At 44.1% G+C, this 57,671-nt stretch carries 44 protein-coding genes and 3 pseudogenes; 37 read left to right on the plus strand and 10 right to left on the minus strand.

The genetic code is table 11. The features are described 5' to 3' along the window. From tuf to rpoC, 9 genes and pseudogenes are all read left to right on the plus strand, one after another. A pseudogene (gene tuf / locus AACQ38_RS16635) lies at positions 1-191 on the plus strand (elongation factor Tu); the annotation flags it as partial. Between the two features lie 274 nt (positions 192-465). Then, entirely contained in the window at positions 466-849 is a 384-nt protein-coding gene (gene secE, locus AACQ38_RS16640) for a preprotein translocase subunit SecE (protein ID WP_058589257.1), read from the plus strand. A gap of 1 nt (position 850) precedes the next feature. Continuing rightward, positions 851-1,396, plus strand: coding sequence for a transcription termination/antitermination protein NusG (nusG, locus tag AACQ38_RS16645; protein ID WP_011144820.1), 546 nt, complete (start codon positions 851-853; stop codon positions 1,394-1,396). Between the two features lie 161 nt (positions 1,397-1,557). After that, positions 1,558-1,986 (plus strand): 50S ribosomal protein L11, encoded by a 429-nt coding sequence (gene rplK, locus AACQ38_RS16650; protein WP_011144821.1) that lies wholly within the window; start codon positions 1,558-1,560, stop codon positions 1,984-1,986. 3 nt (positions 1,987-1,989) lie between these two features. Continuing rightward, positions 1,990-2,691 carry a 50S ribosomal protein L1 gene (gene rplA, locus AACQ38_RS16655; protein ID WP_011144822.1) on the plus strand — a complete coding sequence of 234 codons (702 nt, stop codon included), beginning with the start codon at positions 1,990-1,992 and terminating at the stop codon, positions 2,689-2,691. A 316-nt stretch (positions 2,692-3,007) separates the two neighbouring features. Beyond that, the gene (gene rplJ, locus AACQ38_RS16660) at positions 3,008-3,514 is read left to right on the plus strand and encodes a 50S ribosomal protein L10 (RefSeq protein WP_011144823.1); all 507 of its coding nucleotides are present in this window, start codon (positions 3,008-3,010) and stop codon (positions 3,512-3,514) included. Between the two features lie 63 nt (positions 3,515-3,577). Further along, a complete protein-coding gene (gene rplL / locus AACQ38_RS16665; protein ID WP_011144824.1) occupies positions 3,578-3,949 on the plus strand; it encodes a 50S ribosomal protein L7/L12 in 372 nt (123 codons plus the stop codon). Positions 3,950-4,288: 339 nt separating this feature from the next. After that, positions 4,289-8,317, plus strand: a complete 4,029-nt coding sequence (rpoB, locus tag AACQ38_RS16670; protein ID WP_058589255.1) for a DNA-directed RNA polymerase subunit beta — start codon at positions 4,289-4,291, stop codon at positions 8,315-8,317. A gap of 130 nt (positions 8,318-8,447) precedes the next feature. Further along, entirely contained in the window at positions 8,448-12,668 is a 4,221-nt protein-coding gene (gene rpoC / locus AACQ38_RS16675; RefSeq protein ID WP_165578616.1) for a DNA-directed RNA polymerase subunit beta', read from the plus strand. Positions 12,669-12,723: 55 nt separating this feature from the next. Here the strand turns inward: rpoC and AACQ38_RS16680 are convergent. Next, a pseudogene (locus AACQ38_RS16680) lies at positions 12,724-12,981 on the minus strand (type II toxin-antitoxin system RelE/ParE family toxin); the annotation flags it as partial. A 154-nt stretch (positions 12,982-13,135) separates the two neighbouring features. Here AACQ38_RS16680 and AACQ38_RS16685 point away from each other — a divergent pair. From AACQ38_RS16685 to waaB, 10 genes are all read left to right on the plus strand, one after another. Next, positions 13,136-13,459 (plus strand): type II toxin-antitoxin system RelE/ParE family toxin, encoded by a 324-nt coding sequence (locus AACQ38_RS16685; protein WP_112879326.1) that lies wholly within the window; start codon positions 13,136-13,138, stop codon positions 13,457-13,459. Then, positions 13,446-13,727, plus strand: a complete 282-nt coding sequence (locus tag AACQ38_RS16690) for a helix-turn-helix domain-containing protein (RefSeq protein WP_173362505.1) — start codon at positions 13,446-13,448, stop codon at positions 13,725-13,727. Before AACQ38_RS16685 ends, AACQ38_RS16690 begins: the two co-directional genes overlap by 14 nt. Positions 13,728-13,863: 136 nt before the next feature. Beyond that, on the plus strand, positions 13,864-14,061 hold the full coding sequence (locus tag AACQ38_RS16695) for a helix-turn-helix domain-containing protein (RefSeq protein ID WP_242685610.1): 198 nt from the start codon (positions 13,864-13,866) through the stop codon (positions 14,059-14,061). Positions 14,062-14,467: 406 nt separating this feature from the next. After that, the gene (locus AACQ38_RS16700; protein WP_165578618.1) at positions 14,468-15,346 is read left to right on the plus strand and encodes a hypothetical protein; all 879 of its coding nucleotides are present in this window, start codon (positions 14,468-14,470) and stop codon (positions 15,344-15,346) included. 12 nt (positions 15,347-15,358) lie between these two features. Next, entirely contained in the window at positions 15,359-16,015 is a 657-nt protein-coding gene (locus tag AACQ38_RS16705) for a hypothetical protein (protein ID WP_011144833.1), read from the plus strand. Continuing rightward, entirely contained in the window at positions 16,015-17,175 is a 1,161-nt protein-coding gene (locus tag AACQ38_RS16710) for an aminotransferase class V-fold PLP-dependent enzyme (RefSeq protein ID WP_165578619.1), read from the plus strand. Before AACQ38_RS16705 ends, AACQ38_RS16710 begins: the two co-directional genes overlap by 1 nt. A gap of 253 nt (positions 17,176-17,428) precedes the next feature. Continuing rightward, positions 17,429-18,055, plus strand: a complete 627-nt coding sequence (locus AACQ38_RS16715) for a hypothetical protein (protein ID WP_165578620.1) — start codon at positions 17,429-17,431, stop codon at positions 18,053-18,055. A 10-nt stretch (positions 18,056-18,065) separates the two neighbouring features. After that, entirely contained in the window at positions 18,066-18,812 is a 747-nt protein-coding gene (locus AACQ38_RS16720; RefSeq protein WP_165578621.1) for a hypothetical protein, read from the plus strand. Position 18,813: 1 nt separating this feature from the next. Then, on the plus strand, positions 18,814-19,593 hold the full coding sequence (locus AACQ38_RS16725; protein WP_165578622.1) for a PIG-L family deacetylase: 780 nt from the start codon (positions 18,814-18,816) through the stop codon (positions 19,591-19,593). 10 nt (positions 19,594-19,603) lie between these two features. Continuing rightward, positions 19,604-20,677, plus strand: a complete 1,074-nt coding sequence (gene waaB, locus AACQ38_RS16730; protein WP_165578623.1) for a lipopolysaccharide 1,6-galactosyltransferase — start codon at positions 19,604-19,606, stop codon at positions 20,675-20,677. A gap of 237 nt (positions 20,678-20,914) precedes the next feature. Here the strand turns inward: waaB and malM are convergent, their stop codons facing one another. The 3 genes from malM to malK all read right to left on the minus strand — a co-directional run bounded on the left by malM (position 20,915) and on the right by malK (position 24,475). Then, complete coding sequence (malM, locus tag AACQ38_RS16735) at positions 20,915-21,847, minus strand: maltose operon protein MalM (protein WP_165578624.1); 933 nt, start codon at positions 21,845-21,847, stop codon at positions 20,915-20,917. A gap of 195 nt (positions 21,848-22,042) precedes the next feature. Then, the gene (locus AACQ38_RS16740) at positions 22,043-23,329 is read right to left on the minus strand and encodes a maltoporin (protein WP_011144842.1); all 1,287 of its coding nucleotides are present in this window, start codon (positions 23,327-23,329) and stop codon (positions 22,043-22,045) included. A gap of 36 nt (positions 23,330-23,365) precedes the next feature. Next, on the minus strand, positions 23,366-24,475 hold the full coding sequence (gene malK / locus AACQ38_RS16745) for a maltose/maltodextrin ABC transporter ATP-binding protein MalK (protein ID WP_011144843.1): 1,110 nt from the start codon (positions 24,473-24,475) through the stop codon (positions 23,366-23,368). Positions 24,476-24,853: 378 nt separating this feature from the next. Between malK and malE the strand changes: the two genes are divergently transcribed. From malE to malG, 3 genes are all read left to right on the plus strand, one after another. After that, positions 24,854-26,053, plus strand: a complete 1,200-nt coding sequence (gene malE / locus AACQ38_RS16750; RefSeq protein WP_011144844.1) for a maltose/maltodextrin ABC transporter substrate-binding protein MalE — start codon at positions 24,854-24,856, stop codon at positions 26,051-26,053. Positions 26,054-26,174: 121 nt separating this feature from the next. Then, positions 26,175-27,731, plus strand: coding sequence for a maltose ABC transporter permease MalF (gene malF / locus AACQ38_RS16755; RefSeq protein ID WP_011144845.1), 1,557 nt, complete (start codon positions 26,175-26,177; stop codon positions 27,729-27,731). A gap of 12 nt (positions 27,732-27,743) precedes the next feature. Continuing rightward, positions 27,744-28,634 (plus strand): maltose ABC transporter permease MalG, encoded by an 891-nt coding sequence (gene malG / locus AACQ38_RS16760; RefSeq protein WP_011144846.1) that lies wholly within the window; start codon positions 27,744-27,746, stop codon positions 28,632-28,634. 65 nt (positions 28,635-28,699) lie between these two features. Here the strand turns inward: malG and AACQ38_RS16765 are convergent, their stop codons facing one another. After that, entirely contained in the window at positions 28,700-30,715 is a 2,016-nt protein-coding gene (locus AACQ38_RS16765; protein ID WP_011144847.1) for an LTA synthase family protein, read from the minus strand. A 243-nt stretch (positions 30,716-30,958) separates the two neighbouring features. Between AACQ38_RS16765 and AACQ38_RS16770 the strand changes: the two genes are divergently transcribed. The 9 genes and pseudogenes from AACQ38_RS16770 to AACQ38_RS16810 all read left to right on the plus strand — a co-directional run bounded on the left by AACQ38_RS16770 (position 30,959) and on the right by AACQ38_RS16810 (position 39,598). Then, a complete protein-coding gene (locus tag AACQ38_RS16770) occupies positions 30,959-31,201 on the plus strand; it encodes a hypothetical protein (RefSeq protein WP_165578625.1) in 243 nt (80 codons plus the stop codon). A gap of 206 nt (positions 31,202-31,407) precedes the next feature. After that, positions 31,408-33,549 (plus strand): type VI secretion system Vgr family protein, encoded by a 2,142-nt coding sequence (gene tssI, locus AACQ38_RS16775; RefSeq protein WP_242685611.1) that lies wholly within the window; start codon positions 31,408-31,410, stop codon positions 33,547-33,549. 2 nt (positions 33,550-33,551) lie between these two features. Beyond that, positions 33,552-34,910, plus strand: a complete 1,359-nt coding sequence (locus tag AACQ38_RS16780) for a VRR-NUC domain-containing protein (RefSeq protein WP_165578626.1) — start codon at positions 33,552-33,554, stop codon at positions 34,908-34,910. A 16-nt stretch (positions 34,911-34,926) separates the two neighbouring features. Next, positions 34,927-36,072, plus strand: a complete 1,146-nt coding sequence (locus tag AACQ38_RS16785) for a DUF3396 domain-containing protein (RefSeq protein ID WP_165578642.1) — start codon at positions 34,927-34,929, stop codon at positions 36,070-36,072. 37 nt (positions 36,073-36,109) lie between these two features. Beyond that, positions 36,110-37,255, plus strand: a complete 1,146-nt coding sequence (locus tag AACQ38_RS16790; RefSeq protein ID WP_165578643.1) for a DUF3396 domain-containing protein — start codon at positions 36,110-36,112, stop codon at positions 37,253-37,255. Between the two features lie 37 nt (positions 37,256-37,292). Continuing rightward, a pseudogene (locus AACQ38_RS16795) lies at positions 37,293-37,818 on the plus strand (hypothetical protein). A 37-nt stretch (positions 37,819-37,855) separates the two neighbouring features. After that, the gene (locus tag AACQ38_RS16800) at positions 37,856-39,001 is read left to right on the plus strand and encodes a DUF3396 domain-containing protein (protein WP_165578644.1); all 1,146 of its coding nucleotides are present in this window, start codon (positions 37,856-37,858) and stop codon (positions 38,999-39,001) included. Between the two features lie 3 nt (positions 39,002-39,004). Continuing rightward, entirely contained in the window at positions 39,005-39,277 is a 273-nt protein-coding gene (locus AACQ38_RS16805; RefSeq protein WP_165578627.1) for a PAAR domain-containing protein, read from the plus strand. 141 nt (positions 39,278-39,418) lie between these two features. After that, on the plus strand, positions 39,419-39,598 hold the full coding sequence (locus tag AACQ38_RS16810) for a hypothetical protein (protein WP_125026205.1): 180 nt from the start codon (positions 39,419-39,421) through the stop codon (positions 39,596-39,598). 1,779 nt (positions 39,599-41,377) lie between these two features. On the opposite strand, the gene malQ is transcribed toward AACQ38_RS16810, so the two are convergent. Both malQ and malP read right to left on the minus strand, forming a co-directional pair. Further along, positions 41,378-43,465, minus strand: a complete 2,088-nt coding sequence (malQ, locus tag AACQ38_RS16815; RefSeq protein WP_165578629.1) for a 4-alpha-glucanotransferase — start codon at positions 43,463-43,465, stop codon at positions 41,378-41,380. A 9-nt stretch (positions 43,466-43,474) separates the two neighbouring features. Beyond that, entirely contained in the window at positions 43,475-45,877 is a 2,403-nt protein-coding gene (gene malP / locus AACQ38_RS16820) for a maltodextrin phosphorylase (RefSeq protein ID WP_165578630.1), read from the minus strand. 689 nt (positions 45,878-46,566) lie between these two features. Between malP and malT the strand changes: the two genes are divergently transcribed. Beyond that, positions 46,567-49,281, plus strand: coding sequence for an HTH-type transcriptional regulator MalT (gene malT, locus AACQ38_RS16825; RefSeq protein WP_011144857.1), 2,715 nt, complete (start codon positions 46,567-46,569; stop codon positions 49,279-49,281). An 8-nt stretch (positions 49,282-49,289) separates the two neighbouring features. Here malT and AACQ38_RS16830 read toward each other — a convergent pair whose 3' ends face one another. Further along, positions 49,290-50,483, minus strand: a complete 1,194-nt coding sequence (locus tag AACQ38_RS16830) for a multidrug effflux MFS transporter (protein ID WP_011144858.1) — start codon at positions 50,481-50,483, stop codon at positions 49,290-49,292. Positions 50,484-51,164: 681 nt separating this feature from the next. Between AACQ38_RS16830 and AACQ38_RS16835 the strand changes: the two genes are divergently transcribed. The 5 genes from AACQ38_RS16835 (at position 51,165) to AACQ38_RS16855 (ending at position 55,941) form a co-directional block, all read left to right on the plus strand. Next, entirely contained in the window at positions 51,165-52,415 is a 1,251-nt protein-coding gene (locus AACQ38_RS16835; RefSeq protein WP_041380544.1) for a class-III pyridoxal-phosphate-dependent aminotransferase, read from the plus strand. After that, positions 52,415-53,476: a zinc-dependent alcohol dehydrogenase gene (locus AACQ38_RS16840; protein ID WP_011144860.1), complete on the plus strand. Its 1,062-nt coding sequence runs from the start codon at positions 52,415-52,417 to the stop codon at positions 53,474-53,476. Before AACQ38_RS16835 ends, AACQ38_RS16840 begins: the two co-directional genes overlap by 1 nt. A gap of 13 nt (positions 53,477-53,489) precedes the next feature. Continuing rightward, on the plus strand, positions 53,490-54,122 hold the full coding sequence (locus AACQ38_RS16845) for an HAD family hydrolase (protein WP_041379890.1): 633 nt from the start codon (positions 53,490-53,492) through the stop codon (positions 54,120-54,122). A gap of 71 nt (positions 54,123-54,193) precedes the next feature. Next, positions 54,194-55,345 carry an MFS transporter gene (locus AACQ38_RS16850; protein ID WP_165578631.1) on the plus strand — a complete coding sequence of 384 codons (1,152 nt, stop codon included), beginning with the start codon at positions 54,194-54,196 and terminating at the stop codon, positions 55,343-55,345. Positions 55,346-55,359: 14 nt separating this feature from the next. Beyond that, a complete protein-coding gene (locus AACQ38_RS16855; RefSeq protein ID WP_113026876.1) occupies positions 55,360-55,941 on the plus strand; it encodes a DUF1349 domain-containing protein in 582 nt (193 codons plus the stop codon). A 187-nt stretch (positions 55,942-56,128) separates the two neighbouring features. Here the strand turns inward: AACQ38_RS16855 and AACQ38_RS16860 are convergent, their stop codons facing one another. Together AACQ38_RS16860 and AACQ38_RS16865 are read right to left on the minus strand one after the other, a co-directional pair. Beyond that, positions 56,129-56,614, minus strand: a complete 486-nt coding sequence (locus AACQ38_RS16860; protein ID WP_011144864.1) for a hypothetical protein — start codon at positions 56,612-56,614, stop codon at positions 56,129-56,131. 306 nt (positions 56,615-56,920) lie between these two features. Beyond that, complete coding sequence (locus AACQ38_RS16865) at positions 56,921-57,397, minus strand: carbohydrate binding domain-containing protein (RefSeq protein ID WP_011144865.1); 477 nt, start codon at positions 57,395-57,397, stop codon at positions 56,921-56,923. Positions 57,398-57,671: the final 274 nt, after the last annotated feature.

Genomic DNA, 57,671 nt, shown 5'->3' on the forward strand with positions numbered 1-57,671 from the left:
ACTTCCGTACAACTGACGTGACCGGTACCATTGAACTGCCAGAAGGCGTGGAAATGGTGATGCCAGGTGATAACATTCAGATGAAAGTTACCCTGATTGCCCCAATCGCAATGGACCAGGGTCTGCGTTTTGCTATCCGTGAAGGTGGCCGTACAGTAGGTGCTGGTGTTGTTGCTAAAGTTATCGCATAATTTTTTGATGTGATTACACTAAAAGGGCATCAACCGATGCCCTTTTTGTACGTTGTCTTAATAAGAACCTATCTCATCAATAGTTGTTTTTAATTATTGGTGAGATAAGCTCTGATGCAACGAATTGGCTATATCGCTCTCAGATATACAATGTCATACTGAATTATGGCGCCAAGTCAGATACAATCACTCAAATTTTTTGGTTCGGTCTGATTTGTTTTGCTCTTGCGAGGCAAGCTGGCTATCTATTTAAATCATAGTTACAGGTTGGTTTATGAGTACGAATAGCGATGCTCAAGAAAGCAGGCGTAGTCTTGAAGTAATGAAATGGCTATTAGTGGCAGCCTTATTAACGGTTGCTATCGTTGGAAACTACCTTTATCGAGAGCATAGCCTTCCTCTACGCGCGATGGCGGTTGTTGTTATTGTTGCTCTTGCGGGAGCGGCTGCGCTCTGGACTGCAAAAGGTAAAACCACACTGGCTTTCGCTCGTGAAGCCCGCATTGAAATGCGCAAAGTCATTTGGCCAACTCGCCAGGAAGCGCTGCACACGACTTTGATTGTTGCGGCCGTGACTGCATTGATGTCTTTGATCCTCTGGGGTCTTGACGGTATCCTGGTGCGTTTAGTTTCATTTATTACAGGCCTGAGGTTCTAAGATGTCAGATTCCCCAAAAAAACGTTGGTATGTTATACAGGCATTTTCCGGGTTTGAAGGTCGTGTTGCACAATCTTTACGTGAACATATCAAATTACATGATATGGAAGATTCTTTTGGCGAAGTGATGGTGCCAACAGAGGAAGTTGTTGAGATTCGTAGCGGCCAGCGTCGCAAAAGTGAACGTAAATTCTTCCCTGGGTATGTGCTGGTACAAATGATCATGAACGATGCAACATGGCATCTCGTTCGCAGCGTACCACGCGTCATGGGTTTTATCGGTGGTACATCTGACCGTCCGGCACCAATCAGTGATAAAGAAGTTGATGCGATTATGAATCGCCTTCAGCAGGTTGGTGATAAACCGCGGCCAAAAACATTGTTCGAACCAGGCGAAATGGTTCGTGTCAGCGATGGTCCATTCGCAGACTTCAATGGTGTTGTGGAAGAAGTCGATTACGAGAAGAGCCGCCTGAAAGTTTCAGTTTCTATCTTTGGTCGTGCGACACCGGTTGAGCTGGATTTCAGCCAGGTAGAGAAAGCGTAATTTTTGAGCGTATCTTTTGCTGGCTTGCAATAGGTGAGAAATTAACATACAATTTCGCGCCTTTTGTTTTTTAGTAGTCTGGCCTGGATAAGGCGGGACTAAAATTACAGGGGAGCCTTTTAAATCAAAGGCGATATCACCCACATAGAGGAAAATTATCAATGGCTAAGAAAGTACAAGCCTATGTCAAGTTGCAGGTTGCAGCTGGTATGGCTAATCCAAGCCCTCCAGTAGGTCCTGCTCTGGGTCAGCAGGGTGTTAACATCATGGAATTCTGTAAGGCGTTCAATGCTAAAACTGATAGCATTGAAAAAGGTCTGCCAATTCCTGTTGTGATCACTGTTTATTCTGATCGTTCCTTCACTTTCGTTACTAAAACCCCACCAGCGGCTGTTCTGCTGAAGAAAGCGGCGGGCATTAAATCGGGTTCCGGCAAACCGAACAAAGACAAAGTTGGTAAAGTGACCAGCGCACAGATTCGTGAAATTGCTGAAACTAAAGCTGCGGATATGACCGGTGCTAGCGTTGACGCAATGATGCGTTCAATTGAAGGTACTGCTCGTTCCATGGGCCTGGTAGTGGAGGGTTAATCGATGGCTAAACTGACCAAGCGCATGCGCACAATCCGCGAAAAAGTGGATGCAACTAAGCAGTATGACATTAACGAAGCCGTTGTTCTGTTGAAAGAGCTGGCTACCGCTAAATTCGTAGAAAGCGTTGACGTTGCTGTTAACCTCGGCATCGACGCTCGTAAATCTGACCAGAATGTGCGCGGTGCAACGGTACTGCCTCATGGTACTGGCCGTTCCGTTCGCGTAGCTGTATTTACCCAAGGCGCAAATGCAGAAGCTGCTAAAGCAGCGGGCGCTGAACTGGTAGGTATGGAAGATCTGGCTGAACTGGTTAAAAAAGGCGAAATGGATTTTGACGTTGTTATTGCTTCTCCAGATGCAATGCGCGTTGTTGGCCAATTAGGTCAAATCCTGGGTCCTCGTGGTTTGATGCCAAACCCTAAAGTGGGTACTGTAACTCCTAACGTTGCTGAAGCTGTTCAGAATGCTAAAGCGGGTCAGGTTCGTTACCGTAACGATAAAAACGGCATTATTCACACCACCATTGGTAAAGTTGACTTCGACGCTGACAAATTGAAAGAAAACCTGGAAGCTCTGCTGGTTGCGCTGAAAAAAGGCAAGCCATCTTCTGCTAAGGGTATTTATATTAAGAAAGTTAGCCTGTCTACTACCATGGGCGCAGGTGTTGCGATTGACCAGTCTGGTCTGAATGCTTCAGCTTAATTTTAGCTGAATGTGATTGTGATTATCGCTTTACCTTGGCGTCAGATTTGTCTAAAATTTGGCGCCTTATGTTTGGCTAGTAAGTTTTTTTATTAGCTAAATAAAAAATTTTCGGTTGGAGCTTGGCCTAATCCAAGCCCCGTCCAAGACCGCAGGTGTAAGTAATTACTTAATATTCCTGCGTAGACGGTGACAGAGCCAAATGAAATTCATTTCTGGATTCTGCTCACCGTGTTTTAGAGCTCAGGCCCCTTTATGGTGTTATGAGCGATGTGAGTTCCGGGTTCTTCCCGGTTAATCCAGGAGCAAGAAGCTAATGGCACTAAATCTTCAAGACAAACAAGCGATTGTTGCTGAAGTCAGCGAAGTTGCCAAAGGCGCGCTGTCTGCGGTTGTTGCGGATTCCCGTGGCGTTACTGTAGATAAAATGACTGAACTGCGTAAAGCAGGTCGCGAAGCTGGCGTTTACATTCGTGTTGTTCGTAACACGCTGATCCGTCGTGCTGTTGAAGGTACTGCCTATGAGTGCCTGAAAGAAGCGTTTGTTGGTCCAACCTTGATTGCTTTTTCTAATGAACACCCGGGCGCAGCTGCTCGTCTGTTCAAAGAGTTCGCGAAAGCGAATCCAGCATTCGAGATTAAAGCAGCAGCCTTTGAAGGTGAGTTTATTCCTGCGGCCAATATTGACCGTTTGGCAACACTCCCGACTTACGAAGAAGCAATCGCACGCCTGATGTCAACCATGAAAGAAGCCGTTGCAGGCAAACTGGTTCGTACTCTGGCTGCGTTACGCGAGTTACGCGAGCAGAAAGAAGTAGCTTAATTGCCGATTTCCTTCGTTGCTTTTTAACGTATAAATTATTTCTGAATTTTAGGAACACTTGTTATGTCTATCAATAAAGAACAAATTCTGGACGCAGTTGCAACAATGTCCGTCATGGATGTTGTTGAACTGATCACTGCAATGGAAGACAAATTCGGCGTTTCTGCGGCGGCGGCGGTAGCTGTTGCTGCTGGCGGTGCTGCTGAAGCTGTTGAAGAACAAACTGAATTTGACGTTGTTCTGTCTGCTATTGGCGGTAACAAAGTTGCTGTTATCAAAGCAGTACGTGGTGCAACTGGTCTGGGTCTGAAAGAAGCAAAAGATCTGGTTGAGAGCGCTCCAAACGCTACACTGAAAGAAGGCATCAGCAAAGATGACGCTGAAGCACTGAAAAAATCTCTGGAAGAAGCAGGCGCTTCTGTTGAGATTAAGTAAGTTTAGCTTTAAGTTAGCAGCCTGACTTGAAAGGCTGACGGCTGGTGATTAAAAAATCACCAGCCTTTTTGCGCTGTAGGGCATTAGCAGCATTTCCACTGTTTGGCTGTTAATTAACCCCCAAATACTTTTTCCTATTGACGACTTAATATACTGCGTTCTCAGCTACGATCCACTCGGGTAGCTCGGTAGTAATGTAACGCAATGAAATGATTTAAGAGTAATAGCAATGAGTATTACGGAAAATAATTCAATTTTCTGTTCGAAAAAACAGTGTCGTAAAGAGCTGTCCTTTAGGGCGGGCAGAGTGGGTCACTGATCAGCGAGCTGAGGAACCCTATGGTTTACTCCTATACCGAGAAAAAACGTATTCGTAAGGATTTTGGTAAGCGTCCGCAAGTGTTGGACGTACCTTATCTCCTTTCTATCCAACTTGACTCGTTCCAGAAGTTTATCGAGCAAGATCCAGAAGGCCAGAATGGTTTAGAAGCGGCATTCCGTTCTGTATTCCCAATCCAGAGCTACAGTGGCAGTTCGGAGCTGCAATACGTTAGCTACCGTCTTGGTGAGCCAGTGTTTGATGTTAAAGAGTGCCAGATTCGTGGTGTAACTTATTCTGCACCTCTGCGCGTTAAGCTGCGTCTGGTTATCTATGAACGTGAAGCACCGGAAGGCACGGTCAAAGATATCAAAGAGCAAGAAGTCTACATGGGTGAAATTCCGCTCATGACTGACAACGGTACTTTTGTTATCAATGGTACTGAGCGGGTTATTGTCTCCCAGTTGCATCGTAGTCCTGGTGTATTCTTTGACAGCGATAAGGGTAAAACTCACTCATCCGGTAAGGTATTGTATAACGCACGTATTATTCCTTACCGTGGTTCTTGGTTAGATTTCGAATTCGATCCAAAAGATAATCTGTTTGTGCGCATTGACCGCCGTCGTAAATTGCCGGCAACGATTATTCTGCGTGCAATGAATTACAGCACTGAAGAGATTTTGAACCTGTTCTTCAGTAAAACGATTTTCGAAATTCGTGACAACAGACTGCAAATGACGCTGGTACCAGAACGTTTGCGTGGTGAAACCGCTTCTTTTGATATTGAAGCAAACGGCAAGGTTTATGTTGAAAAAGGCCGTCGTATTACCGCACGTCATATCCGCCAGTTAGAAAAAGATGAAGTGAACCGTATTGAGGTTCCTGTTGAATACATTGCGGGTAAAGTTGTTGCAAGAGACTACATTGATGTCAACACAGGTGAAATTATCTGTGCTGCTAACATGGAGCTCTCTTTAGATCTGTTGGCACGTTTGAGCCAATCTGGTCATAAATCTATCGAAACATTGTTCACCAACGATTTAGATCACGGCGCATATATTTCCGAGACACTTCGTGTTGATCCAACCAATGACCGTTTGAGTGCTTTGGTTGAGATTTATCGCATGATGCGTCCTGGTGAGCCACCAACCCGTGAAGCGGCAGAAAATCTGTTTGAAAATCTGTTCTTCTCAGAAGATCGTTATGATCTTTCTGCGGTTGGTCGTATGAAATTCAACCGCTCATTGAGCCGTGAAGAAGTCGAAGGATCTGGTATTCTGAGTAAAGATGACATCATTGATGTCATGAAAAAACTCATTGATATCCGTAATGGTAAAGGTGAAGTCGACGATATCGACCACTTAGGTAACCGTCGTATCCGTTCTGTTGGTGAGATGGCAGAAAACCAGTTCCGTGTTGGTCTGGTACGCGTTGAGCGTGCAGTGAAAGAGCGTCTGTCTCTGGGTGATCTGGATACACTGATGCCTCAGGATATGATCAACGCTAAGCCGATTTCAGCCGCAGTGAAAGAATTCTTTGGTTCCAGCCAGCTGTCTCAGTTTATGGACCAAAACAACCCACTTTCTGAAATCACTCACAAACGCCGTATCTCTGCGTTGGGTCCAGGTGGTTTGACCCGTGAGCGTGCGGGCTTCGAAGTGCGTGACGTACATCCAACGCACTATGGTCGCGTATGTCCAATCGAAACCCCGGAAGGTCCGAACATCGGTCTGATTAACTCATTGTCTGTTTATGCGCAGACTAACGAGTATGGTTTCCTTGAAACCCCATATCGTCTGGTTCGTGATGGTGTTGTTACTGATGAAATTCACTATCTGTCTGCGATTGAAGAAGGTAACTTCGTTATCGCACAGGCAAACACCGTATTAGATGACGAAGGCCACTTCGTTGAAGATCTGATAACTTGCCGTAATTATGGTGAATCCAGCTTATTTAACCGTGAGCAGGTTGAATATATGGACGTTTCCACCCAGCAGGTGGTTTCCGTTGGTGCTTCCTTGATCCCATTCTTGGAACACGATGACGCAAACCGCGCATTGATGGGTGCAAACATGCAACGTCAGGCTGTTCCTACTCTGCGTGCTGATAAGCCGTTGGTCGGAACAGGTATGGAACGTGCAGTAGCCGTTGACTCAGGTGTAACTTCTGTTGCTAAACGCGGTGGTGTGGTTCAATACGTTGATGCATCTCGTATCGTTATCAAAGTAAATGAAGACGAAATGTATCCGGGTGAAGCAGGTATTGATATTTATAACCTGACTAAATATACCCGTTCTAACCAGAACACCTGTATTAACCAGATGCCATGTGTCTCTCTGGGCGAACCGGTGGAACGTGGTGACGTACTGGCTGATGGTCCATCTACTGACTTGGGTGAACTGGCTCTGGGCCAGAACATGCGCGTAGCGTTCATGCCGTGGAATGGTTATAACTTCGAGGACTCCATCTTAGTTTCTGAGCGTGTCGTCCAGGAAGATCGCTTTACGACCATTCATATCCAGGAACTGGCTTGCGTATCTCGTGATACCAAATTAGGGCCTGAAGAGATCACGGCTGACATCCCTAACGTAGGTGAGGCTGCACTCTCCAAGCTGGATGAATCCGGTATTGTTTACATCGGTGCGGAAGTAACCGGCGGTGACATTCTGGTTGGTAAAGTGACACCTAAAGGTGAAACTCAGCTGACGCCAGAAGAAAAACTGCTGCGTGCTATCTTCGGTGAGAAAGCGTCTGATGTTAAAGACTCTTCTCTGCGCGTACCAAATGGCGTATCCGGTACGGTTATCGACGTACAGGTATTTACCCGTGATGGTGTAGAAAAAGATAAACGTGCCTTGGAAATTGAAGAGATGCAGCTGCGTCAGGCTAAGAAGGACCTGACAGAAGAGTTGCAAATCTTTGAAGCTGGCCTGTTTGCACGTATCCGTTCTGTTTTGATTGCAGGCGGCATCGAAGCTGAGAAACTGGATAAACTGCCTCGTGGGCGTTGGTTGGAATTGGGTCTGGCTGATGAAGAGAAACAGAATCAGTTGGAACAGTTGGCTGAACAGTATGACGAACTCAAAGCTGAGTTCGAGAAAAAACTGGATGCTAAACGCCGTAAGATCACACAGGGTGATGATCTGGCACCGGGTGTGCTGAAAATCGTCAAAGTTTATCTGGCGGTTAAACGTCAGATTCAGCCTGGTGATAAGATGGCAGGTCGCCACGGTAACAAGGGTGTTATCTCCAAGATCAACCCGATCGAAGATATGCCTTACGATGAAAACGGCACTCCGGTAGATATCGTACTGAACCCACTGGGCGTACCATCACGTATGAACATTGGTCAGATCTTGGAAACGCATCTGGGCATGGCTGCGAAAGGTATTGGCGACAAGATCAATGCGATGCTGAAACAGCAGCAGGAAGTTGCCAAACTGCGTGAATTTATCCAGAAAGCTTATAACCTGGGTGATGAAACCCGTCAGAAAGTTGATCTGAGCACTTTCTCTGATGAAGAAGTTATGCGTTTGGCAGAAAACCTGAAAAAAGGCATGCCAATTGCGACACCAGTGTTTGATGGTGCGAAAGAGAAAGAAATAAAAGAGCTGCTGAAATTGGGTGACTTGCCAACTTCTGGTCAAATTACCCTGTTTGATGGTCGTACCGGTGAGCAATTTGAGCGTCAGGTTACCGTTGGCTACATGTATATGCTGAAGCTGAACCACTTGGTGGATGACAAAATGCACGCTCGTTCAACGGGTTCGTACAGTCTGGTTACTCAGCAACCGTTGGGTGGTAAGGCGCAGTTCGGTGGTCAACGCTTCGGTGAGATGGAAGTGTGGGCATTGGAAGCATATGGTGCCGCGTACACCTTGCAGGAAATGCTCACCGTCAAGTCCGACGATGTTAACGGCCGTACCAAGATGTATAAAAACATCGTGGATGGCAACCACCAGATGGAGCCAGGTATGCCGGAATCCTTCAACGTATTGTTGAAAGAGATCCGCTCTCTGGGTATCAACATCGAGCTGGAAGGCGAATAAATCGTATTCCGGCTGGTACTGCCCTGAATGGATATGACGGGCAGTTTACCAGCCAGTGGTTGCACTGGTCATAGGGGGGAGCGGCATGGGCTGCTCTCCTGACAGGTCTAACTCCGACAGGAGCCATTTCGTGAAAGACTTATTGAAGTTTCTGAAAGCGCAAACTAAGACCGAAGAGTTTGATGCGATCAAAATTGCTCTGGCCTCGCCAGATATGATCCGTTCGTGGTCATTTGGTGAAGTGAAAAAGCCGGAAACAATTAACTACCGTACGTTCAAACCTGAGCGTGACGGTCTTTTCTGTGCCCGTATTTTCGGGCCAGTAAAGGATTATGAGTGCTTGTGTGGTAAATACAAGCGCTTGAAACACCGTGGTGTAATTTGTGAGAAGTGTGGTGTAGAAGTTACCCAAACTAAAGTTCGTCGTGAGCGTATGGGTCACATTGAGCTGGCTTCTCCAACTGCACACATCTGGTTCCTGAAATCATTGCCATCTCGCATCGGTTTGTTGCTGGATATGCCACTGCGTGATATTGAGCGTGTACTGTACTTCGAATCCTATGTGGTTGTCGAAGGCGGTATGACCAGCTTGGAACGCAGTCAGATTCTGACAGAAGAGCAATACTTGGATGCACTGGAAGAGTTTGGTGATGAATTCGATGCGAAGATGGGTGCGGAAGCTATCCAGTCTTTGCTGAAAAATCTCGATCTGGAAAATGAGTGTGAAACGCTGCGTGAAGAGTTAAACGAAACTAACTCTGAAACGAAACGTAAAAAGCTGACCAAACGTATTAAACTGTTGGAAGCCTTTATTCAGTCTGGTAACAAACCAGAATGGATGGTTCTGACGGTTCTGCCAGTTCTGCCACCGGATTTACGTCCATTGGTTCCACTGGATGGCGGCCGTTTTGCCACTTCGGATCTGAACGATCTCTATCGTCGTGTTATTAACCGTAACAACCGCTTGAAGCGCCTGTTAGATCTGGCTGCGCCGGATATCATCGTTCGTAACGAAAAACGTATGTTGCAGGAAGCGGTCGATGCTTTGCTGGATAACGGTCGTCGCGGTCGTGCAATTACCGGTTCTAACAAACGTCCACTGAAATCCCTGGCTGATATGATCAAGGGTAAACAAGGTCGTTTCCGTCAGAACTTGTTGGGTAAACGTGTTGACTATTCTGGTCGTTCTGTAATCACTGTAGGTCCTTACCTGCGTCTGCATCAGTGTGGTCTGCCTAAAAAGATGGCACTGGAGCTGTTTAAGCCATTCATCTACGGCAAGCTAGAACTGCGTGGTTTAGCGACGACGATTAAAGCCGCTAAAAAGATGGTTGAGCGTGAAGAGGCGGTGGTATGGGATATCCTGGATGAAGTCATTCGTGAACATCCGGTTCTGCTGAACCGTGCGCCGACACTTCACCGTTTGGGTATTCAGGCATTTGAACCGGTTCTGATTGAAGGTAAAGCGATTCAGTTGCACCCACTGGTGTGTGCGGCATATAACGCCGACTTCGACGGTGACCAAATGGCTGTTCACGTACCGTTGACACTGGAAGCCCAGTTAGAAGCGCGTGCATTGATGATGTCTACCAACAACATCCTGTCTCCAGCGAGTGGTGAGCCAATCATCGTTCCATCTCAGGACGTTGTTCTGGGTCTGTATTACATGACCCGCGACTGTGTTAACGCGAAAGGCGAAGGCATGGTATTGACCGGGCCTAAAGAAGCAGAACGCGTATATCGCGCAGGACTGGCTTCTCTGCATGCTCGCGTTAAAGTGCGTATCACTGAAGAAGTGAAAGATGGCGAAGGTAATATCACAACTAACACTGGTTTGGTTGATACGACTATTGGTCGTGCCATTTTGTGGATGATTGTACCAAGAGGTCTGCCTTACTCGTTGGTTAACCAACCACTGGGTAAAAAAGCTATCTCTAGGATGCTGAACACCTGTTACCGTGTGATGGGCTTGAAGCCAACGGTTATTTTCGCTGACCAGATCATGTATACCGGCTTTGCCTACGCTGCACGTTCAGGTGCATCTGTTGGTATCGATGACATGGTTATCCCAGAGAAAAAGGCCGGGATCATTGCCGAAGCAGAAGCAGAAGTTGCTGAAATTCAGGAACAGTTCCAGTCTGGTCTGGTTACAGCCGGTGAACGTTATAACAAGGTTATCGATATCTGGGCTGCGGCAAACGAGCGTGTTGCTAAGGCAATGATGGAAAACTTGTCGACTGAAACAGTCACTAATCGTGATGGTGAAGAAGAGCAACAAGTTTCCTTCAACAGCATCTTTATGATGGCTGACTCCGGTGCGCGTGGTTCTGCCGCTCAGATCCGTCAGTTGGCGGGTATGCGTGGCTTGATGGCTAAGCCAGACGGTTCCATCATCGAAACCCCAATTACGGCGAACTTCCGTGAAGGTTTGAACGTACTCCAGTACTTCATCTCAACTCACGGTGCTCGTAAAGGTTTGGCGGATACCGCACTGAAAACAGCGAACTCCGGTTACCTGACTCGTCGTCTGGTTGACGTGGCGCAAGACTTGGTTGTGACAGAAGATGACTGTGGTACGCACGACGGTATTCTGATGACGCCGGTTATTGAAGGTGGTGATGTTAAAGAGCCACTGCGTGAGCGTGTATTGGGTCGTGTGACGGCGGAAGATGTTCTGAAACCAGGTACTGCTGATATTCTGGTGCCGCGTAATACATTGCTGAACGAGAAATGGTGTGATCTGTTAGAAGAGAGCTCCGTTGACAGCATTAAAGTACGTTCTGTTGTAAGTTGCGAAACTGACTTCGGTGTTTGTGCAAACTGCTATGGTCGTGACCTTGCTCGCGGACACATCATCAATAAAGGTGAGGCGGTTGGTGTTATTGCGGCTCAGTCCATCGGTGAGCCGGGTACACAGTTGACGATGCGTACGTTCCACATCGGTGGTGCGGCATCTCGTGCAGCAGCAGAATCCAGTATTCAGGTACGTAACAAAGGTAGCTTGAAGCTGTTTAACGCTAAGTCCGTGACGAACTCCGCAGGCAAGCTGGTGATTACTTCTCGTAACACTGAATTGTGTCTGATCGACGAATTTGGCCGTACTAAAGAAAGCTATAAAGTGCCTTACGGTGCAGTACTGGGTAAAGGTGATGGAGAAACCGTTAACGGCGGTGAAACCGTTGCTAACTGGGATCCGCACACCATGCCAGTGGTCAGTGAAGTATCTGGTATCATCCGTTTCGCTGACATGATAGATGGCCAGACCATTACCCGCCAGACTGACGAATTGACAGGTCTATCTTCATTGGTTGTTCTCGATAGTGCAGAACGTACCGGTAGTGGTAAAGATCTGCGTCCGGCACTGAAAATCGTTAATGCCAAAGGTGACGATGTATTGATTCCAGGTACTGATATGCCTGCTCAATATTTCCTGCCGGGTAAAGCGATTGTTCAGTTAGATGATGGCGTAAGCATCTCTGCGGGTGATACTTTAGCGCGTATTCCTCAGGAGTCCGGCGGTACGAAAGATATTACCGGTGGTTTGCCACGTGTTGCTGACTTGTTCGAAGCACGTCGTCCGAAAGAGCCTGCTATCCTGGCTGAAGTCAGCGGTATTGTCTCCTTTGGTAAAGAGACCAAGGGCAAACGCCGTTTGGTTATCTCCCCATTAGATGGTGGCGATGCTTACGAAGAGATGATCCCTAAATGGCGTCAGCTCAACGTGTTCGAGGGTGAAGTGGTTGAACGTGGTGACGTGATCTCTGATGGTCCAGAGTCTCCACACGACATCTTGCGCCTGCGTGGTGTTCATGCGGTTACCCGTTACATCACCAACGAAGTTCAGGAAGTTTACCGCCTGCAAGGGGTTAAGATTAACGATAAACACATTGAGGTTATCGTTCGTCAGATGCTGCGTAAAGCGACCATTGAAAGTGCAGGTAGTTCCGAGTTCTTGGAAGGCGAACAGGTTGAATATGCCCGCGTTAAAGTGGCAAACCGTAAGCTGGAACAAGAAGGTAAAGTGGCTGCAACTTATGGCCGTGACCTGTTGGGTATCACCAAAGCGTCTCTGGCGACTGAATCCTTCATCTCTGCGGCATCGTTCCAGGAAACGACCCGCGTACTGACTGAGGCTGCGGTTGCGGGTAAACGTGATGAACTGCGTGGCTTGAAAGAAAACGTCATCGTTGGTCGTCTGATCCCTGCTGGTACCGGTTATGCTTACCATCAGGATCGCATACGTCGTCGCCAGTTGAATGAGCCTGCCGAGGCACCACAAGTGAGTGTCGATGAGGCTACTGCGAACTTGGCAGAACTGTTGAATGCCGGTTTTGGTGGTGATAAGAAGTAATTCTTAGAACACGCTAGCTAATAAATGCCCTCCTTTTGAGAGGGCATTTTAACTTTTTGTTACCAGCGCAAAGCAAAATTCCTCTCCGCTTGGGGTCGAACGCAAAGAATGCTCGGAGCGGGTCGCCTTTGCTTTGGACACGTAATTCTTTCATGTTGCTGTGGCATGAACCGTTCACAGTATCTGCGTATGGCCTGGGTAACATAGGGCCTCTTTCCCGAAGTGCTATTATTGAAGCTAGCATATTGGCCCTGTTGGTGTCATTCAAAGCATCGAACCATGCATCAAAGGTGTCTGTTGTCTCGATAGTCACATGATTACTTATTGTTCAATATAGGCCAAATGCTATATAGATGGAAATCTATGGTCAAGAAATTTAGTCAGAAGTGACATTTCATTAAAATGCAATTTTCCTCTTGATGAAAATTTCCTTTTGGGTTAATTTTTTGCATTAGGAGGAAATTAGAGTGTTTATAGTTAAGTACCATGATGAGGCCGAACAAGAAATTAAGTCTTTGCCAGCAAAAGTAGGGGTAAAACTTGTAAGGTTGATTGGAAAGCTAGAAAAAGATCCTCGCTCACTACGTGAACCGGACACAAAACATTTGGGAAATGGTCTTTACGAAATTCGAACAATGGGGGGAGATATAGCACGCGGATTATGGGTATATCAGACAGGAAAGCAAATATATATTCTGCGAGTTTATATAAAGAAAACACAAAAAATCAACCCAAGTGAGATAGCTTTAGCATTTCGCAGATTGGAGGAAATGAAACATGAAGAAATATAAGACACATTCAGAGATTCTGGCAGAAATGATGAAAGACTCTGAATTTAAAGCCGCTTACGAAGCTGAAGAACGTAAAGAAAGATTGCAAGAAACACTTGCAGAGTGGCGTAAGTTTGCTGGACTGACTCGCGCGCAAGTCGCGGAAAGAATGGGGGTTACGCCGCCAACGGTGACGAAAATGGAAAATAATGTAACAAAAGCTAGTATAGAAACATTAGTGCGCTATGCGCAAGCCTGTGGTATCCAGAACCCACAAATTACGTTGTAATTCTCTGTGCTAATGGGATTAGTGCATTACTAACCCTTTTGACTTTATTAATGAAATTCTTGTAAAAGCAAGAGGTAAAATAATCGTGTGAATTAATTCCCTACCCATCTTGGAAAACTGAGTATGATCACACTTGATGAATTGCTTGAAAAACGCAGCCCTGAAAGCCGAAAGCCGCCGTAGAATTGCTAAAAAAGTTGATGAAATGAAACGGGAGATAAGGCTTTATCAGATCCGCGAGGCCCGTGATGTTTCACAAACTGAGCTGGCAGTTGTGCTTGGGATCAAACAACCAACTGTTGCTAAAATGGAACAGTCTGATAATGACCTTTAAATATTATGGCGTTGTTTCAGTAAAAGTGGCAGAGCTCGTCGTTCTGCCCTCTGAGGCTTGTGTCACCTTAGCTATGTAAGGGATATTATTCGGTATGCAGAAATAGCTCATCGTATTTAATTCAGGGGGCTGGTCAATATAATTATTTAATTTAAAGTCCCATCACATAGAATTTATGAAAGATTATTCTCTTTAAAGTACCTATTTTTATCCGTATTCTTGCATGATTGATGAAGACTTAAATTTAATTTTTCAGGATAAATAATCACAGTTTTTTCTCCTGTTGGATCTTTAAATTATGATACAGGTCATAAAATACAATATTTCATGATTCATATACTCGGAAATGAATATAAACTAAAAATGAGCAGCAATTGTTGCCAATATAAAATAATGGGGCAAAATAATGGAGAGTGGAATAAATCTAAACTATGAAGATATAACGGAAGATAATTATATCCTAATTAATAATTTTTACAAGCGTGACATAGGAAGCTTGGGTTATTTTATTTGGAAAAATCTGAAAGAAAAGAAATATAATCTTTCTAGTGAGATAAAAGCATTTTTTTATAAAATAAACGATATATGCTTGTCAATTGTTATAACAAGAAAGTGTGAATTCAGTCTTAAACACAGACGAGTATCCATTAATATGCTTAGCGATTTTGGAATAGATGAAAGTGTAAAATCACCAACTTTGATAATAGAAAGTGCCAAACAAACACATCGTAATGATGTCGATGCGACGGTTTGTTACTCAGATGAAAGAAAAATAAAATGTTATTCAAAAATTTTTGAGAAATATATATGTAGCAGAGTGAACGTTTTTGATTTTATAGAAATAGTAGTAGAAGGATGTACTAAAATCGATGTAGACCTGAGAGATTTTAATGAAATAGGTAATATTAATAAAATCAATTTTTTCGGCAGGGAAGTAAATAACAATTGGATTGCTTATGCAAAGCAGTGTCCTTGCTACAGCGATATTAAACTGTTAACGGTTGGGAAAGAATTAGCGATATTAGGTTTTGATGATACCACGGTGGAAATAATCGGTTTATCAAACACAGCTCACGGTACAATTATATCTGTGATTGATTCTTGCCTTGCTATTAGGGCAAAATGCAGAATAATCTTACCAAATCCTATTTATTCTGAGCTACAAAGCAGACTGAATAAACATAGTATTATAAATAAGTTTAGCATGATGATTGCCTGGCATACCGAAGAAGACTTCAATTTGTGTCATGAAGATATATTTATCAGTAGAATCGACAAACGATAAGAGGAGTTTAAAATGGGATGTATTTTTTGTCACCCAGAATCTTCCTTTGAAAAAGATAAAATACTTTTACAAGGAGAATATTTCTATGCGTTCGTACCTAAAGGTCAGATAATTGAGGGCTATATAATAATTGCCACCAACAAATGTGATACTGATTTAGGGGGGTGCCGGTGCTTTGCAGAAATATATGATGACGAAGCAATAAAAGAACTGAAACAGTTTAAGAATATAGTAAATGATTTTTATCGTGAATATTACAATATAAGTAATCCTCTTTGTTATGAAAATGGACGAGCCGGTGGTTGTATCATCATGGACCCGAATCAAAAGTATTGTTACCATGCACATTTATGTTGTTTCCCTACCGAGATTGATCTGCATAATAAATTAAAGGATCAATTTAAAATGCATACAATAGACTCATTGGATGAACTTGAGATGTTCGGTGAGGCTGGCCCCTATATTTACGTTGAAGATAGTGGTAATAAGTATATTTTTACGATAGGTGAATCAGATTTCATTGAGAGAGGAATGATAAGAACCGTATTGGCAAATAGTTTAAATGTGCCTGAAAGATCCGATTGGAGAGATAATGAAGGAATAAAGGAGATGGATGCGACGGCTAAAAAATTCAAATCATATATTAGTAACCATATGGAGGTTGGATAATGTTATATGCGGATGTAGCTTCTACTTCATGGCCAAAGTCACAAGAAGTGAAAGACATGATAAATATGTATTTAGACACTCTTGGGGTAACTCCAGGGCGATCTTTATCGCAACAATCTAAAAAGGTTACGGAACTCGTTGAAGAGTGCCGACACGAATTTATCGAACAAACAAAATTAAATGGACATGGGACAGTAATTTTTAACTCAGGAGCAACATATTCACTCAACGAATGTCTAAAAGGTACACTTAAGCCGGGTGATAATGTCATTACTACCCATTTAGAACATAATTCAGTCCTTAGGCCGATAAACCATTTAAAAGACATTGGGGTAAGTAGTCAATTTATCGATGTGACAGATGGTGAAATTGATATGTCGCATTTGGCGTTTTTATTAAAGAATAAGAAAACTAAGTTATTAGTGATTCATAGTTGCGCCAATACTATTGGTACATTTTGTAATATAGATGAGATAGGAAAACTGGCACATTTATACGGCGCGATGGTTTTAGTTGATGGTTCACAATCTTTTGGTTCACAAGTAATGGATTTATCGAAAGGTAATATTGATTACCTTGTTTTTAGCGGACACAAAAGTTTAGGTGGAGTATCAGGTATTGGCGGGTACTTTATTCTTGATAATGGATTTTCTCATAATGAATTAATCCAGGGTGGGACAGGTGTATTATCAAGATTAACAACGCAACCAACGGGAATACCATACAAGTATGAATCAGGAACACAAAACACTATTGGCATACTTTCATTGCTAGCGTCTATCAGGCGTTTAAAAAAAATTGGAGTGGAGAATATTCAAAATCAATTACAAACTTTGCGTACAACTCTTATAGATGAGCTATCACAATTAAAGAAGATCAAATTGATCTGTAAACATCAAGTTGGGTTACCAACAATTCTTTTTACAGTAGAAGGTTATCATCCCGGAGAAGTCTCTTATATACTAGAAAACAAATACAATATTATTACCCGTCCCGGATTGCAATGCGCACCGTTAGCGCATAAAAAATTCGGGACTTATCCTGATGGCGCTGTTCGGGTTAGCCTTGATACGACGCATACAACGGAAGATATTTTAAAAATAAAATCTGCCTTAGTTAATATCACTGAGGAAAATTATAGAGAAGATACTGATAATTAATGAGAATAATTTAGGGGGGTTAGGCGATTTAGTAATAAGCTGAGCTGCGAATAAAATATTTATAGTTAATGGTTTTAATGTTAAAAAAAACAATATACCCAATGGATTTCAAGATGGATCGCGACGGCAAGGGAGCGAATCCCCGGGAGCATAGCAAACTATGTGACCGGGGTGAGAGAGTGCAGCCAACAAAGAGGCAACTTGAAAGATAACAGGTATATTTAATTAACAACAATAGCATATGAGAATATAGATGAATATGCCTGACAAGAATGAGCGTTATCTAATTGATTTAATTAATGGTAAGTTGAATTATATCCATATTGATAGAAACGGAGATTTTAACAATACAAACATAGACTGGAAAGAGACTTTAATTTTATCTGGTTCTTTTAATCCACTGCATAAAGGCCATGAAGAATTAAAAGAAATCGCTACAGCGATGACGAAAAGAAAACCCTATTATGAACTGTCAATCAAGAATGCGGTAAAACTTACCATTTCAACCGATGAAATTTTCGAGAGGATAAGACAATTTAAGGGGAAAGGTGATATAGTTTTAAGTGACGCTAAAATTTTTACTGAAAAATCGCATATTTACCAGGGAGCAATTTTTGTCATTGGCGCTGATTTATGCCAAGAAATTAATAATCCTATTTATTATGGCGGTGAGGAAGGATTAAAAAAATCTCTTATGACAATTAAGAATAATGATTGTCGATTTCTGGTGGCTGGACGTTTTTTTAATAATAAATATCATACCGTCGATGACTTGATGAATATTAAAAAGGAATATCGATTTTTATTTGAATCTATTCCAGAAAATCTATTTCGCTTAGATATATCATCAACAGAAATAAGGTTAATGGACAAAGAATAGGAGATGGGGCATGAGTAAAGAAGATAATAAAAAATTGCTGGATGGAAAAATTAATTTAAATTCAACATATTTAACCAAAGAGATTCAGAGAAGATTAAAGCAAGCTTCATTTATATTTAATCCTAGCCATAAAACTTTAAATTGCCAGTTAAATAGTTCACAAATTAAATTGTTTTCTGAAATATGTCTGTTCTTGGAGCAGGATGATAACTTAGATATTCTTGCCTCTTGTATACACGACTTATGGTGTACGAAATATTTAGTCGATAATAAAACTGCTATGCAAGACTCAATAACAAAACTTGAAATTGAGTACAACTTACAAGTTAATTTTTTAAAACCTTATCAAGCATTCACTGAAAAAGAGAAGAAGTTTGAGAAAAGGTTAATAAAGAGTGATCTGAGTATTATATCGGAAGTAATAAAAGATACTTGTTCATACGATGATAATATTGTGTCTGATAATTTTAATTATGAGAGCTTACTTTCTACAAACGATACTATTTTTTCTGATTTAATGACAATATTAGGCCACAGTGACAGCGTAATAGAAGTTGCAGCAAAAAGAATCCATGCTGGCTGGTTTGATATAATGAAAGAATTTTATGCCCATGATGAAAGAGTTCAATGCCAAGAAAATTCAAACATTGATAACTCAGATTTTATAAAAAATAGGGATGGGATACGCATTGATCTCGCTGCTATTTATATTGTACTGATGGAAATAAAATATAATAACTTTTACATGGAGATTTAAAATGATACATCTATTTCTATCACCTCATTTAGATGATGCAGCTTTAAGCGCTGGCGGTTTAATACATAAATTAGTTTCAGAAAATCAAAAGGTGATTATTTTAACATTTTTTACTGAATATGATAAAGACCTGACATCTCATTACTCACACTCTGTACATAATGATAATATATATTCATTTATAAAACTTTATTCAAAGCGAGCTAATGAGGATATTGCTTTTTGCAATAAATTATCAGTGATTCCAATACATGGTAAAATTTTAGATTGCATTTACAGGACCGATCAATACGGTGAACCTATGTATAAAAATTCGGCCATGATTTATACTGGCCAGATACATAAATCAGATGATGCATCCGATATGGCTCAAGAGCTAATTGACAAAATATTGTTAAATTATCAACCTGATTATATCTATGCCCCTTTGGGGATAGGTCGACATGTAGACCATATCATAATAAATAATCTTGTACCTAATATAAAAGGTTCACGTAAGTTTAAGATATTGCTTTATGAAGATTTTCCCTATGTTTTAGGTGAATACCCTATTATTAACCCTGATAGTTTGGAAAGTGCTTTATTAAGAAATAATAAATTTGATAAGCGTGCCATATTGGTGGATATTGATTTAAAAGAAAAATCACAAAACATCCTATTTTATGAGTCTCAATTAGAACCTCTATTTGATAATAAATCAAACATTTTAATTTCATTGGAGAAATATCATCGAACTATTAATGAAATAAAAGTGCAAGAGCGTTTTTGGTTAATTCAATAAAGGATTTTTAATGAAAAAAATATTCATAATATACCATGATCTTTTCTTGAATGGATATGGTGGGGTAGAAACGGTATGTTCGAATTTAATAAATTTGATTGGCCGTGCCAACATTGAAATTGATTTCATTTTCATATCTCTGAATAAGAAAAATAGAATTGAAAATCGTGATTGGTTATCTCATGCTCAATATATCTACTTAACGTCAAGCAATGACGAATCTCGCCCGGATATTGCATGTGAACTGTCCTTGATATTAGAAAGATTTCACCCCGAGATTTTAATAAGTTTAGACACAACATCTTGTAATATTGCTCGACTTTCCTGTGAAAAAATTAATTTCCCGGTAAAAACTTACTCTTGGCTGCATACTTCCATTAGAAATCCTACCTCACAAAAAATTAAAGATTTATGCTGTGCCGACGAGCACCTTGTAATTAGTTCTGGTTTAAGAGATCAAATGTTATCTTTTGGAATAAAAACAGAGAAGCTTCATCTTATTTTCAATCCTATCAAGATGAACTCTTTTATCATTCCTCAACCAAAACACATAGCCAGATTCTTATATGTTGGCAGAATTCTTGCTTATAAGTCAAAAAATCTAACTGAACTGTTTTTAGCGCTTTCACAATTACATGGTCATTGGGAGTTACATATAGTAGGTTCTGGTGATGATGAGGTTTATTTAAAAGAATTATCTTCACAACTTAATATAAGTAACAATATTATTTGGCACGGTTGGAAAAATCAGCCTTGGGAATTTGTGATGGATAATATAAAAGAGGTGTCCGCTTTTATTTTAACCTCAAAATATGAAGGCTTTGGTATGGTATTAGCGGAAGCAATATCTTATGGTATCTATTGTATAAGTTCAGATTGTCAATGTGGCCCGGGTGATATTATCAATGATTTTAATGGTGAACTTTATAAATCAGGTAGTATTCCTGAGTTGTCTGAAAAATTACAACTCATTATTGACGAATATAAAATAAGAGATCATCAAGCAATAAAAAATTCTATTGCCTTTCTTTATGAAGATAATTTCCTGTTAAGAATCACTAAGGCTTTACCTGTATTAGCTTAGATCTAATGTACGACAGTTATTGGTGTTACTATCTATACCCGTCATCTTGCAAGTTGCCTCTTTGTTGGCTGCACTCACTCACCCCGGTCACATCGTTATCTATGCTCCCGGGGATTCGCTCCCTTGCCGTCGCGATGCATCTTGAAATCTATAAGGTATATACATAAAAACCCCATTTCTGGGGGGCTATGTAAAAAGGAGTTAAACCCGATGCCCTCCTTTTCGGAGAGCATTTGTTTACCCTTTGTTTTTGATACTGTTGATAAATGTTTCTCGTGCCGTTGAAGATCCAAGGCGTTCCGCTTCATCCAGCAATTTGAGTGCCTTATCAATATTGCCGTTATTAATTTCCTTTTTGATTGCATCACTGAAATATCGTTCTGTATCACTCAGGACTGGTTTGACTTTTTGCAGCGTAGACGGCGTTACGATGGCTTGTGTTGGCCCGACAATGATCGGTTCTTGTGCTGGACTTGAGAAGACTTGACCAATCGTGATGTTGCCGGCGTTTTGTTCCGATCTCACTTTCAGCTTCAACGTACCGGTTTGTGTGTGGCGGGCAACGGGATCGGGAATCGCGGGAACGGCATTACCGACGCCTTGCGCGTAAGCTTTGGCCGGATCAACCATTTGGGTGGATTTCTGCAAATCGGTACGGGTGGTGTAGACCAGTACATAAATTTGTTGTTGCCCCAGTGCTGGTGTTAGCTTTAGTGTGCCTTCCAGCCGATCGGTGGACATAACCCCCGGACGTTCATAGGGAAAATAACTGCTCGGGTAAAATGCGGCGGGGCGTAACCCTTGATCCAGGACTAAAACATTTGGCACGTAAACTTGTTTATCTTGTACTAAGCTGCTCAGGGTAATATCCAAAGAGCCCCGGTTTGCCGGCAGCGCGAATGCGGCTATCGGCCCCTGAATCTCTCCCTCATTAAGATGCTGAGATGCTGCATTGAGGATAATGGTTTGAGTATCACTGGTATTAATCGGTTGCCAGCTCAGTTTTTGCAATGCTGTTATCGAGAGGGACGGGGCGACAATATCCTGTTTTGTGGTTGTTTGAGCTGTGATAGTTGCTTGAGTTGCGGTAATGGGCGTTGCATATCCTATAAGAGGAAATGTGCTACAGAGTACCGCGCTAAGGCAACATGAGAGCAGTTTAGTTTTCATCTCTTACCCTTGTTCGGTTGAAAAAAAGAGACTGATGCCCACGGTCAAGAGGCATATCAGTCTATACCCGTTATCTTTCAAGTTGCCTCTTTGTTGGCTGCACTCACTCACCCCGGTCACATAGTTTGCTATGCTCCCGGGGATTCGCTTCCTTGCTGTCGCGATGCATCTTGCAATCCATAGGGTATAGCCGGATTACCACCAAGCTTCGAATTGTGCACCAAAGGTAAATTCATCATCGTCGCCACGGCTGAATTTATGCGTTGCGGTATCACGGTAGGCCATTCCATCGATGTAACCGTCTTTTTTGTTCGCATTACCCCATTTTTCATTCCATTTTGCATAGGTGGCGAACAGGCGAATGGCCGGGCGCGACCAAATGCTGTCACCTGCCTGCCATTGTTGGGCTAGGGTGATTTTGTACTGATCATTGGTGTCATGAGTACGTTGGGATTTGACGTTATCATAACCAATGTCCAGCAGGGTGCTCATCGTCGATGTCCATTTGTACATTGGACGTACACCAACCGTATACCATGTGTTGCCATTGTTGTTGTCACGGTCAGTATCCTGATACATCGCTACGTACATGAGATCCCATTTTTCTGCGAGATTAATCGCGCCATGATTCAGAATACGTAACATATAACCGTCATTGTTTACGCTGGCACCTTCAGAATGACCACTGTTGGAGGAGGTCATGGAATCTGTCGCGTACTGTACGACAAATTTGTTGAAGCCCCCTAACATGCTCTGTGTATGTTCGGCGGTAAACATGAAACCATCTTTGGAAGCATGACGGTCAAGTTTGTAGTGATCTCGCGCGTTGGCGCGTCCATAGTCAAAACCAAGCTCCAGATTGCCGCCTGGGTTAACTTCCAGACCGGATAGACGTATATCGTAGACATCATTGGAGGTGGGAATTTCTTTGCGCTGACTAGCAATCCAGCCATAAGAACCACCAGATTCAGTGTTACGGGTGACGGCCAGCGCGAGCTTACTAAAGCCGAGATCAATATCTTGCAAGCCTGCACCCGGACCAGAGATATCCCAGTAGTAGAAGTCAATCATATGTACGTCATGGCGCTGGTAGAAGCGTTTACCTGCCCACAATGTTGAACCCGGTAACCAATCGATGACGTTCTTCGCTTGAACATTCACCTCACGGAACGCAGGGTCGGTGGATTCCCAATCATTTTTTTGCGCCACGGAATACGCCACGTTGGTATCGAAGTAGAAACTCTTATTACCGTCCTTCCATAGCTCTTGACCTAGCTTAAGCTCAGCATAGGTTTCACATTCATTACCTAAACGGTATTTGCTCTGTGCGCCGGTGCTTTGGAAACACTGTTGCTCACCGCCGCTGCCGGTCCAACCAATACCAGAACGGGCGTAACCGTGGAATTCTACGGCTGACGCCTCGATAGACAGTAATCCGGCCATAATGGTTAGTGAGATAGGTAATATACGCATTGATTTCATCAATTATTCTCCTGTCGTTTTTTGATTAGCTCAGGCTTAAACACCGGGTTCTTCATGCAGACGCTGGCATGCGGTTCCGTCTTCTCGGAATAAATGGCAGCGGTGGGGAGGTAATCCGATGGTGAAGGTAGATCCTTCTTCCACCAGTACAACATCAGGCTGGCGATAAACCAGATTCTGATGAATGGCCGGGATTTCAATGTGAACCTGGGTTTCATTTCCTAACTGCTCGACAACTTGCACTATGCCTTCCAACGTGACATCAGCGATATCACTTGGCAGGAGGTGTTCAGGACGTATCCCCAGAGAGACATTACTGCCCACTTTTACCCCCTTGCTTTCTACGGGCAGCCAGATTTGCTGTCGGTTGGGCAGAGTAATCTGTACCTGATCAATAGCGGTAGCCGTGACTTTAACTGGCAGGAAATTCATTTTGGGTGAACCAATAAAGCTGGCAACAAAGCGATTAACCGGGTAATGGTAAAGTTCAAGAGGTTTGCCAATCTGGGCAACATCTCCACCATCCAGTACCACGATTCTGTCGGCCAGCGTCATCGCTTCAACCTGATCGTGGGTGACATAAATCATCGTACGTTGCAATCGTTTGTGTAGGCGTGAGATTTCAATGCGCATTTGGACCCGCAGTGCGGCGTCCAGGTTGGAAAGCGGTTCGTCTAACAGAAAAACACTGGGTTCAGCGACCAGAGTACGGCCAATAGCAACGCGTTGACGTTGCCCACCTGATAGGGCTTTAGGGCGGCGATCAAGCAGGTGAGCGAGTTGAAGCATCTCGGCAATTTGTTTTACCCGTTGCTGAATATCACTTTTTTTAGCGCCCGCCAGCTTCATGCCGAATGACATATTGTCTGCAACAGACAGGTGGGGATACAGTGCATAAGACTGAAAAACCATCCCAACGCCGCGTTTGGCGGGGGGCACATCGTTCATTCGGATGTTATTGATCAGCAAATCACCGGAAGTCACATCTTCCAGACCCGCAATCATCCTTAATATTGTCGATTTTCCACAACCCGATGGACCGACAAAAACGATAAATTCTCCTTCTTGTATCTCAAGGTTGATGTTCTTGGAAATAATAGTTTCACCATAAGCCTTCGATACATTATGTAATGTGACGCTCGACATGTGTTCCCCCGGACTTATCACCGCAATTCGCGGTGAAAAATAATAACCCAGAGTGTGTTTAAGATGAGGGGTGAGTAAATCCTCCATACCCAAATTTTTTATGGGGGAGGAGTTAGGAGGATGAGATAAGCGTTGTTGAGCTGGTTAGGTATGAGCTACTGGATAAATTGTGATATTTATCGCAAAAAAAGATGCCCCTTTTTGTGGGCAACGGCACGCTTCTTCTGTTTTTGTAATAGAGATCACACCCATTCCGGGCAGGGCGTAGAGTAGGGGAGGATGAGTATTTCCATTGTTAATTGCACACTAGATCAGCACTCTCCGCCAATGTAACAAAACAGTTCACTCTGAACCTACTTAAACTATAAGGACGGAATGATGATAAAAACAACCTTAAAAGTAGGCGCCCGTACCTTAGCGCTTTCTGTTTTAGCCACGCTGGTGTTATCTGCCTCTGCTTTTGCAAAAATAGAGGAAGGTAAGCTAGTTATCTGGATCAACGGTGATAAAGGCTACAATGGCCTGGCACAAGTTGGTGAGAAGTTTGAGAAAGATACGGGTGTCAATGTTACGGTTGAGCATCCAGACAAGCTTGCAGAGAAGTATTCACAGGTTGCAGCAACCGGCGATGGGCCGGATATTATTTTCTGGGCTCATGATCGCTTTGGCGGCTATGCACAGTCTGGTCTGGTGACAGAAATCACGCCAGATCCGAGCTTCAAAGATAAGCTATTTCCGTTTACCTGGGATGCTGTGCGTTACGACGGTAAACTGGTTGGTTACCCTATCGCGGTTGAAGCCCTCTCTCTTATCTACAATAAAGACTTGGTGAAGACACCACCAAAAACGTGGGAAGAGATCCCGGCTCTGGATAAGGCGCTGAAGAGTAAAGGCAAAAGTGCCATTATGTTTAATCTGCAAGAGCCATATTTCTCTTGGCCGTTGATTGCTGCGGACGGAGGATATGCTTTCAAGCTGGAAAATGGCGCATATGATGTGAAGAATGCCGGAGTGAATAATACGGGTGCCAAATCAGGCCTGCGTTTCATTATCGATTTGGTGAGAAATAAGCATCTAAATATAGATACTGACTATTCCATTGCTGAGGCGGCGTTCAACAAAGGTGAAACGGCGATGACCATCAACGGTCCGTGGGCGTGGGCCAACATCGACAAGAGCAAGGTAAATTACGGTGTGGCATTGTTGCCGACCTTTAACGGTCATCCGTCCAAGCCGTTTGTTGGTGTATTGACGGCAGGTATCAATACTGCCAGCCCGAATAAAGAGCTAGCCAAAGAGTTCTTGGAAAACTACTTGCTGACCAACGAAGGTCTGGAGATGGTGAATAAAGATAAGCCGTTGGGGGCTGTGTCATTGAAATCCTATCACGATATTCTGGCTAAGGACCCACGTATTGCTGCCACGATGGAAAATGCTAAAAACGGCGAAATCATGCCGAACGTCTCACAAATGAGCAGTTTTTGGTATGCCATGCGCAACGCTATTGTTAATGCGTTGGCTGGCCGTCAGACCGTTGATGCCGCACTAAGTGATGCCGAAGCCCGTATAACTAAGTAACCTGTGAGAACTCTTTTTTGAAGGAGTTCTCTTTCCTGCAACCAGTAAGGATGCCTGTTTGCAGGAAGATTGATTAAGCTATCCGCAAAGCTGTTACGTCGTAGTAAAAAGGAAGAGCATTATGTCAGCGACGCTCGAAAAAACATCATGGTGGCAGCATTCTGCTCTGAAATGGCTTGCAGTGAGCCTGTGTGTACTCTTTACCGGTTATCTGGTGGTATTGATGTACTCACAGGGAGAGTATCTGTTTGCAATGGTGACACTGGTATTGTTAGGTATGGGGATTTATGTTTTTTCCAACCGCAATACTTATGCCTGGCGCTATACCTATCCGGGTGTGGCAGGCATGGGATTGTTTGTACTGTTTCCACTCATTTGCACCATTGCTATCGCCTTCACCAACTATAGTAGTATCAATCAACTGACTTTTGAACGCGCACAATCTGTCCTGATGAGCCGTCAGTATCAGTCAGGGCAAGCATTGACTTTTAAGCTCTATCCAAAATCGGATTTGTGGGTTTTGGCACTGAGTATACCGAGCCAAACGAAGCAACTAGTGTCCGAACCGTTTTCGCTGTCAGCAATGGAAGAGACGACTCTGCATGTGTATGAGCAGGATAATCTTGAGAACGGTGAAGCAGCGACATTGCGCATTATTACCCAGAATCGACAGGCATTGAACCAGTTGGTTGTTGTTTTACCGGATGGTAACCGGCTGAAAATGAGTTCGCTACGTCAATTCTCTGGAGTGCACCCTCAATACTCTCTTGGGGAAGATGGTGAGTCCCTCACCGACAATCAAACAGGTACGCTTTATCGCCCCAATACCGATACCGGTTTCTATCAGTCTGTCAATGCTGAGGGAACATGGGGTAATGAGACTTTGACGCCAGGATTTACTGTTACCATCGGCTGGAAAAATTTCCTGCGGGTGATACAGGATGAAGGTATTCAGAAACCATTCCTCGCTATTTTCGTTTGGACAGTTGTGTTTTCTCTGTTCACTGTGGTGCTGACAGTTGCTGTTGGCATGGTTTTGGCTTGCATCGTGCAGTGGGAAGCGCTGAAAGGTCGTGCTGTTTATCGCGTGTTGTTGATCTTACCCTATGCAGTACCATCGTTTATTTCTATTTTGATTTTCAAGGGGTTGTTTAACCAAAGTTTTGGTGAGATCAATCTGTTGCTTAACGGTCTATTCGGTCTTAAACCGGCTTGGTTTACCGATCCAACGATGGCGCGAACCATGCTGATTGTAGTGAATGCCTGGCTTGGATATCCCTACATGATGATCCTCTGCATGGGGTTATTGAAAGCAATACCCGATGATCTGTATGAAGCATCGGCAATGGATGGTGCAGGACCGTTTCAGAACTTTTTTAAGATTACTTTCCCGTTGTTGATAAAACCATTGACGCCGCTGATGATTGCCAGCTTTGCCTTTAACTTTAACAACTTTGTTCTGATTCAGTTGTTAACCCTTGGTGGACCAGATCGCATTGGCACCACGACGCCGGCAGGCTATACCGATTTACTGGTGAGTTACACCTACCGTATTGCTTTCGACGGCAGTAGTGGGCAGGACTTTGGCTTGGCTGCGGCGATTGCGACAGTGATCTTTTTGTTGGTTGGTGCACTGGCGGTTATTAACCTGAAAGCTACCCGTATTAAATTTGACTAAGGAAGGAATGCAATGGCAATGGTTCAACCCAAATCACAGAAATGGCGTTTGTTAGCGACACATTTGTTGATGTTTACCTTTATTGCCATGATCTTATTCCCTCTACTGATGGTTATTACTATCTCCCTGCGGCCGGGGAACTTTGCTACGGGGAGTTTGATCCCGGAAAATATCTCTTGGGAACATTGGAAATTGGCACTGGGTTACAGTGTGGTATCACCGGATGGCCGTGTTACTCCGCCACCTTTCCCGGTTATGCTATGGCTCTGGAACTCTGTTAAGGTGGCCTTTATTACCGCTGTAGGTATCGTTACCTTATCAACGACTTGTGCTTATGCTTTTGCCCGTATGCATTTTCGCGGTAAAAGTACTTTACTGAAAGGCATGCTCATTTTTCAGATGTTCCCGGCGGTACTTTCCTTGGTGGCGCTGTATGCTTTGTTTGATCGACTAGGGGAATATGTACCGTTTATTGGCCTTAATACCCACGGTGGTGTGATTTTTGCTTACTTGGGGGGCATTGCGTTGCATGTCTGGACGATTAAAGGTTATTTCGAAACCATTGATGGCTCCTTGGAAGAGGCTGCTGCGCTTGATGGTGCGACACCGTGGCAAGCTTTCCGTATGGTGCTGCTACCGCTTTCGGTACCGATTCTGGCAGTGGTATTCATTCTTTCCTTCATTGGTGTGATTACGGAAGTGCCGGTTGCCTCACTGCTTTTGCGAGATGTGAACAATTACACTTTGGCGGTGGGCATGCAGCAGTACCTTAACCCACAGAACTATCTTTGGGGAGATTTTGCCGCCGCTGCTGTGCTCTCGGCACTCCCGATTACCATCGTCTTCTTGGTTGCCCAGCGCTGGTTGGTCAGTGGTTTGACCGCCGGGGGAGTAAAAGGCTAATCGCAATATTCTCAATGTGAATCCCTTTAATAGATTGAGATTAAAGGGATTCATGGAAGTATCAATTATTGCTGGTGGTGAACTTGACGATTTAATTGCCATGACAGGAGATCGGTAAATGCCTGCCAACGTTTGAACTGTTTGGTTTGGTCTGCTGTCATTGGCTGGGGGTCACCGAGTAATAATCCTGTTTGATTTGCCCATGGTCGAAATTCACCTTTGCCTATCATGACATAAGCTCCTTGCTGTGTAATAGTGACTTCCGGGTTATATCCTTGACACCAGATAGGGTCTAGATGTTCAGCCAGCAAATTACAGCCGGTACGGTAATAAGCTGTATGTGACAAGCTCAAATGGTAGAGGGTTGGCCAAATGTCTTTATGACTGCCGACTCTGGTAGCATCAAAAGTTGCGTTTTGGCGATAAGCGGGCGGCACGTAGAGATAAAATGGTACACCGTGGCCGATTGCCAACTCATGAGCATCTGGATAACTGATACCTCGAATATTATGGTCACCGGTTGCCGCAATAATGGTATGGGAAGCCAATGACTGAGATTTTACCCAACTAATAAATTGTCCTAATTGATCATTGGCGTAACGCAGGGTATGAAAAACCTCTTGTAACTCACTACCACTAGCCAAATGACTTAAACGTTGTTTCTCGGTATCACTCAGCTTGATGTCGGTTTTCTGATAACCTGCCGGCGATTTATACGGTGGGTGATGAGTAGTAGATAACGACATAATCAGAACATGCTCCCCGTTCTTTTCTGCCTGAGTTAAGCGCTCTTCAATATAACGGAACATAAACTCATCAGGTACACCCCAGGTATCGAATTTGGCTTCTGGATAGCGTTTTTTCAGCCCATTTTGATCGATAAATTCACTGACTCCCAGGTTTGGCAGGAACTGATTCAAATTACGCCATGCGCCGTTACCGGATGTGACGAAGATAATTTTGTAACCATTCGCCAGATAGGGTTTGAACATATTGCTGGTGAAATCGAGATGCTGCGCGGTGGATTGACTGACTGCGCTGTTTGGGCTGCGGATCAAGAAACGGCTTAAACTATCAATGGTGCCATCTCCTTCAGAAATGAAACGTTCAAAACGCCAGTCGTTTTGCCAGTGCTGGCGTAGAGCGCCAAAAACATCAAGATCTGGGCGATCCAAACTTTGTAGGTGATAACCCATACTCTCCATGACGTTAAATATTACATGAGGAGGATTTTTTTGAGCGGTGGGATTATCGGCAGTTTTAGCCATAAACGGTGACAGATTTGCGGGGGTTGGCTTCTCTAGAAAATGGTTTAATAACCAGCTACCTTGTGCATCTGTTGCTTCTGGGAAGTGGCTGTTTTTGTAATGATCATTAAACGCCCAATTCAGTGCCATTGGGCCATTAGGTGTCAGCATATTAAGCATTTTGACTTCTGAAACTTGTGTATTGGACTGACGTAGTGGAAAGGTGCCTATGGAGCCACGCATGCCAATGAAACAGACAGTCAAAATAACCAGCGTCGCCATCGCAGAAACCGGCAGACTGGTTTTGCGCTCTGTGCGTGAAATAAGGTAGCGTTGCCAGAGCAGACAGGACCAGAAAACAGTCATTGCGAACAGCGCTAAACAGAGCAAACTTTCAATCACCGGATAGTCGTTCCATAGGGTGTGCAGCACGGCTTGCGTATCATCTTCCACTAAGCCGAAGATGAAAATATCGAACGACCGTTCATAAGTGGCATAGTAGTAAACATTACTTACCGTCAAAGCCCCGACTACGGTATTGAGTGTTGTTGCCAACCACGGATAGGCGTGTTGCCATATGTTGAAGCTGTTTTTATTAATGGCAAATAAGCTAGCAATCAGCAGACAAGGCACAAACAGCAGACTGGCAATACGAATATCAAACAATCCGCCGATCCAGAACATTCGTTCCACGTCTTGAGTAGAGTCAATGAAGAGCTGATAACTGCCATAAGTTAAGAGAAGATAGATTCTTCCCGCCATTTGTGTTGCTACCGTTAGCAACCAGGGAAGTAAAAGTGCGATAAAAGCCAGTTTAAATCTGGAAAACCACATAATGCCTTCTTATTGGTAATAGATTGGTAAGGTTAATTTAGTGTTTAGCAGGTCAAGATCCTATCTCATTCAGCAACTTACTGCCTATCCCATTGGGTTATTTTATTTGCTATTTTTTGCAGTAGAGTAATTATTGGTCAGACAGACGTGGTTGAAAGAGGGTTCACACTACAAACCATCTTTACCTCGAAAAGGCACTCCAGCCGATATAAGGCAGGAGAGGAATGTCGATGAGGTGTCAGCTTGGTTGATTTTAAATTCACTTTACATATAAAGATGCATCGCGGCGGCAAGGGAGCGAATCCCCGGGAGCAAATCCCCGGGAGCATAGAGAACGATGTGACTGGGGGGAGCGAGTGCAGCCAACAAAGAGGCAACTTGAAAGATGATGGGTATATATTGATAGCGATTAATGAGCCATTTCATGTGATATTTATCACATTTTTTTATGTCCATATGATAAATATCATGATCTTGTGGTCATAATATTTAGAGAGCGAAATTCTCTGTTATTTGTCTCCACTCCATCCTACCTAGCTGGACGCGGTCTATTGTTCTCTCTAACGCCACGTATTAAATGATGGCTATTTTACGCTGTCATTTTTTTACCGCGGAACAGACCGGCGCTATTTAAAAGAGCCGCATGTCATGGCTCGTTTAATAGCCTCTTGCGTTATCCCCGTTTCAGGATAATGGTTCAATTATGTAGGGTTTCAAATATGGATGGATTAGTTTTCACCTGCCGAATTGGCGCACTGCCCCAAACCACCTTTCAGGTAGCGCAATTTACTTTACAGGAAGAGCTGTCACAGCTTTATCGCCTGACGTTAAAGGTGGTGAGCTCACGTGATGACATTCCCCTGAATAAACAACTGGGGGACAGCGCGTCACTGACCATTACCCGCAATGGCGTCACCGAACGGACCATTAATGGTTTAATAACCGGGGCTGAACAGGGTAATACCGATGGTCGTAGCACTTTTTATATTTTCACTGTCCGTCCCACAATGTGGCTGATGACGCTCAATCAGGATAGCCGTATTTTCCATCTGAAGTCTGTACCCGAAATCTTAACGATCTTGCTTAAAGAGCATCGTATTTTATTTACCCGCGATACGCTCTATAAACGCCATGCCGAACGGGAATACACCACGCAAAAACGCGAATCCGCTTATGATTTCTGGTGCCGGCTGGCGGCGGAAGAGGGCATTATCTTCTGGTTTGAGGAAGAACAGACGTTGTTCTGTGATTGCCACCTGGGCATGCAGGCGGATATCGCTCTGACTTACAATACGCATCCTGAAACGGACGAGACCGATACCACGGCGTACCAGTGGAGTTATGGCGAATACCTGTGTTCGAATGGCACGGTCCAGAAAGATCATAACTTTCTTAACCCCAAATATTCGCTTGAGCATCAGAAGCAATCCGACGATAGCGGGCACCATTCGGTGTTTGAAAGTTACGGGCGTTTCCAGTGGGACGAGGAAGGAAAACCTTTTACCCAATTGCGGCTGGAACAGTTACGAAACTACAGTAAAGTCGGTACCGCCAAAACCAACTGTATCCGGCTTCGGCCGGGCAAAATTTTTACCCTGCAATCCCATCCCATAGAAGCCATGAACGCCCGCTGGCAGTTAATCTCTGTCACGCATCATGGGTGGCAACCTGTCGCATCAGACGACGGGGGCGAAGGGACCACACTGACCAACGAGGTCGCCTTTATTCCCGGAAACCAGGATTGGCGGCCCCCTTACCGCTATAAACCCCTGGCGGACGGTGATGAAGTCGCCACGGTGGTCGGGGTGGGAAGCGAAGAGATTTATGTGAACGAACACGGCGCGATACGGATCCATTTCCACTGGAACCGCTACGATAAAGCGGACGACAACGCGTCTTGTTGGGTACGGGTGGCACAGGGCTGGAACGGTAACGGTTTCGGTTTTATGGCGATACCGCGCGTCGGGCAGGAGGTGATCGTCAGCTATCTCAACGGCGATATCGACCGTCCGATTGTAACGGGGTGTACCTATAACGGCCTCAACCGCCCGCCTCTTAATTTACCGCTGGAGAAAACCCGTACCACCTTTAAAACCCGGACTCTCGGAGGGCAGGGATTTAATGAACTGCGCTTTGAGGATAATAAAGGAAGAGAGGAAGTGTTTATTCATGCTCAGCGGGATATGAATAGCCAGATTCTCCGGGACAAAACCACGCAGATAGGCCATGACCAGCAAACAGAAGTGGCGCATAACCGCACGGCGATCATTAAAAACGATGATGATGAAGCCGTGCAGGGCGGCCAGACACTTGAAGTTGGTCAAAATCAAACGGTGACCATTAAAGGTCAGCAAGCCCTTTCCATTGGTAAAAGCCATCAATTAAACATCGCCGATAACCAGCAAATTACCGTGGGTAAACATATCACGGTGCACTCTGAAAGCGGGCAAATCATCATTGGGAACGCAGGCGGGCAGATAGTCATTGACCCGATGGGCAATATCCGCATCGAAGGGGTCAGCATCACCATGACTGACCATATCACCGGCAAGAAATCCGCCGGTGCGCTGTTTGACTACTCCGCCCGCTATACCCTGCTCAGTGAACAGAGCGGTAAACCACTGGCCCATACCCGCTATACCATTACCACCGCTGGCGGTCAGACCCTTTCCGGTAAAACCGATGCGTTGGGCAGAACGGTGATTGTACAGAGTGAGGCGGAAGAAAATTTGCAACTGAGTTCACCAGAAAACCCACCGAAACCGAAGCAAACCTTATATCAGGCCAGTGATAACACACCGGTAGAGCATGTTATGGAATTTACGGAGAAATAAGTATGGCAATATCCAACAACGGCAAGATGTGCCCGGCTGTCACATCAATCACCTGTACGATGGAAATAGGGGTCTTTCCCGCCGATGAAGATCCCTGTTATCTGGCGAGAAAAGCCGAATACGCTCTGCGTCTGCCGGCAATGATTATCACCAAACTGGGCGCTATTCGCTTTCTTAATCAAGTCATTATGAGTGGGTTGATTAAGGTTGAGGAGCTTAAGCATGACTTCCTGTGGCCCTATAAAGCAGAAGTAGTGTTTGCTATCCGAGGAGAGCAAGATGTCCCCTTACCCATGCTGGCAACCAGTCAAGACTCTAAGCAACGTTATGGTGATAATTTACCGCAATCCAGTAATCCGTTTGCCCGGCCTTCTGCCGAAGACGCGGAGAAATTTGGTGTTGTTAGTATCCGCCGGCCCGATATTATTCTGGTTAAAGAGGAAGCTCTCCGCTGGCCGGGCAGAAATGCCACCTACTTCGATGGTTCTGTGCACCCTGATAATTTGAAGATGTTGATTGAGGTGAAATTTCCGGGCGATAAACTTGCTGAAGATCAAGAAATAGATTACATACAGATTGCGACCGAAGATCGCTTTGGTGTAATGCGTATCAGCGATAATCGCACAGAAGAGCAAAAACAGTATGACGAAGCGTGGCGAAAACATTATCAACCCGACTCCCAACACTATAAAAACCCCATACCTCTAGCCCCGCTGCCACCCGGTTCGCCGCCTGATGATGAAGCTTTACCCGCTCCTCCCGCAGAGGGTGTGCCGGGGACTATTCCGCAGCCGCTGACAAAAAATCCACCGCTTCTCAGCACTTCCCGCTGGTCGTTTTTACCCAGCTATGAAGACTGGGTTGTCCTCGGGCAGGAGGTGGCTGGTCTGGCCGAAAATGGGCTGAATTATGTCCGCGACAGTACCCGAGAGCTTCTTGCCCAGTTTGGTTCATGGCTCAATCAAACCGGCAAGTGGGTGTGTGAAGAGATTATTGACCCGATAAGCCATCAGATCAGCTACGCTTTTTCCTGGGTTAATGAACAAACGGGGAAAATCGTGACCTGGACGGAGAGTGAGATAAAAGCCCGGTGGCAGACTGTGCAACAGGGTTCAGACATCACCCTGGAAGAGCTTAAAAACATTAGCTGGATGCAGATATTGAAAGAGGTGGGGGAAGGCATGCTGGAAATGGTGGTGATTATTGCCGGTGTTGCCGTTGTTATCCTGGTCACTCTTGCCGTCGCTGCTGCGCTGATTGCACTGGTGGAAATTTTAGCCGCGGCTGCTGCGGTAAGCGTCGCTGCGTTAGCTGCCGTTCTGACAATATTGGCGAGTGTGACATTCGCCACCGCTTCATAACTAAATGGAAAATATGATGGAAACTGTAGATTACTTTGCCCAGTTGAGATCACAACTGGCCGCGTTTACCTTCCTCAATGGTGATGGGCTAACCATTTCTCGTCTTGGGATTTCTATCACTCTGTTTTTTAAACAGGGCTACACTCAGGAGAAAAAACAACGCATTCTGGCCTGCTACCGGCGCTTTCGGGAGGAGTTCGGTACTCATCTGCGTTTTCACAGTCATTCATTAAAGGGATTAAGCAAATATTCACCGGAAAATATTATTAAGATGGAGGAAGGTATTCTCGCCAGGAAAAAAAACCAGCTCTGTGGTTGGGTCGTTAGTGATGCTAAAAATGAAGATGAGGCACCTAAGTATCTGATGCGTTACCTAGATTCCCGAGAAATTGATGGTGATGATGGTAGCTCCTACCTGAGTCTAGTGCTGCCCTGGGATTATCTGAAAGAACAAGAGGGCATGACCCGGTTTATGGCCTGGCTGGACTTTCTGTGTGAACAACTCGAACCGGACAGTGGAGACTGTGGCTACTGTCTGGTCCTGCCCAAAGATTATTATGATTACTTTCCCTTAGAGTACCAGCTAGCGCAGCGTTACCCCGCATTGCAGGTTAATTCTGCGGTTCATACAGCCAAATTACAGTATGGACATTCCATCCGTGGCATTAATTGGATCACCCTGCTGTCCAAACGATTTGTAAACCGACTGGGTGGAGAATTCTGGATACGTCAGGTGCTGCGCCCCTACCGGGATGTGGTGATTACTTCTTACCGTGATGGCCTGATTATCCGGGCCGGTGAATACCCGGACTTAACCCCACTCCCGGGCAGTGTCCCGGAGAGTTATTTTGCTATTAACCAGTTGATACGTCCGATACGGGTGATACCTCGTGAAGGCCATTCATTGCATTTCTATGGTGAAGGGCATTTTAATTCAACTTCCACCCTGGCCTGGTATGCCCGTTATGACCGGGGACCGCTACAAGTGACACCTTTGAAAGGTGACCATCCGGCACTGGTCAGTGGGATCTGGCAAACCGACAGCCTGCCGGGCAGGCAGTATTTCTTTGCTCAGGGGGCGATGGCTTTTGATGTTGAAGGTGCAGAGATGGGTACAACTATCTGGCATCTGATACGGGAAGCGGCAAGTATGTGGGAATAACAGATTATCCACCGACTCATAACTTACGGAGAAAATGATGGAAACTGTAGATAACTTTGCCCAGTTGAGATCACAACTGGCCGCGTTTACCTTCCTCAATGGCGATGGGCTGACCGTTTCTCGTCTTGGGATTTCTATCACTCTGTTTTTTAAACAAGGCTATACCCAGGAGAAAAAACAGCGCATTCTGGCCTGCTACCGACGCTTTCGCGAAGAATTTGGCACTCACCTGCGTTTTCACCGTCATGAATTTAAAGGGTTAAAAAAATATTCCCCAGAAAATATTGCCAAAGTGGAAGAAGGCATTCTTAGCCAGAAAAAAAACCAGCCTTGTGGTTGGGTGGTCAGTGATGCCAAAAATGAAGATGAGGCACCTAATTATCTGATGCGTTATCTGGATTCCCGGGAAATAAGCGGTGATAACGGCAGTTCTTACCTAAGCCTGACACTTCCTTGGAATTATCTGAAAGAACAAGAGGGCATGGCTCGCTTTACGACTTGGCTGGAGTTTCTGTGTGAACAACTCGAACCGGACAGTGGTGACTGTGGCTACTGTCTGGTCTTACCCAATGACTTCTATGACTACTTTCCTTTAGAGTATCAACTGGCGCAACGTTACCCTTCCTTGCAAGTGAACTCCGCAGTGTTCACAGCTAAATTACAGTATGGGCATTCCATCCGGGGCATTAACTGGATCACCCTGCTATCCAAACGTTTTGTAAACCGGCTGGGTGGAGAATATTGGATACGTCAGGTGCTGCGCCCCTACCGGGATGTGGTGATTACTTCTTACCGTGATGGCCTGATTATCCGGGCCGGTCAATACCCAGATTTAACGCCACTACCGGGCAGTGTCCCGGAGAGTTATTTTGCTATTAACCAGTTGATACGTCCGATACGGGTGATACCTCGTGAAGGCCATTCATTGCACTTCTATGGTGAAGGTCATTTTAATTCAACTTCCACCCTGGCCTGGTATGCCCGTTATGACCGGGGACCGCTACAAGTGACCCCTTTGAGAGGTGACCATCCGGCACTGGTCAGCGGGATCTGGCAAACCGACAGCCTGCCGGGCAGGCAGTATTTCTTTGCTCAGGGGGCGATGGCTTTTGATGTTGAAGGTGCAGAGACGGGTACAACTATCTGGCATCTGATACGGGAAGCGGCAAGTATGTGGGAATAACAGATTATCCACCGACTCATAACTTACGGAGAAAATGATGGAAACTGTAGATAACTTTGCCCAGTTGAGATCACAACTGGCCGCGTTTACCTTCCTCAATGGCGATGGGCTAACCATTTCTCGTCTTGGGATTTCTATCACTCTGTTTTTTAAACAAGGCTATACCCAGGAGAAAAAACAGCGCATTCTGGCCTGCTACCGACGCTTTCGCGAAGAATTTGGCACTCACCTGCGTTTTCACCGTCATGAATTTAAAGGGTTAANTGATACGTCCGATACGGGTGATACCTCGTGAAGGCCATTCATTGCACTTCTATGGTGAAGGTCATTTTAATTCAACTTCCACCCTGGCCTGGTATGCCCGTTATGACCGGGGACTGCTGCAAGTGACCCCTTTGAGAGGTGACCATCCGGCACTGGTCAGCGGGATCTGGCGAACCGACAGCCTGCCTGACAAACAGTATTTCTTTGCTCAGGGTGCGATGGCTTTTGATGTTGAAGGTGCAGAGACGGGTACAACTATCTGGCATCTGATACGGGAAGCGGCAAGTATGTGGGAATAACAGATTATCCACCGACTCATAACTTACGGAGAAAATGATGGAAACTGTAGATAACTTTGCCCAGTTGAGATCACAACTGGCCGCGTTTACCTTCCTCAATGGCGATGGGCTAACCATTTCTCGTCTTGGGATTTCTATCACTCTGTTTTTTAAACAGGGCTACACTCAGGAGAAAAAACAACGCATTCTGGCCTGCTACCGCCGCTTTCGCGAAGAGTTTGGCCCTCACCTGCGTTTTCACCGTCATGAATTTAAAGGGTTAAGAAAATATTCACCGGAAAATATTGCCAAAGTGGAAGAAGGCATTCTTAGCCAGAAAAAAAACCAGCCTTGTGGTTGGGTGGTCAGTGATGCCAAAAATGAAGATGAAGCGCCTCGTTATCTGATGCGTTACCTGGATTCTCGGGAAGCTAATGGTGACGATGATAGCTCCTACCTGAGTCTGGTACTGCCCTGGGATTATCTGAAAGAGCAAGAGGGTATGACCCGATTTATAGACTGGCTGGATTTTCTGTGTGAACAGCTTGAACCGGACAGTGGTGACTGTGGTTACTGTCTGGTCCTGCCCAAAGATTACTATGACTATTTTCCTTTAGAGTACCAACTGGCGCAACGTTACCCTTCCCTGCAAGTGAACTCCGCAGTTCATACAGCTAAATTACAGTATGAACACTCCATCCGGGGCATTAATTGGATCACCCTGCTGTCCAAACGATTTGTAAACCGACTGGGTGGAGAATTCTGGATACGTCAGGTGCTGCGCCCCTACCGGGATGTGGTGATTAGTTCTTATTCCAATGGTCTGATTATCCGGGCCGGTCAATATCCGGACTTAACGCCATTGCCGGGCAGTGTCCCGGAGAGTTATTTTGCTATTAACCAACTGATACGTCCGATACGAGTCATTCCCCGTGAAGGCCATTCCCTGCACTTTTATGGTGAAGGTCATTTTAATTCAACTTCCACCCTGGCTTGGTATGCCCGTTATGACCGGGGACCGCTGCAAGTGACCCCTTTGAGAGGTGACCATCCGGCACTGATCAGCGGGATCTGGCAAACCGACAGCCTGCCGGGCAAGCAGTACTTCTTTGCTCAGGGTGCGATGGCTTTTGATGTTGAAGGTGCAGAACCGGGCACAACCGTCTGGCATCTAATACGAGAAACGGAAAATACAACGGAGTAAATAATGCGCAGTGTAGTGGAAAGTAAAAAAATTATCCTTAAAGGTGATACCACAACAACCGGAGGCGAGGTTTTAAAGGGTTCCGATTTGGTAAATCAACAACTATCGGTTGCCTGTAAAGGTGACCCGGTGTTTTGTCCCGCCTGTAAACAAACCGGCGTTGTTGCGGAAGGTTCTAACTTGTTTAATATACAAGGAATACCTGTCGCGCTGGAGGGGCATCTTGTTAATTGTGGTTGCCCGACTGGCGCTTGTCGATTAAAGGTACGGTCATAACTATCAAATGCTAAAGCCTTTAATTGAAATACCCATAAAACCAGAGCAGGTTTTAAACTGTGATTAAAAGTTGTTTTTTTAACGGATGATTTTAATCGGTATCTGGTTTTAATCGTTTTTTATCTTTTGGATATCTGCTTTTTGCTAAATTTAAACATTATGATATATACCCTATGGATTTCAAGATGCATCGCGACGGCAAGGGAGAGAATCCCCGGGAGCATAGATAACTATGTGACCGGGGTGAACGAGTGCAGCCAACAAAGAGGCAACTTGAAAGATGACGGGTATATCGTGGTTTTACGTTTAAACGAACATTAATCATATCCGATTTATTTTTACTGACACTGTTTTACTGGCATTGTTTTACCAATTGGTTTTACTGGCAATTCTGTGGGTTTTTATGAATCATCCCCCTTTGTTTTTTTCTTTATTAAATCAATAATAAATAGTTTTCTAGTATGGAGATACCATTAATGTTTTTTTAGGATAAATCCTTTTTAGTGCTTAAATTCAGCTAAATTAATCGTTTTATCTTTTCTTTAATCGCATTTTTATTGATTGCTTCGCAAAATGATAGTGAGAAAATACTTGAATGTCAGTTTATTCTATTAATGTTATTTTACGTGATTATTGCTTTTCAACCCTCGGTTAATGGTTAGTGAATTTCGACTAAATGTCATTAATCACACTACTGAAATCTTTGATTCGTTGTGTTAAATCAGTCTGTTGAGTGAAATGTTTAATCTCTCCCTGTTTGTCTTTTTAAATAATCATGACTGGTTAGGTAAATGTAAAATAAGTGGAGGATAGTATGTATTACCGATTTACCGATAAATGGATTAAACATAGCGGAGAATAGGTTGTTTTTAGTCACTTTATGCCTTTTGAAAAGTTGTTATCAGTGTACTACCTATTTTTTAATCCTTAGTTGATTAATCACCGGTAAAAGAGAAATGTAAGTTAAAAAAGTAATGTTAAAAATATGATAAGCTTGTACTGTGGTTTTTATTCTGATGGGGTGCTTGTTTTTAATTGGAAACCTGTTGTAACGAACGGTTTTTATTGCTTAATTGTGGTGAGTTTAATAGCTTTTACATTTTCTGAACCGCATTTAATGTCCTTGTTTTCATTAAAATGATATTTAGGTTTTCTCGTTTCTCCTTTTTCTATATTTGATTTTTTAGATTTAAAACCAGTGGGGGTGGCAGATAGCTAACAGTATTAAAGTTAATGCCAATTTTTTTAATTATTTTTAATGTTGTTAAATACTCTTGCTTTTTCGGGGATGCCTCTCGGTTTTCTGCAATTATAGTCTCTGATTTTTCGTAAACTTGTTTCAGTCAGGAAAAATCTTTTATTTAAGAAAATTGGTTTAATACTGTTAAAGCTGTTAAAGCTGTTAAAGCTGTTAAAGCTGTTAAAGCTGTTAAAGCTGTTAAAGCTGTTAAAGCTGTTAAAGCTGTTAAAGCTGTTAAAGCTGTTAAAGCTGTTAAAGCTGTTAAAGCTGTTAAAGCTGTTAAAGCTGTTAAAGCTGTTAAAGCTGTTAATGTGGTTAATACTGTTAAATGCTTTGCTAGGATATATTCTTGTTATCGGGTTAACGCTGTTATTTTTTTTTACCTTATTTAATCAATTTAAAACCTGTTTTTTCTAATGTTTTCTCTTCTAATATCAGTATGGTATCGGATTTTTTACCCACTTTAAAAAAGCCTTATTAATTACTGCTTTTTACTTTTGATGATTAAAGTTTTTATCTGTTTTTTCCGAGGTACGCTTGGCTTCTTTTCCCGCTTTTAAAACCACACTGACAGATAAAAAAGGCTTTTCTGAATACTGTTTTATTATTGGTGAAAACTCAGTTGTAGTAGTCAAGGCGTTAAAATTAGTAATATGAAGGATGGTTTATATATCCGTTATCTTTCAAGTTGCCTCTTTATTGGCTACGCTCGTTCACCCCGGTCACATCGTTCTCTATGCTCCCGGGGATTCGCTCCCTTGCCGTCGCGATGCATCTTGAAATCCATAGGGTATAGATTAAAACCATCCTTTAAACTGGAAAGAATAATGCCTGTACAGGAGAAATAGGCGTTACGGTATTTAACCTCTGGCTGTTCCTGCTTTTTTACGGCATTTATCTACATCTTTCAGCAATTGATTGACATGATCATCACCAAACAGGGTTTCCAATGTGGTATTCAGTTTTCGCCGCCAGTTAGGGTATTCCATTACCGTACCTGGAATATTGACAGGTTTATCCATATCCAGCCAATCTTCGGGTTGCAGTCCCAGTAGTGAGCAGGCACTGTGGGCAATATAGCGATGTAACCCTTGGTTTATCATCGGTGACATTCCAACCTCTTTTGCCGTGTCACCGATATGTTCCGGGATACAGCCGTAGTGATGTAAACCTTCTAATAACCCTTGTTTGCTAGCTTGACGTTCGGTATATAACCCTTGAAGCAGGTTTTTATCAGGATATAACTTGAGTGATTCCCCAAGTGTCAAATCGGCGCTTTGCCAGAATCCACGTAAAGTAGGTAAATCATGGGTGGTGATGGTCGCCATTGCTTGTATCGGGTAATCCTCAGGTGCGCGGTATTCTCCATTGCCGTGACGCTCAAAGTAGAGCACTTTATAAGAATAGACACCGCTATCGCGCAGCTTGCCTACAATCTCTTCCGGTACAATCCCCAAATCTTCACCAATGACCAGACAGCGATGGCGTTGACTTTCTAATGCCAGAATCGCCATTAGATCATCAACTGGATAGTGTACATATGCTCCTTTGTCGGCCGTTTCGCCATAGGGAATCCACCAAAGCCTAAGCATCGACATAACGTGGTCAATGCGTAGCGCACCGCAGTAAGTCATATTTGTGCGCAGCAACTTAATGAACGGCTGGTAAGCTTGAGATTGCAAAACATGAGGATTCATTGGTGGTAAGCCCCAGTTTTGACCTAGTGGGCCCAGTGCATCTGGTGGTGCTCCCACTGATGCTTTGGTGCAGTAAACAACCCGGTTGCACCAGGTTTCCGAGCCTCCTTCCGCTACGCCGACGGCCAAATCACGGTAAATTCCAATGGGCATGCCACTTGTTTGGCTTTGGGTAAAACAGTCTGCAAGCTGAGTATCGGCCAGCCATTGTAGCCAGAGGAAAAATTCCACTTCCTGCGGGTGAGATTGGCAAAATGTTTGTACCGCTTCACCGTGCGGATCGCTGTACTTTTCCGGCCATACCGGCCAGCCCCAATAGGTACTATTTTCAGCATATAACCGGCAATGCAGAGCGTCATAGACAGCTTGATAGTAGAGACATTCACCACCTTGGATGACAAATTGGTGGAAAGCGGTTTTTGACGGATCATGTTCTGGACGAGTGCTGAATTGTTGATATGCCAGACGTAGTGCTGCCATTTTCAACGCCATAACTGTGGTGTAATCTACCCATTCCGCGTTACGGGCATCCTGTAACATGCGTTGAGTCGTCGCTGTTTGCCACCATCTCTGTGCTTCTTCATTGTGTTTGAAATCTTCAACCTGATTAACATCAATGTAAATCACATTAAGCCAGTTGCGTGAAGAGGGGCTATAGGGACTGGCGCTTTCTGGTATGGTCGGATATAGCGCATGCAATGGATTTAGCCCGATGAAGGCCCCACCGCGTATTGCTATCTCTTTCAGCATGTGTTTCAGGTCGCCAAAATCGCCAATTCCCCAGTTGTTTTCTGAACGCAGAGTATAGAGTTGCACACAGGCACCCCAAAGTTTTTCTCTCCTTAGTAGAGCATCGGGTTCATAGCAGCGTTTGGGGGCCACGATAATCTGCATAGACCAGCATTGGCTTCCTTGTATCAGAGTGAGGCGGTGGTATCCCAGAGCAAGCGTATCAGGTAGCATCAGTTTATGGCAGCAATGCCCCTGAAATTCCTCTCCTTGTTCTGTCCGTATCTGCCATTGGTAGTGCTCTTCATCTTTCAGAGTGATCGTGAAGTGTTCACCTTGAGTAAAAATTTTTACTGTCGGCAAGGGTGAAACCGGCGCATTGGCCGGTTTGTTTACGTTTATCGCATCTAACAAGCGATGTCGGGTTTCCGTTGGAATCGCTTGTGGCTTGCCATAAGCATTAATATAGCTGGCGACAATGCCAGCCTCGGTCGCTAAATGATCGAGGCTCTTCTCCCCCATGATCTTTCCTTATCGGTTTGCTTGCCAGATGCGCTGTTGATAATCACGGATTGTTCGGTCAGAGCTGAACATACCCATCCGGGCGGTGTTCAGAATGGCGCTACGTGTCCAATGTTGAGTATCGCGGTACAGGGTATCGATCCGTTTATGTGCATCACAATAGGAGGCAAAATCAGCTAGTACCAGATAAGGATCGCCGCCTTCAATCAGACTATGTAGCAGCATATCGAATGCTCGCTTATCGCTATAGCTGAACTCGCCGCTAGCCAGTGCTTTGAGTATGTTGTCCAGATGTTGATCTTCCTTGAGTAGTTTCAGTGGGTCATAACCGGCAGCTTTTAAGGCTTTCACTTCTTCTACGGTATGTCCGAAGATGAAGATGTGGTCATCTCCTACCTGTTCGGCAATTTCAACATTTGCTCCGTCTAAGGTGCCGATAGTTAGTGCCCCATTCAGTGCCAGTTTCATGTTGCCGGTACCGGAAGCTTCTTTACCGGCTGTGGAGATTTGTTCTGAAACATCGGCCGCCGGGATCATGAGCTCCGCGACAGAAACTTTATAATCGGGGATAAAAGCGATCTTAATGCGATCACGGACGATTGGATCGTTGTTAATTTTCTCCGCCGCCTGATTGATGGCAGAGATAATGTTTTTTGCCAAATAGTAGCCCGGTGCGGCTTTTGCACCAAACAGGAACACACGTGGAACGATGTCCAGCGCCGGATTTTCCTGAATTTGTTTATAGAGCGATAGGATATGCAACAGGTTCAGATGCTGGCGTTTATATTCATGCAAGCGTTTAATTTGCACATCAAAAATGGCGTTTGGATCTAGCTTGAGCCCCATCACTTTATTGACATAATTGGAGAGCAAGATCTTGTTGCTTTGTTTGATAGCTCGGTACTCTTCGCGGAAAGCGGCGTCATCTGCATAGGGCTCAAGTGTTTTAAGGGCGTCAAGATCGTTAATCCATTCGCGATTAAGTGTACGGTCAAGCAATCCTGACAGTGCCGGGTTACACTGTTTGATCCAGCGACGTGGGGTGACGCCATTTGTCACGTTGAGAAATTTATTTGGCCACAGTTGATGGTATTCAGGAAACAGATCCTTAACGATGAGCTGTGAGTGCAGCGCAGCTACCCCGTTGACGGCAAAGCCCGCGACGACGCAAAGATTCGCCATTCGTATCTGATGGTTATAATGTACAGCTAATTTTTCCCATACGGCTGGCTCGCCGGGCCAGGTTTTGTCCACCAACTTTTTAAACCGGTAGTTAATTTCTTTAATGATGCAGTAATGGCGTGGTAGCAGGTGGCTGACTAGATCTTCGTCCCAACATTCCAAACCTTCTGGCATCAGGGTGTGGTTGGTATAGGCGAAAGTATGGCTGGTTATCTCCCATGCGGTTTCCCAACTCATCTGGTGTTTATCCAGCAGAATGCGCATCATTTCAGGGATGGCAATCGTTGGATGGGTATCGTTAAGTTGGATAACTTCATACTTAGGCAGATCTTCTATTTTGCGGCCCGCCAGAAGATGACGACGCAGGATATCTGCGACGGAGCAGGCACACTGGAAATATTGTTGCATCAGACGCAGGCGTTTGCCTTCTTGATGATTATCATTCGGATAGAGAACTTTCGTTAGCTTAGCGGCTTCAACACCTTGCTGTTCTGCTGTCAGGAACTGCCCGGCGTTGAATTTGTCGAGATCAAATGGAGAGGCATGGGTTGCTTGCCACAGGCGTAATGGTTGAGTAACACCATTGCGATAACCAATGACCGGTAGATCCCAGGCTTCTCCAATCAAGGTAAATTCAGGCTGCCAAGTTTCGTGTCCATCATCGGTTATGACGACTTTGCCACCAAAATTTACCTCAACATCTAACTGAGTGTTGTGACGGAACCAGGGATAGGATTCTCGTCCCCAATTATCTGGTTCTTCAATTTGTTGCCCTTGTTCAAAGGATTGGCGGAACAGGCCGTATTGATAATTCAGACCATAGCCAATGGCCGACTGACCGACGGTTGCCATAGAGTCAAGAAAACAGGCGGCAAGCCGTCCCAGTCCACCGTTACCTAAAGCGGGGTCGGTTTCTTGTTCCAGAAGATCACTTAAAATGATATTTTCTTCTGCCAGGTAAGCCTGAACGTCTTCATACCAACCAAGGTTAAGCAGGTTGTTTGCGGTTAAACGGCCAATCAGAAACTCCATAGAGATGTAGTTCACATGGCGTTGTTGCTCGGAATGATTGATGACAGGGCATGCGGGCACCAGTTCTGACAGGGCCGCACTAACGGCTTGCCACCACTGATGCTGAGTCATTTCCTGTGCTGAACCGAGGCCAAAGCGCTGCCATTGACGTGTCAGCGCAGCCTGAAACTGGGCTTTATCTAATCTGGACTGTTGCATGGAGTCTTCATCCTGTAGCTGAAAAGGAAAATTTAACCACTATGCTGAATGCTCTCAGGATCTAAAGCATCATCCTGGAGAGGTATTAGTCAGGGAGGAGTAGAAGGGCGTAGCCAGTAACTATATTGCGTATCACTTTTGTATTTACTGAGTTCATTTTTTTCCAGTGGATCGATTAAGGTAATTTGCTAATCGCTTCCATAACTTACTGCCTATCTCAATAGGGCTATTTTATTTGCCATTTTGAACCTGGGCAGTGCTCAAAATCCTCACGTACTACGTGTACGCTCCGGTTTTTCCGCGCTGTCCGTGTTCAAACTGCCTGCAACAATTACGCCTATTGAGATAGGCTCTTATCTGTAGAAAATGGAATTTGCTGTTCAAGAATGTGATAGGGTGCGCAACTTAATGCTATGGGGGGCGTAAACATATTTGCAAAAGCCATCTATTTCACTAAATTTGGTTGGGCCAATTAATGGCGTTATTACGGACCATGAAATAAATCATTTAAATATACCCAATGGATTTCAAGATGGATCGCGACGGCAAGGGAGCGAATCCCCGGGAGCATAGCAAACTATGTGACCGGGGGTGAGCGAGTGCAGCCAACAAAGGGCAACTTGAAAGATGACGGGTATGTATGGTTCCGGCGCAGGTTTTACTTATCGCTTCTTTGGGCACGGAAATTAATGCTTATCCCATCAAAACTGAGTCGTCCCGTTCGTCTGAATAATACAGTCTTGCGTGAGCGTCTGTTAATCAGACTGAATGAGTCGTCTAATTATCGTCTTGTGCTAATAACTAGCCCCGCGGGTTATGGCAAAACCACATTGGTCTCTCAGTGGGCTGCCGGGCAGGATAATCTGGGATGGTATTCTTTAGATGAGAGCGATAATCAGCCGGAACGTTTTGCCAGTTATCTTATCGCGGCATTGCAGCAAGCTACGCAGGGACATTGTGTTAAAAGTGAAGTGTTGGCTCAAAAACATCAATATGCCAATTTACCCGCGCTTTTCGCTCAATTATTTATTGAACTTAGTGAGTGGCGGCGGCCCATTTTTCTGGTGATTGATGATTACCATCTGATTGTGAATAACATGATTCATGAGGCTATGCGGTTTTTCCTGCGTCACCAGCCTGAGAATCTGACGTTAACCATCTTATCGCGTAATTTGCCTTCTCTTGGGGTGGCTAATCTGCGTGTGCGTGAGCAATTGCTGGAAATTGACAGTCAGCAACTGGCGTTTGATTATCAAGAAACTCAGCAATTTTTTGATAAGCGGTTAACCACATCCCTTGATGCCGACGATTGTAAGCGCCTATGTAATGAAGTCGCGGGTTGGGCAACGGCGCTCCAGCTTATTGCGCTGTCAGCACGGCAGTCGTGTGATGCTGCTGAACTGTCGGCTAAACGTTTGTCGGGCATTAACGCCGGCCATCTTTCCGATTATTTGGTGGATGAGGTACTCAATCAGGTGGGTAGTTCAACGCGTGAATTTTTGTTGCGCAGCTCTATCTTACGTTCCATGAATGACGGCTTGATTGTTCGTCTAACCGGTGAAGAGAATGGTCAGCAGCGTCTTGAGGAAACCGAACGTCAGGGGCTGTTTATCCAGCGTATGGATGACTCTGGCGAATGGTTTCGCTTTCATCCGCTTTTTGCTTCATTTCTACGTCAACGTTGTCAATGGGAAATGGCGTTGCAATTGCCGGAGTTGCATCGGGCGGCCGCAGAAGGTTGGTTGGCGCAGGGGTATCCGGGCGAGGCGATTCATCATGCCTTGGCTGCGGGGGATACGGCTATGCTGCGCGATATTTTGTTGCAACATGCTTGGTCGCTGTTTAACCACAGTGAGTTATCTCTGTTGGAAGAGTGTATGAATGCGTTGCCTTATGAGCAGCTATTGGAGAGTCCGCGTCTGGTGCTGCTCCAGGCTTGGCTGGCCCAAAGCCAACATCGTTATTCAGAAGTCAATACCCTGTTAAACCAGGCGGAACAGGCACTGCAACAGAAACAAATTGCTATAGAGCCGGATCTGCTCGCCGAATTCGATGCGCTACGGGCTCAGGTGGCGATGAACAGTGGTAAGCCGGAGATGGCTGATAAGTTGGCGAAACAAGCTTTGGCGGCACTGCTTCCTCAGAATGAATACAGTCGTATTGTTGCAACTTCCGTGGAAGGTGAAGTATTACATTGTAGAGGTGAGTTGGCTGATGCATTAGCGCGGATGCAACAAACCGAGCAGCTTGCGCGTCGTTTTCATGTTCATCACTATGCGTTGTGGGCGCTGTTGCAGCAAAGTGAGATCTTATTAGCTCAGGGATATTTGCAGACGGCTTATGAAACGCAGAATAAGGCATTTGAATTGATCCGTGAACAGCATTTGGAGCAGTTGCCAATGCATGAATTTTTGTTGCGTATCCGTTCACAGCTTTTGTGGTGCTGGTCTCGTCTTGATGAAGCCGAAGAGGCGGCACGTCGTGGGCTGGAAGTGTTGTCTAACTTCCAACCTCAACAGCAGTTGCAATGTTTAACCCAGTTGGCTAAATGCTCTTTGACCAGAGGGGATATTGATAATGCCCGCCGTTATCTGGCGCGTTGTGAAAACCTGCTGAGTAATGGGCAGTATCATAGAGATTGGCGTACGAATACTGACAAGCTGCGAGTCATCATCTGGCAGAGTATGGACGACAAAAGCGCCGCTATTCGGTGGTTGGCACAGACTGAGCGGCCAGAAAGCGTCAGTAATCATTTTAATCAGGGCCAGTGGCGCAATATTGCTCGTGCTCAGATTCTGCTTGGTTTGTATGATGAAGCTGAGTCCATTTTGGATACACTGAATCAACATGCGAGAGAATTGCAATTAATCAGCGATCTGAATCGTAATTTATTGTTGTGTAACTTGCTTTACTGGCATATCGGACGCAAAAGTGAAGCGCAGAGTGCACTCATTGAGGCGTTGTCTCTGGCTAACCGTACAGGATTTATTAGCCATTTTGTCATTGAAGGTGAGTTGATGGCCCAACAGCTACGTCAGCTTATTCAGCTCAATACCTTGTCTGAACTGGAGTTGCATCGGGCGCAGCGCATTTTGCGGGATATCAATCGTCAACATCGCCATAAATTCGCTCATTTTGATGAAAGTTTTGTCACACAGTTGCTAACACATCCTGATGTTCCTGAGCTTATTCGCAATAGTCCGCTTACACAGCGTGAATGGCAGGTGTTGGGGTTGATTTACTCAGGCTACAGTAATGATCAGATTGCCGCAGAGTTGGATGTAGCGACGACAACGATTAAGACACATATACGGAATCTGTATCAGAAGCTAGGGATTGCGAATCGCCAAGAGGCGATTCAGCAAGCACAACAATTGATGCAGATGATGGGATTAGGTGTATGACAGATATTTTAGGGTTCTAGCGAAACTACCCGCCCTTTCAGGTTACGACTGAGTATGTGTGCTGACAGGATTAGCGTGGTACCGAGTAGCATAACTAACACGAGTGACTGTTTGAGCGAAAATGGCAACGCCATAGCAATGAGCGAGAGAGCGGAGCCGACAGCCATCTGGACGAATCCTATCAGTGCAGAAGCGACACCGGCTTCGTCAGAATAAGGTTCTAGTGCATAACTGGTCGCAGGTCCCATAACAAATGCCATACCTGTACAGGCGAAAGAAACCGGCAACATATAGCTTAGCCAGTGCTGGCTGGCGACAGTTGGCAGATGCATGCCAGAGAACAGAGATAGGCTAGCCAGTGCCATTAGAATTGTCCCTAACAGCAGGCAGCAAGGGCGGCCAAGTCGATGGATGATTTTATTGGCGGTTAGGAAGGCGATCATCGTCCAGAGTCCGTTGCCACCAAAAATCAATGAAAATGCTAGCGGTGAAATATGGCCCTCAGTCATTAGCACGGTTGGTGCAAATGAGACATAGGTAATCACTATTCCCATAATGCCGGCATTAACCAAGGCAAAATGCATAAACTGGGCATTGCTAAGAATTTGGAAATATTGCTTCAGTGGTAGCCCGCGAATTGGCTTAGTGTTAGCAGGGCGCGTCTCTGGTAGCCAGTTGGCAATGATCAGTAGTGCAATAACCGAGTAGCAAGTCAAAAACCAGAATGGCGCTCGCCAGTTGAACATTTCGGCCAGAATACCGCCAAGTAACGGAGCAAGAGCAGGAACAATATTTAGCGTACCGTTAATAAATCCATAGGCTTTGGCCGCTTCGTCACCGTTTAGGCGATCACGCACACCACTAATGCAGACGACACTGGTACAGCAGACAGCACATCCTTGAATAATTCGCGCGGCAATAAACATTTCGGGAAAAGTAGAAAGCGCTGCGATCACCGAACCGATGATATATAAGGTGATACCCGTTAGGGCTACTGGCCGACGGCCGAATTTATCGACCAGTGGTCCAGAGATTAATTGACCTAGCCCCATAATTAATAAAAACAAAGAAATCGTTGACTGAATGACTTCATTGTTAACTTTAAAATCCTCGGCAATGGCAGGAACCGTAGGCAAGAATACATCGATACCCAAAGGTCCAAAAAGTGCCAAGCTAAGTAGTAGAAGAATATAATTTTGCATGTGTGTTCTTTTAATATTTCAGTAATGGTGGTGGTTTTATTGGTAAATAGGCTCAGTGGAATTCGTTCTTTAGCGTCACCAACGAGCTTGGATATACCAGAAATCCTACTGGCGAGTCATTTTAAGCTAGCGATAGGGCTGTTCAAGGATCATACACAGACTGAACCCTTTACTTTTTTTAAAGCCTGAACTTTATACGAGCTATTCACTGGTGTAAACCAGCCAGCTTGTGTGGATATCTTAAATATAAGCAAATGATCTTGCGCTGTAGCATCAGCTTATTTTTCACTCGATATACCCGTTATCTTTCAAGTTGCCTCTTTGTTGGCTGCACTCGCTCACCCCGGTCACATCGTTATCTATGCTCCCGGGGATTCACTCCCTTGCCGTCGCGATCCATCTTGAAATCCATAGGGTATAGAGGATTTTGGTACAGTTTTTATGGGATTTGTACAGAATTTCTTATCATTAACCCTATAAATCAGCAGTTCTGCATGCTATTAACCAATCATTCAAAATAATAATATATTTTATACAAAATACTTTAATTTTTTAAATGTTTTTTGGGTTCTTGCAGACTTTTTGTTGATATAAACTAATTTTTAGTAAATATTGTCTTATATATTAAAATCTGATTTTATTTGTTGTGGTTATAAATAGTTAATCAAGGTAATTAAAATGATGGAAAATGGAAAACGGTTTGAAGATATGCTTTCTCGCTTTGTTGGAAACGGTCCTTATTTAGAAATTGATGGTGAAAAGTATATTGATGCAGCTTCGGGGACATTTAACCTTCCACTTGGGTACACTAATCGCAGAATAACTGAAAAATTAAAACAGCAGATCGACAGATGTACACATCTAAGTTCAGCTTATACCCATGAAATGTCACAATATATTTTGGATAAATTAGTTAAACATAGCCCTAAGGGCATTGATAGAATATGGTTACGTGATGTTTCCGGCTCTGGGGCGGTTGAATGCGCAATTCGTATCGCGCAAAAAGCAACAGGACGTTCAGGGGTTATCTCTTTCTTTCTGGCTCATCATGGTCAGTCTTTAGCTACAGCGCAAATTTCAGGTAATGCTTTTAGAATTAAAGACTTCCATGTCAACATTGATGGTTCTTTTAAAATTCCAACCCCTACTAGTGTCATGTCAGAGCTTGAACCGAATACAGAATCCAATCAATATTTTGACTTGGAACAATTTATTCAATTAGGGTCAAATGACAATATTGCCTGTCTTATCATTGAGCCTATTCAAGGAAATGGCGGAAATAACGTTTTCCCTGTTGATTTTTATCGTAAGATCAGAGACATCTGTCATAAACATGACATTATTATTATCGCAGATGAAGTACAGACCGGATTTGGCCGTACCGGGACATTTTTTGCTTCAACCGGTTACGCCAAAGAATTAGAACCCGATATTATTGTTTTCGCTAAAGGTGCTGGTGGCATAGGTATTCCTACTGGTGGTGTGCTGATGCGGAGTTCATTAGATGTATTAGAGTCATTCGAACATTCCAGTACATCAGGCGCTAACCCGCTTTCATTAACGGCGCTTAACGAAATTATCGATATTATTGAAGAGGAACAAGTTCTGGAGAATGTGCAACGCAATGAAACTTATTTGCGTGATGGCTTACTCGCACTACAGCATAAATATCCAGAAATCACTGGCGTTAGGGGCGTCGGTTATATGTTTGGCTTTGATACGCCATCACCCGAATTTGCGGCACAAGCGATTGCAATAGCGAATTCTCATCACTTGATCATCCGGGGTTCTCGTTATGGTAAAGGTCGTGCACTTAAAGTTCGTCCACCATTAATTTGTACTCAGGAACATTTAAACGAAATTCTGTATAAGCTTGATCTGACTTTTGCTGATATGACGTTAAATATGCTGGATACCAAGGAGGTAGCGTAATGAAGGCACTTAAATTTAATCGGGTGTGGGATGTGCAAATCCAGGATGTTGAACCGTTACGCTGTGCTGAGCCTGATGATGTTGTTGTTGATATTGCGGTGTGTGGCGTTTGTGGTACGGATGTTGGGATTATCACCGGATCTTATCCTGTTGCTATTCCGGGAACCACGCTGGGCCATGAAACAACGGGGGTTATTACGCAAATAGGGAAGAGTGTCACGCGTTTTAATGTGGGTGACCGTGTTGTCATCAATCCGACCTATTCTTGTGGGCATTGTCGGATGTGCCAGACAGGCAGTCCAAATCATTGTGAGAAAAAATTGGGAACCGAAGCAGGGGTTTCCTATGATGGGGCATTTGCTGAGCAATATCTGGCTAAAGAGAGTTCGCTGATAAAGCTGGATGATCATGTCAGTATGGAAGAGGCATCATTGACTGAGCCACTCAGTTGTACGCTGACCGGGGTTGATAAACTGGGCATTACTCATACTAATATTCGTGCAGCGGTAGCTGGCGCAGGCCCAATGGGGATGCTCTACATTTGGGCTTTACATGCCAGAGGCGTTAAGGCTTTCATGGTCGAGAAAAACGAAAGTCGAATTCAATTTGCCAAAGAAAATCTGCCACCAGAATGTGAGCTGTATACTGATTTTGATGAGGCGTTAATACAGAAATATGGCGATAAATCAGCGCTTATCGATCTCTGTGTGGATACGACCGGTCAATTAACCGAATACGTTTTTGAACATTTGGCACCTGGCGGAAAATTGTTGAATGTGGCGCTTAAAGATAAGCATGCCAATCTTGATATCTTGAAAATTGCTGATAAGAGCCTTTCAGTGATTGGTTCCATCGATTCTCTGAATAACAGTTTTGAACGTGCTTATACCATGATCCGTGATGGTGTTATTCCAGCCGGTCGTCTGGTTAGCCAGGTTTTTGATTTTAATGATTACTTGCAGGCTTTTCTCACTGTGGGTTGCGATATTGCTAACAAAAGCCAAAAACCACTTTTTACTCCGAACTGTAAAGTGCTGATCCGTATCTCCGATCTAAAATAATGGAATGTTTCACATGGATAGATTTAATGTGATTTTTGATATCGATGGGGTCATTGTTGACAGTGAACAACTGCACTTTGATGTTCTTTGTGATTTGGCTCCCGACTATACACAGCATGTACAACCACAGCAACTTATTGGCCTGAGTTTGGAGGAAACGTTAGATTACATTGGGGTTCCAGCTCAGCAACAGAAAGAGATCACTGCTCAAATCGTCTCGGTGTACAAAAGTAAGCTGGCTAAAAGTTACCTTCGTCCAGGGATTTCCAGGTTGATATTGGCCTTACAACAGCACCGTATCCCTTTTGGCTTTGTCTCTACTGCGCCGCGGGAAGTCTGTTTGGCGAATATTGGATTGTTGGAATTGAGCGAAAGCCCGGCTTTAATCTCAGGTGACGATGTTGAGAGGACGAAACCTCATCCCGATCCCTATCTTGCTATGTTGAAATTGAAGTCTATGGATGTTCATCAGACATTAGTGATTGAAGATACCGATTTGGGAATTACAGCAGCAACGCAGGCAGGTATTCCCTACGTGTATGCTTGGCCTCATGCTTTATCGGTTGCGGAACAGTATCAACAGGCTACTCGTATTATTGGGGCGCTGACCGATATTCCACAATTTTCTAAAATTAATTTTGGGTAACTTAATGCCCTCCATGATTAGTCATATCGGAGGGCATTTTATTTATATAGATTATATAGAAGGAACATGAGTTGTCTGATCAAAATATTGTCTCTTTGGTAAAACAACCCATCATGGCAACGCGTGCCGCTTTTTTTATTGCCGGCTTTAGTCTTGCAAGTTGGGCACCCCTGATTCCTTTAGCTAAAGAACGGCTACAACTTGATAATGGCGCGATGGGGCTCCTGATGTTGGCGTTCGGTATTGGCTCTTTCATCATGATGCCGATAGCCGGCATGTTAGCCGCACGTTTCGGCTGTCGGCAAATCTTCACTTTATGTGCTTTGGTCGTGCTAGTGATGTTGCCAGGGCTAAGTGTATTACCTACACCGCTAACACTGGCTTGCGTTTTATTTATTTTTGGCGCAGGTATTGGTGCAATGGATGTTGTGGTCAATATCCACGCTGTCATGGTTGAGAAAATGGCTCGGCGGCCAATTATGTCTGGCTTTCACGCGTTATTTAGTTTGGGCGGGATCGTTGGTGCAGGTTCGGTGAGTGCATTGTTATCTTTGGGAATATCACCTCTCCAGGCGATGGTAATGGTGGTGTTGCTGGTTATTTTATTGTTACTGCCGGTATGGAGTGGATTATTAAACGAAGCCGAATCGGATAATACGCCATTTTTTGCTATGCCTCATGGGATCGTGATTTTATTAGGCTTTCTCTGTTTTGTTGCCTATATCATGGAAGGATCAATGCTGGACTGGAGTGGGATATTATTAACCAGCGTACATAATATCAGTAGTCATCAGGCGGGTATCGGTTATACCTTGTTTGCTATTGCTATGACATCGGGCCGCTTTCTCGGTGATAAGATTATTGCCCTTTATGGACACCGACGGGTTTTTATCAGCAGTGCTTTATTGGCTACTTCCGGGTTTATCCTTATTTACTCAGCATCGACCGCAATAATGCTAGGGCTCTCTTTCCTGATGATCGGGGCAGGATTATCTAATATCGCACCAATGCTTTTTACCGCTTCCGGTCAACAGAAAATTATGCCTGATTCACTGGCTGTTGCCGCGGTTTCTACTATGGGATATTCAGGGATTTTGCTGGGGCCTGCAATCATCGGCGGATTAGCGCATATTGTGACATTACACGGCGCTTTTGCTTGTATTGCTTTACTCTCTATCTCCTTACTTGCAGGATATAAATTGATTAATTCAAGCGGAAGATAATAGAGGGAGTTCCTATGGGTTTATCACAATATCATTGGCTTAATGAGCCATCTGATTGGCAATGTGGAAGCGGCTGGCTTAATGTCACTACAGATCATAAAACTGACTTTTGGCAACGAACATGGTATGGCTTTGAACGTCATAATGGTCATGTTTTTGGGCGTTATGTTGAGGATGATTTCACCTTTCAACTCTGTATTGAAGGCTGTTTTGAACATTTATACGATCAGGCAGGAGTCATGCTATTAGTCGATGAGAAACATTGGCTGAAAGGCGGAATTGAATATTCTGATGGTCATGCCTCAATTGGTAGTGTGCTAACACGTCATCATTCTGATTGGTCTATGGGTCTATTCCCTGGTGATGCTAGTAAATTTTGGTTACGTTTGACTCGTGAAGAGGGATATTTAAGACTACAATATTCCACTGATGGTTTTCGGTGGCCATTGTTGAGGTTATCTCCTTTTTTTGAAGATAAACAACCTGTCTTTGTTGGTGCAATGTGTTGTTCTCCAGAGCGGCACGGATTACAGGTGCGGTTTTCTGATTTCCAATTGACACCACCAATAAAAAAACCATTGCATGATTTAAGTTAGCCAGACAGGCTTTAAACACCCGGAGCAATGTACTTCGGGTGTTATATACGTCATCTTTCAAGTTGCCTCTTTGTTGGCTGCACTCCCTCACCCCGGTCACATCGTTATCTATGCTCCCGGGGATTCGCTCCCTTGCCGTCGCGATCCATCTTGAAATCTATAGGGTATATATATCAAGGCCCGATGTTTAAACTCTTTCTAGAATAAAACCGGTAAAGTCAGCAGTTGCCTCTTCTGGAAGTTCTACAAATTGGTCTTTCAGCATGTAAATACGTAAAAGTCCTTCTTCATCTGTGTTTAATTCAACTGAACCGGTCGTAAAATTGAAGCTATTGACAACAAAGGATTCAGGGCCAAATGTGCGATTCTGTAAGCCAAAATAAGCGGGCAAGGCCCTTTGTGGTGTTAGTTGAGTCGATAAGCGTGCTGTACCCGTCAGTCGATATTTAACGTTAGGTTCCAACCCTGTTATTATTTGATCAATGACACCAGAGCTGGAATAGGTTTGGATGCTAAGAAAATTAACGCCATTCTCGGACAGGATTTCTACAGTTTCAGGGGTTGGGATTCTCCAGCCACGATATCCTTCGTTAAATGAACCATTAACCAGCTCTTTATTAGCGTTTTTTGTATCAGAATAATCTGCGCTATTTAGCATTTTCTTCATATCCATATATGAGTCCTTTTAAATGAATGGCAATTAAATTTAATTTTGCTTAATAATTTTTTCCTATAAATACTTTAGCAATAATGAAAAAATATTCAATCATGTTTTTTGATTGAAGATTAGGCTTGTGATAATTAATGTGAAAATAAATGACAGGGCTAAATTATTTCGATGGGAATTTATCTTAAAATAATTGAACTATATTCCAGTTAAGATATTAATTTTTAAATTTATTTTCTCAACCAATATTAAAACACCCAGAGCCGTGAACTCTGGATGTTTAAAATGTTAAAATATATCGAAGTTAAATGCTTAAGCTTGCTCTAAAATAAAACCGGTAAAGTCAGCGGTTTCTCCGTCTGGTCGAGGACCAACTTGGTCTTTCAATAAATAAACGCGTAAAAGTCCCTCTTGATCTGTACTTAATTCTACCGAACCGGTTGTAAAATCGGTGCTGTTTACAGCAAAAGTGTTGGGGCCTTCGGTGCGACTCTGTAAACCAAAATAAGCTGATGAGGCCCATTCTGATGATACGCGAGCTGTACCTGTTAGTTTATATTTAGTGTTAGGTTCTAATCCTTCGATAATTTGATCAATGACGCCAGAACCGGTAACGCTTTGGATTCTGATAAAGTGAACGCCATTTTCAGATAAGATTTCTACTGACTCAGGAGCTGGGATTCTCCAGCCGTTATATCCCTCTTCGAATGAGCCGTTAACCAGTTCTTTATGAGAGTTTTTCTTGCTATCAGAATAATCTTCATTATTCAGGATTTCTTGTACGTTCATATATTAGTCCTTTTTAAATAGATAGAAATGAATTTAATTTCTTTCATCGCTTTGTTTTTCGGGGGGGCACTTTATCAATAATGGGATAATACTCAATTGTATTTTTTGTTGGTGGTGAATTGTAATTTGTATAAATTAATAAAAGAATAAATGAGTTATAAGCGCTTATCCTGATAGGTGTTTCTGTAGACTAATTTGTTGCTCGTGACAATGCTCATTGTTGCAGAAATGTTATGTTGAAATATTAGTCACATTGAGAGAAAGAATAGAGTGA

The sequence above is a fragment of the Photorhabdus sp. RW14-46 genome, assembly GCF_963887965.1.
Taxonomy (GTDB): Bacteria; Pseudomonadota; Gammaproteobacteria; order Enterobacterales; family Enterobacteriaceae; genus Photorhabdus; species Photorhabdus laumondii.

What these genes read in the sequence shown, in the direction of transcription:
- secE (WP_058589257.1), top strand. Translation starts at nt 466, where the DNA reads ATGAGTACGAATAGCGATGCTCAAGAAAGCAGGCGTAGTCTTGAAGTA.
- nusG (WP_011144820.1), top strand. Translation starts at nt 851, where the DNA reads ATGTCAGATTCCCCAAAAAAACGTTGGTATGTTATACAGGCATTTTCC.
- rplK (WP_011144821.1), top strand. Translation starts at nt 1,558, where the DNA reads ATGGCTAAGAAAGTACAAGCCTATGTCAAGTTGCAGGTTGCAGCTGGT.
- rplA (WP_011144822.1), top strand. Translation starts at nt 1,990, where the DNA reads ATGGCTAAACTGACCAAGCGCATGCGCACAATCCGCGAAAAAGTGGAT.
- rplJ (WP_011144823.1), top strand. Translation starts at nt 3,008, where the DNA reads ATGGCACTAAATCTTCAAGACAAACAAGCGATTGTTGCTGAAGTCAGC.
- rplL (WP_011144824.1), top strand. Translation starts at nt 3,578, where the DNA reads ATGTCTATCAATAAAGAACAAATTCTGGACGCAGTTGCAACAATGTCC.
- rpoB (WP_058589255.1), top strand. Translation starts at nt 4,289, where the DNA reads ATGGTTTACTCCTATACCGAGAAAAAACGTATTCGTAAGGATTTTGGT.
- AACQ38_RS16690 (WP_173362505.1), top strand. Translation starts at nt 13,446, where the DNA reads ATGAAGAAATATAAGACACATTCAGAGATTCTGGCAGAAATGATGAAA.
- AACQ38_RS16695 (WP_242685610.1), top strand. Translation starts at nt 13,864, where the DNA reads ATGAATTGCTTGAAAAACGCAGCCCTGAAAGCCGAAAGCCGCCGTAGA.
- AACQ38_RS16700 (WP_165578618.1), top strand. Translation starts at nt 14,468, where the DNA reads ATGGAGAGTGGAATAAATCTAAACTATGAAGATATAACGGAAGATAAT.
- AACQ38_RS16705 (WP_011144833.1), top strand. Translation starts at nt 15,359, where the DNA reads ATGGGATGTATTTTTTGTCACCCAGAATCTTCCTTTGAAAAAGATAAA.
- AACQ38_RS16710 (WP_165578619.1), top strand. Translation starts at nt 16,015, where the DNA reads ATGTTATATGCGGATGTAGCTTCTACTTCATGGCCAAAGTCACAAGAA.
- AACQ38_RS16715 (WP_165578620.1), top strand. Translation starts at nt 17,429, where the DNA reads ATGAATATGCCTGACAAGAATGAGCGTTATCTAATTGATTTAATTAAT.
- AACQ38_RS16720 (WP_165578621.1), top strand. Translation starts at nt 18,066, where the DNA reads ATGAGTAAAGAAGATAATAAAAAATTGCTGGATGGAAAAATTAATTTA.
- AACQ38_RS16725 (WP_165578622.1), top strand. Translation starts at nt 18,814, where the DNA reads ATGATACATCTATTTCTATCACCTCATTTAGATGATGCAGCTTTAAGC.
- waaB (WP_165578623.1), top strand. Translation starts at nt 19,604, where the DNA reads ATGAAAAAAATATTCATAATATACCATGATCTTTTCTTGAATGGATAT.
- malM (WP_165578624.1), bottom strand. Translation starts at nt 21,847, where the DNA reads ATGAAAACTAAACTGCTCTCATGTTGCCTTAGCGCGGTACTCTGTAGC.
- AACQ38_RS16740 (WP_011144842.1), bottom strand. Translation starts at nt 23,329, where the DNA reads ATGAAATCAATGCGTATATTACCTATCTCACTAACCATTATGGCCGGA.
- malK (WP_011144843.1), bottom strand. Translation starts at nt 24,475, where the DNA reads ATGTCGAGCGTCACATTACATAATGTATCGAAGGCTTATGGTGAAACT.
- malE (WP_011144844.1), top strand. Translation starts at nt 24,854, where the DNA reads ATGATAAAAACAACCTTAAAAGTAGGCGCCCGTACCTTAGCGCTTTCT.
- malF (WP_011144845.1), top strand. Translation starts at nt 26,175, where the DNA reads ATGTCAGCGACGCTCGAAAAAACATCATGGTGGCAGCATTCTGCTCTG.
- malG (WP_011144846.1), top strand. Translation starts at nt 27,744, where the DNA reads ATGGCAATGGTTCAACCCAAATCACAGAAATGGCGTTTGTTAGCGACA.
- AACQ38_RS16765 (WP_011144847.1), bottom strand. Translation starts at nt 30,715, where the DNA reads ATGTGGTTTTCCAGATTTAAACTGGCTTTTATCGCACTTTTACTTCCC.
- tssI (WP_242685611.1), top strand. Translation starts at nt 31,408, where the DNA reads ATGGTTCAATTATGTAGGGTTTCAAATATGGATGGATTAGTTTTCACC.
- AACQ38_RS16780 (WP_165578626.1), top strand. Translation starts at nt 33,552, where the DNA reads ATGGCAATATCCAACAACGGCAAGATGTGCCCGGCTGTCACATCAATC.
- AACQ38_RS16785 (WP_165578642.1), top strand. Translation starts at nt 34,927, where the DNA reads ATGGAAACTGTAGATTACTTTGCCCAGTTGAGATCACAACTGGCCGCG.
- AACQ38_RS16790 (WP_165578643.1), top strand. Translation starts at nt 36,110, where the DNA reads ATGGAAACTGTAGATAACTTTGCCCAGTTGAGATCACAACTGGCCGCG.
- AACQ38_RS16800 (WP_165578644.1), top strand. Translation starts at nt 37,856, where the DNA reads ATGGAAACTGTAGATAACTTTGCCCAGTTGAGATCACAACTGGCCGCG.
- AACQ38_RS16805 (WP_165578627.1), top strand. Translation starts at nt 39,005, where the DNA reads ATGCGCAGTGTAGTGGAAAGTAAAAAAATTATCCTTAAAGGTGATACC.
- malQ (WP_165578629.1), bottom strand. Translation starts at nt 43,465, where the DNA reads ATGGGGGAGAAGAGCCTCGATCATTTAGCGACCGAGGCTGGCATTGTC.
- malP (WP_165578630.1), bottom strand. Translation starts at nt 45,877, where the DNA reads ATGCAACAGTCCAGATTAGATAAAGCCCAGTTTCAGGCTGCGCTGACA.
- malT (WP_011144857.1), top strand. Translation starts at nt 46,567, where the DNA reads ATGCTTATCCCATCAAAACTGAGTCGTCCCGTTCGTCTGAATAATACA.
- AACQ38_RS16830 (WP_011144858.1), bottom strand. Translation starts at nt 50,483, where the DNA reads ATGCAAAATTATATTCTTCTACTACTTAGCTTGGCACTTTTTGGACCT.
- AACQ38_RS16835 (WP_041380544.1), top strand. Translation starts at nt 51,165, where the DNA reads ATGGAAAATGGAAAACGGTTTGAAGATATGCTTTCTCGCTTTGTTGGA.
- AACQ38_RS16840 (WP_011144860.1), top strand. Translation starts at nt 52,415, where the DNA reads ATGAAGGCACTTAAATTTAATCGGGTGTGGGATGTGCAAATCCAGGAT.
- AACQ38_RS16845 (WP_041379890.1), top strand. Translation starts at nt 53,490, where the DNA reads ATGGATAGATTTAATGTGATTTTTGATATCGATGGGGTCATTGTTGAC.
- AACQ38_RS16855 (WP_113026876.1), top strand. Translation starts at nt 55,360, where the DNA reads ATGGGTTTATCACAATATCATTGGCTTAATGAGCCATCTGATTGGCAA.
- AACQ38_RS16860 (WP_011144864.1), bottom strand. Translation starts at nt 56,614, where the DNA reads ATGGATATGAAGAAAATGCTAAATAGCGCAGATTATTCTGATACAAAA.
- AACQ38_RS16865 (WP_011144865.1), bottom strand. Translation starts at nt 57,397, where the DNA reads ATGAACGTACAAGAAATCCTGAATAATGAAGATTATTCTGATAGCAAG.